The 57,671-nt window shown below is 55.7% G+C and carries 48 protein-coding genes (1 of these 48 only partly in view); 12 read left to right on the forward strand and 36 right to left on the reverse strand.

From position 1 onward, the window contains the following. The 5 genes from AC007G_RS16130 to acnB all read right to left on the reverse strand — a co-directional run. Window positions 1-745 carry the 5' portion of a D-threonate 4-phosphate dehydrogenase gene (locus AC007G_RS16130; protein ID WP_099001335.1) on the reverse strand. It extends 239 nt beyond the left edge of the window, so the window shows 745 of its 984 coding nt (coding positions 1-745); it begins with the start codon at window positions 743-745; its stop codon lies beyond the left edge, outside the window. Next, window positions 735-2,006 carry a D-threonate kinase gene (dtnK, locus tag AC007G_RS16135; RefSeq protein WP_180888716.1) on the reverse strand — a complete coding sequence of 424 codons (1,272 nt, stop codon included), beginning with the start codon at window positions 2,004-2,006 and terminating at the stop codon, window positions 735-737. The genes AC007G_RS16130 and dtnK overlap by 11 nt, the downstream gene beginning before the upstream one ends. Further along, window positions 2,003-2,956: a 2-keto-3-deoxygluconate permease 1 gene (locus tag AC007G_RS16140; RefSeq protein ID WP_032689458.1), complete on the reverse strand. Its 954-nt coding sequence runs from the start codon at window positions 2,954-2,956 to the stop codon at window positions 2,003-2,005. Before AC007G_RS16140 ends, dtnK begins: the two co-directional genes overlap by 4 nt. Before the next feature lie 174 nt (window positions 2,957-3,130). Further along, window positions 3,131-3,493, reverse strand: coding sequence for a protein YacL (yacL, locus tag AC007G_RS16145; RefSeq protein WP_004857933.1), 363 nt, complete (start codon window positions 3,491-3,493; stop codon window positions 3,131-3,133). A gap of 301 nt (window positions 3,494-3,794) precedes the next feature. Beyond that, a complete protein-coding gene (gene acnB / locus AC007G_RS16150) occupies window positions 3,795-6,392 on the reverse strand; it encodes a bifunctional aconitate hydratase 2/2-methylisocitrate dehydratase (RefSeq protein WP_049267581.1) in 2,598 nt (865 codons plus the stop codon). 356 nt (window positions 6,393-6,748) lie between these two features. Between acnB and AC007G_RS16155 the strand changes: the two genes are divergently transcribed. Together AC007G_RS16155 and AC007G_RS16160 are read left to right on the forward strand one after the other, a co-directional pair. Continuing rightward, window positions 6,749-8,386 carry a DUF3300 domain-containing protein gene (locus AC007G_RS16155; RefSeq protein WP_136895034.1) on the forward strand — a complete coding sequence of 546 codons (1,638 nt, stop codon included), beginning with the start codon at window positions 6,749-6,751 and terminating at the stop codon, window positions 8,384-8,386. A 9-nt stretch (window positions 8,387-8,395) separates the two neighbouring features. Continuing rightward, complete coding sequence (locus AC007G_RS16160) at window positions 8,396-9,190, forward strand: DUF2950 family protein (protein WP_032697266.1); 795 nt, start codon at window positions 8,396-8,398, stop codon at window positions 9,188-9,190. Window positions 9,191-9,245: 55 nt separating this feature from the next. Here AC007G_RS16160 and AC007G_RS16165 read toward each other — a convergent pair whose 3' ends face one another. The 5 genes from AC007G_RS16165 to pdhR all read right to left on the reverse strand — a co-directional run bounded on the left by AC007G_RS16165 (window position 9,246) and on the right by pdhR (window position 17,041). Beyond that, the gene (locus tag AC007G_RS16165; protein WP_032689462.1) at window positions 9,246-9,530 is read right to left on the reverse strand and encodes a hypothetical protein; all 285 of its coding nucleotides are present in this window, start codon (window positions 9,528-9,530) and stop codon (window positions 9,246-9,248) included. 162 nt (window positions 9,531-9,692) lie between these two features. Next, window positions 9,693-11,117 carry a dihydrolipoyl dehydrogenase gene (gene lpdA, locus AC007G_RS16170; RefSeq protein ID WP_004857924.1) on the reverse strand — a complete coding sequence of 475 codons (1,425 nt, stop codon included), beginning with the start codon at window positions 11,115-11,117 and terminating at the stop codon, window positions 9,693-9,695. A 332-nt stretch (window positions 11,118-11,449) separates the two neighbouring features. After that, entirely contained in the window at window positions 11,450-13,342 is a 1,893-nt protein-coding gene (aceF, locus tag AC007G_RS16175) for a pyruvate dehydrogenase complex dihydrolipoyllysine-residue acetyltransferase (protein WP_180888717.1), read from the reverse strand. Between the two features lie 14 nt (window positions 13,343-13,356). Beyond that, entirely contained in the window at window positions 13,357-16,020 is a 2,664-nt protein-coding gene (aceE, locus tag AC007G_RS16180) for a pyruvate dehydrogenase (acetyl-transferring), homodimeric type (protein ID WP_032689465.1), read from the reverse strand. A gap of 241 nt (window positions 16,021-16,261) precedes the next feature. Beyond that, on the reverse strand, window positions 16,262-17,041 hold the full coding sequence (pdhR, locus tag AC007G_RS16185) for a pyruvate dehydrogenase complex transcriptional repressor PdhR (protein ID WP_004857919.1): 780 nt from the start codon (window positions 17,039-17,041) through the stop codon (window positions 16,262-16,264). 643 nt (window positions 17,042-17,684) lie between these two features. Between pdhR and aroP the strand changes: the two genes are divergently transcribed. From aroP to AC007G_RS16200, 3 genes are all read left to right on the forward strand, one after another. Next, window positions 17,685-19,058: an aromatic amino acid transporter AroP gene (aroP, locus tag AC007G_RS16190; RefSeq protein ID WP_162180053.1), complete on the forward strand. Its 1,374-nt coding sequence runs from the start codon at window positions 17,685-17,687 to the stop codon at window positions 19,056-19,058. 172 nt (window positions 19,059-19,230) lie between these two features. Further along, entirely contained in the window at window positions 19,231-20,637 is a 1,407-nt protein-coding gene (locus AC007G_RS16195; RefSeq protein ID WP_131064239.1) for a glycoside-pentoside-hexuronide (GPH):cation symporter, read from the forward strand. Continuing rightward, window positions 20,637-21,587, forward strand: coding sequence for a glycoside hydrolase family 43 protein (locus AC007G_RS16200; protein WP_032689467.1), 951 nt, complete (start codon window positions 20,637-20,639; stop codon window positions 21,585-21,587). The genes AC007G_RS16195 and AC007G_RS16200 overlap by 1 nt, the downstream gene beginning before the upstream one ends. 30 nt (window positions 21,588-21,617) lie before the next feature. Here AC007G_RS16200 and ampE read toward each other — a convergent pair whose 3' ends face one another. After that, window positions 21,618-22,472, reverse strand: a complete 855-nt coding sequence (gene ampE, locus AC007G_RS16205) for a beta-lactamase regulator AmpE (protein WP_032689468.1) — start codon at window positions 22,470-22,472, stop codon at window positions 21,618-21,620. After that, window positions 22,469-23,032, reverse strand: coding sequence for a 1,6-anhydro-N-acetylmuramyl-L-alanine amidase AmpD (ampD, locus tag AC007G_RS16210; protein WP_032698151.1), 564 nt, complete (start codon window positions 23,030-23,032; stop codon window positions 22,469-22,471). Before ampD ends, ampE begins: the two co-directional genes overlap by 4 nt. Window positions 23,033-23,265: 233 nt before the next feature. Here ampD and nadC point away from each other — a divergent pair, with 233 nt between their 5' ends. From nadC to hofC, 4 genes are all read left to right on the forward strand, one after another. After that, on the forward strand, window positions 23,266-24,159 hold the full coding sequence (gene nadC, locus AC007G_RS16215; protein ID WP_064357520.1) for a carboxylating nicotinate-nucleotide diphosphorylase: 894 nt from the start codon (window positions 23,266-23,268) through the stop codon (window positions 24,157-24,159). A 180-nt stretch (window positions 24,160-24,339) separates the two neighbouring features. Further along, entirely contained in the window at window positions 24,340-24,771 is a 432-nt protein-coding gene (gene ppdD / locus AC007G_RS16220) for a prepilin peptidase-dependent pilin (RefSeq protein WP_032689470.1), read from the forward strand. A gap of 10 nt (window positions 24,772-24,781) precedes the next feature. Next, window positions 24,782-26,167: a type II secretion system protein GspE gene (gene gspE / locus AC007G_RS16225; RefSeq protein ID WP_032689471.1), complete on the forward strand. Its 1,386-nt coding sequence runs from the start codon at window positions 24,782-24,784 to the stop codon at window positions 26,165-26,167. Continuing rightward, window positions 26,157-27,362, forward strand: coding sequence for a protein transport protein HofC (gene hofC / locus AC007G_RS16230; RefSeq protein WP_142630734.1), 1,206 nt, complete (start codon window positions 26,157-26,159; stop codon window positions 27,360-27,362). Before gspE ends, hofC begins: the two co-directional genes overlap by 11 nt. 31 nt (window positions 27,363-27,393) lie before the next feature. Here hofC and AC007G_RS16235 read toward each other — a convergent pair whose 3' ends face one another. Continuing rightward, on the reverse strand, window positions 27,394-28,437 hold the full coding sequence (locus AC007G_RS16235; protein ID WP_032689473.1) for a GMP reductase: 1,044 nt from the start codon (window positions 28,435-28,437) through the stop codon (window positions 27,394-27,396). A 345-nt stretch (window positions 28,438-28,782) separates the two neighbouring features. On the opposite strand from AC007G_RS16235, the gene coaE reads away from it, so the two are divergent. The 3 genes from coaE to yacG are packed head-to-tail and all read left to right on the forward strand — an operon-like array spanning window position 28,783 to window position 30,353. Then, a complete protein-coding gene (gene coaE, locus AC007G_RS16240; protein ID WP_133959980.1) occupies window positions 28,783-29,403 on the forward strand; it encodes a dephospho-CoA kinase in 621 nt (206 codons plus the stop codon). Next, a complete protein-coding gene (gene zapD, locus AC007G_RS16245; protein WP_133959979.1) occupies window positions 29,403-30,146 on the forward strand; it encodes a cell division protein ZapD in 744 nt (247 codons plus the stop codon). The genes coaE and zapD overlap by 1 nt, the downstream gene beginning before the upstream one ends. A 9-nt stretch (window positions 30,147-30,155) precedes the next feature. Further along, window positions 30,156-30,353: a DNA gyrase inhibitor YacG gene (yacG, locus tag AC007G_RS16250; RefSeq protein WP_032689477.1), complete on the forward strand. Its 198-nt coding sequence runs from the start codon at window positions 30,156-30,158 to the stop codon at window positions 30,351-30,353. Between the two features lie 47 nt (window positions 30,354-30,400). On the opposite strand, the gene mutT is transcribed toward yacG, so the two are convergent. The 23 genes from mutT to leuO all read right to left on the reverse strand — a co-directional run bounded on the left by mutT (window position 30,401) and on the right by leuO (window position 57,651). Continuing rightward, window positions 30,401-30,796: an 8-oxo-dGTP diphosphatase MutT gene (gene mutT / locus AC007G_RS16255; protein ID WP_032689478.1), complete on the reverse strand. Its 396-nt coding sequence runs from the start codon at window positions 30,794-30,796 to the stop codon at window positions 30,401-30,403. Window positions 30,797-30,854: 58 nt separating this feature from the next. Continuing rightward, a complete protein-coding gene (gene secA / locus AC007G_RS16260) occupies window positions 30,855-33,560 on the reverse strand; it encodes a preprotein translocase subunit SecA (protein ID WP_064384860.1) in 2,706 nt (901 codons plus the stop codon). Between the two features lie 59 nt (window positions 33,561-33,619). Beyond that, entirely contained in the window at window positions 33,620-34,114 is a 495-nt protein-coding gene (gene secM / locus AC007G_RS16265) for a secA translation cis-regulator SecM (protein WP_064793478.1), read from the reverse strand. A gap of 252 nt (window positions 34,115-34,366) precedes the next feature. Beyond that, window positions 34,367-35,284 (reverse strand): UDP-3-O-acyl-N-acetylglucosamine deacetylase, encoded by a 918-nt coding sequence (gene lpxC, locus AC007G_RS16270; protein ID WP_004857886.1) that lies wholly within the window; start codon window positions 35,282-35,284, stop codon window positions 34,367-34,369. A 100-nt stretch (window positions 35,285-35,384) separates the two neighbouring features. Further along, window positions 35,385-36,536, reverse strand: a complete 1,152-nt coding sequence (ftsZ, locus tag AC007G_RS16275; RefSeq protein ID WP_004857884.1) for a cell division protein FtsZ — start codon at window positions 36,534-36,536, stop codon at window positions 35,385-35,387. A 62-nt stretch (window positions 36,537-36,598) separates the two neighbouring features. Continuing rightward, window positions 36,599-37,861 carry a cell division protein FtsA gene (gene ftsA, locus AC007G_RS16280; protein ID WP_004857881.1) on the reverse strand — a complete coding sequence of 421 codons (1,263 nt, stop codon included), beginning with the start codon at window positions 37,859-37,861 and terminating at the stop codon, window positions 36,599-36,601. Then, entirely contained in the window at window positions 37,858-38,691 is an 834-nt protein-coding gene (ftsQ, locus tag AC007G_RS16285) for a cell division protein FtsQ (protein WP_004857878.1), read from the reverse strand. The genes ftsA and ftsQ overlap by 4 nt, the downstream gene beginning before the upstream one ends. A 1-nt stretch (window position 38,692) precedes the next feature. Further along, complete coding sequence (locus AC007G_RS16290; RefSeq protein ID WP_032689481.1) at window positions 38,693-39,613, reverse strand: D-alanine--D-alanine ligase; 921 nt, start codon at window positions 39,611-39,613, stop codon at window positions 38,693-38,695. Further along, entirely contained in the window at window positions 39,606-41,081 is a 1,476-nt protein-coding gene (gene murC, locus AC007G_RS16295) for a UDP-N-acetylmuramate--L-alanine ligase (protein ID WP_032689482.1), read from the reverse strand. The genes AC007G_RS16290 and murC overlap by 8 nt, the downstream gene beginning before the upstream one ends. Before the next feature lie 47 nt (window positions 41,082-41,128). After that, a complete protein-coding gene (gene murG / locus AC007G_RS16300) occupies window positions 41,129-42,199 on the reverse strand; it encodes an undecaprenyldiphospho-muramoylpentapeptide beta-N-acetylglucosaminyltransferase (protein WP_064793479.1) in 1,071 nt (356 codons plus the stop codon). Next, a complete protein-coding gene (gene ftsW / locus AC007G_RS16305; protein ID WP_142630735.1) occupies window positions 42,196-43,455 on the reverse strand; it encodes a cell division protein FtsW in 1,260 nt (419 codons plus the stop codon). The genes murG and ftsW overlap by 4 nt, the downstream gene beginning before the upstream one ends. After that, complete coding sequence (gene murD / locus AC007G_RS16310; protein ID WP_046853098.1) at window positions 43,455-44,771, reverse strand: UDP-N-acetylmuramoyl-L-alanine--D-glutamate ligase; 1,317 nt, start codon at window positions 44,769-44,771, stop codon at window positions 43,455-43,457. Before murD ends, ftsW begins: the two co-directional genes overlap by 1 nt. Window positions 44,772-44,773: 2 nt before the next feature. Then, entirely contained in the window at window positions 44,774-45,856 is a 1,083-nt protein-coding gene (gene mraY, locus AC007G_RS16315; RefSeq protein WP_004857865.1) for a phospho-N-acetylmuramoyl-pentapeptide-transferase, read from the reverse strand. Further along, window positions 45,850-47,208 carry a UDP-N-acetylmuramoyl-tripeptide--D-alanyl-D-alanine ligase gene (gene murF, locus AC007G_RS16320; RefSeq protein ID WP_134935622.1) on the reverse strand — a complete coding sequence of 453 codons (1,359 nt, stop codon included), beginning with the start codon at window positions 47,206-47,208 and terminating at the stop codon, window positions 45,850-45,852. The genes mraY and murF overlap by 7 nt, the downstream gene beginning before the upstream one ends. Next, complete coding sequence (murE, locus tag AC007G_RS16325) at window positions 47,205-48,692, reverse strand: UDP-N-acetylmuramoyl-L-alanyl-D-glutamate--2,6-diaminopimelate ligase (protein ID WP_072000033.1); 1,488 nt, start codon at window positions 48,690-48,692, stop codon at window positions 47,205-47,207. Before murE ends, murF begins: the two co-directional genes overlap by 4 nt. Then, window positions 48,679-50,445, reverse strand: coding sequence for a peptidoglycan glycosyltransferase FtsI (locus AC007G_RS16330; RefSeq protein ID WP_032689487.1), 1,767 nt, complete (start codon window positions 50,443-50,445; stop codon window positions 48,679-48,681). The genes murE and AC007G_RS16330 overlap by 14 nt, the downstream gene beginning before the upstream one ends. Window positions 50,446-50,460: 15 nt before the next feature. Further along, complete coding sequence (gene ftsL / locus AC007G_RS16335) at window positions 50,461-50,826, reverse strand: cell division protein FtsL (RefSeq protein WP_004857854.1); 366 nt, start codon at window positions 50,824-50,826, stop codon at window positions 50,461-50,463. Further along, window positions 50,823-51,764 carry a 16S rRNA (cytosine(1402)-N(4))-methyltransferase RsmH gene (gene rsmH / locus AC007G_RS16340; protein WP_004857852.1) on the reverse strand — a complete coding sequence of 314 codons (942 nt, stop codon included), beginning with the start codon at window positions 51,762-51,764 and terminating at the stop codon, window positions 50,823-50,825. Before rsmH ends, ftsL begins: the two co-directional genes overlap by 4 nt. Before the next feature lies 1 nt (window position 51,765). Continuing rightward, window positions 51,766-52,224 carry a division/cell wall cluster transcriptional repressor MraZ gene (gene mraZ / locus AC007G_RS16345; protein WP_004857850.1) on the reverse strand — a complete coding sequence of 153 codons (459 nt, stop codon included), beginning with the start codon at window positions 52,222-52,224 and terminating at the stop codon, window positions 51,766-51,768. A gap of 660 nt (window positions 52,225-52,884) precedes the next feature. Further along, a complete protein-coding gene (gene cra, locus AC007G_RS16350; protein ID WP_032689488.1) occupies window positions 52,885-53,889 on the reverse strand; it encodes a catabolite repressor/activator in 1,005 nt (334 codons plus the stop codon). A gap of 180 nt (window positions 53,890-54,069) precedes the next feature. Continuing rightward, window positions 54,070-54,561 (reverse strand): acetolactate synthase small subunit, encoded by a 492-nt coding sequence (gene ilvN, locus AC007G_RS16355; protein WP_004857843.1) that lies wholly within the window; start codon window positions 54,559-54,561, stop codon window positions 54,070-54,072. 2 nt (window positions 54,562-54,563) lie between these two features. Then, complete coding sequence (gene ilvI / locus AC007G_RS16360; RefSeq protein WP_032689489.1) at window positions 54,564-56,288, reverse strand: acetolactate synthase 3 large subunit; 1,725 nt, start codon at window positions 56,286-56,288, stop codon at window positions 54,564-54,566. A 394-nt stretch (window positions 56,289-56,682) separates the two neighbouring features. Beyond that, entirely contained in the window at window positions 56,683-57,651 is a 969-nt protein-coding gene (leuO, locus tag AC007G_RS16365; protein ID WP_099002021.1) for a transcriptional regulator LeuO, read from the reverse strand. Window positions 57,652-57,671: the final 20 nt, after the last annotated feature.

Consider the following 57,671-nt stretch of genomic DNA (forward strand, 5'->3'; position numbering starts at 1 on the left):
CCGGAGGGCAAGGGCCGTAAACCGCTATCCCTTTGGCCTTTGCGCTGGCAATGGCCGGCACCAGAAACCGACCTTCTTCATCACCAAACAGGCCATTCTCACCCGCATGAGGATTGACTCCGGCGACGGCAATGCGCGGTTTCGCATAGCCGACGCGCTTGAGAAAAGTATCTGCAATCGCGATAACGGTTTCGACGCGGGACGTATTCAGGGTGTCCAGGAATGTGCGTAGGGCGATATGCGTCGACACATGGATAACTTTCAGCTTCTCCGTGAACAGCACCATGGCATAATCGCGGCTTTCGGTCAGCGTCGCCAGCAGTTCGGTATGCCCGGGATAGTTATGTCCGGCGAGATGCAATGCCTCTTTGTTCAGAGGCGCCGTGGCGATCGCCTGAACGTCACCTTTCAACGCCAGCGCCGTCGCCCGCTTGACACAACGATAGGCCAGATCGCCCGCCTGGGCCTGAACTTTTCCCGGCACCAGCGCCTGTGGATCCGCCAGCGGTTCATCAATCACATGGATTACTCCGGGCGTAAAGCGCGCAGCGGCCACCTCGTTGATAGCGCGAAACTCGACATCCGCTGCCAGACCTTTTTCCTGCAACCGCTTCAGGGTTTGCAGGCAACCGACCACCACCACAGGCGTACCGTTCAGTGAATCTTCCGCGAGGGCTTTAACAATAATTTCTGGCCCAATCCCCGCGGGATCGCCCATCGTGATAGCAATAGTCTTAATGCCCACTATACATCTCCTCAATATAATAAAGCGCATCGCACAGCGTGCTGTCCGATCCAAATCCCCCGGCCTTAGTGATCACCGGCAAATCATCCAGTTCGCTGTTGATAAATGTCCCGCAAGGAATACAGGGCGCAACCTCACTCTGAATCCGATATCCCTCCGCGCCCAACGCGCTGGCCACCGCAGTGGCGATGTCGCCCCCAGTCAGAAACAGGCCGCCGACTCGCGCCTGCCCGAGGATCTGCAATGTGATCGCCCCGATCCGTTGGCTTAGCATCTCCCCCAGTTGCTGGCGACTTATCGCGGCGGAACCACACAAACTCTCGATCAGATGTCGATCTTCCGCGCTGCGACTGGTACGCAAGATCGTATGATGCTGGCGACTGAGCTGGGCGCAGGCTTGCTCTGCCACCGAGGCTATCTCCAGGGCATATGAGGAAGAGATCAGGCGGGAGGCGTCGATATCCACCACCTCTGCTCTCCCTTCGTAAAGCGCACGATCCACCTGTCGGCGCGTGGCCTCACTCATTGAGCCAGCCACCACCAGCACAGGCAGAGTCTGCTGCTCTTGCATAAAGAAGCTGACAGGCAAGGCATTTGCAAGGCCCGCCGCTCCGACCATCAGCGGAAGCCGTTCTTGTTCCCCGAGAGCCTGAGCGATCAGCATCAGATCGCGATCCTCAACGGCATCAACGACCACCATGCACTCGCCTTCGGCGTCCAGGGCGCTCAAAACGGCGCTGAGTCCTCCGTGTCGGACCTCATCCAGATGAACTTCGTAAACAGGAATACCGCTTTGCAGCGCGATCAGTTCAGCAATTCGGGACGACGTAACTGGCGTTTTCGGATCGCTGGCAAATTCGGTCTCCAGAAGCGGAACACCGTTGACCAGACACAGGCCGTTCTGCGTAGTGCGGCCGGCGGAAGGAATAGCCGCGGCAATCACCGCCATGCGACTACCGCTGGCTTGCATCGCCGCCACAACTTCAGCCCCGACGTTACCACGAAAGGTAGAATCAATTTTTTTGTACACCAGCGGCGGGGCTATCGTTTCACACCACGGCGCGAGTGCGCGACGCACGGCCTTTGCGGCCAGCTCTGCGGAAACAGCCCGGCTCTCGGTATTGATGATGAGCACATCGGCGCGACGTGAAGGCTTCTGCGAGGTACTGAGCATCACTTCCGTTCGTGCGCCTTTTTTCGCCAGCTGCCCCCCGGTATCATTCGATCCCGTAAAATCATCGGCAATCACGATCATTTTCATGTGTTCTTTTCCTCCGGAAGCTGACGCACCTGCCTTTTTGCCACCCAGGAAGTCAGTATCGGCGTCAGGATTGCGGTCGTGATAACCGAGGCCGCTATGAGCGGGGCCGCCGCGGCAGCGACGGATGCCAGCGAAGGATCGGCCTGGGCAATCGCCAGCGGTGTAGCCACCGCGTTACCGGCCGTGCTGGATGCTGCAGCGCCAGCGATACCACTTCCTCCGACCAGCCGATCGGCGCGAATATTAAAAAATCCGCCAATAAAGGTGGTCAGAATGCCGAGGAGAATGCCCGCCAGCCCGCCCTGGAGCAACATTTCCAGATTGATACCAGCCCCCAGAGCAAAAGCAAAAAATGGAATGAGCAGCGGTCCGCCTTTCGTCAGGAAGTCGCGCATGTGCACGTCAAGGTTGCCAAGGATCATGCCAACAATCAGAGGAATCAGTACCGCAACGAGTGCCATGATCGGAATGTTGGCCATACCTGCCGCCCCCAGCGCGATCATGGTGAAGAAAGGACCATCGTTCAGTGACAAAATAGAGATAGCGCCGACATCACGTTCATTGCCAAACTCCCCAACCAGCGCCGCATAAAGCCCGCCGTTGGAATTGCTCATGGCGGCAATAATCGCCAGGCCGCTCAAACCGAAGATCCCCTCGGCGCCGAAAAGATGTTCAACCCCCAGCCCTAGCGCGATGGCGATAAGGAGTTTGGTCAGCGTGATAGTCCCCCCCTGTAACAACGCCTGAGGAGCGGCTTTGATGCTAATCCCCGCCCCCATACACAGCAAAAATGCGCCAATCAGCGGTGCAGCACCGTTCTTAAAGAGCGCGGTTGTAAACCCGCCGACCTCCAGCGCATGAGGTGCAAACGTATTTATGACCGCACCGATGACCAGTGGCACAACCATCATGCCTCCGGGTACTCGCTCTATTGCTTTTTTGATGTTCATGTCGTGCCGCCTGTCATTAATATGATTAAATGAAATCACATTGATTATATTTAATCAACAACAAACGATAAACACGCGCGATCACAGTTTTAAAATGATTAAATAAAATCAATTAATCATTCAGGGCAAAAAAAAGCCGGGAGTTCGGCTCCCGGCGTGAATGCATGAAGGGGGTTACGCTTTGCTGACAAACTCGCGGTACGCGGCCACCACCTGTAAAAAATCCTCAACGCCGCACAGAGAGAGGCTTTCTTCGTCGTAGTAGCTCATCCCCTCTTCGATTTCATCACCTGAAATCTCCAGCTGGTTGGCGCGAATCATCACCTCTTCGCCATCCAGCCATAGCGTGTATTCATGTCCGGCACGCTGCCAGGAACGCTCGCTGCCTTTTACGGTGCGCGCGGCCTGTTCCACTTCATCCAGCAGGGCGAGGTTATCTTTCACCTCTTCGTTAAACCAGTGCCCCACCACCTCGTGGCCCATCGACATTCGCACCTTTACCACTCCGGTAATATCGCGCAGAAACTCGTAATCCATAGTGTCTTCCTCTGCAAGGGCAATGCGTCACCGCTACATTGTACCCATAGGGTAATTATCGCAGCCCCCGGGCAGAAAAAAAGTGGACCAGATAGAGCAACAGTAAATAAAAGCGCCTCAGTTGGTTAACCGGTCGTCTTGCCGCCAACTGGCGGGCATTATTCCACCATTCTTTGCCCGCTGCCGGTCTGTCGGCGTCAAATCCCTTGCGCCTTTACCAGATGCCGATGGTTATCGGAGTACGTTTAGCGCAGCAATAAAAAAGCCACTCCGAAGAGTGGCTTTGAGCAGCAAGATTCGCTTATACCGCGGTCTGGAAAATCACACCGTCAGCTTTATCAGTGTACTGTTCCAGCTGGTTGAAGTTCAGGTAGCGATAGGTATCCGCCGCAGTCTTATCCACCTGAGCGACGAAGGTCTGGTACTCTTCCGGCGTCGGCAGTTTGCCGAGCAGGGAAGCGACCGCAGCCAGCTCCGCAGAGGCCAGATAGACGTTAGCGCCGGTGCCTAAACGGTTCGGGAAGTTACGGGTTGAAGTGGATACCACCGTCGCACCGTCCGCCACGCGCGCCTGGTTACCCATACACAGGGAACAGCCAGGGATTTCAATGCGCGCGCCGCTCTTACCAAACACGCTGTAGTAGCCTTCTTCAGTCAGCTGCGCCGCATCCATACGGGTTGGCGGAGCCACCCACAGACGAGTCGGCAGCTGGCCTTTGTGGCTGTCCAGCAGTTTACCCGCCGCACGGAAGTGACCGATGTTGGTCATGCAGGAACCGATGAAGACTTCGTCAATCTTCTCACCCTGCACATCGGACAGCAGACGCGCATCGTCCGGATCGTTCGGTGCACACAGGATAGGCTCTTTGATATCCGCCAGATCGATATCGATCACCGCGGCATACTCGGCATCGGCATCGGCTTCCAGCAGCTGCGGATCCGCCAGCCATTTTTCCATCCCCTGGATGCGACGCTCCAGCGTACGACGATCGCCGTAGCCTTCTGCGATCATCCACTTCAGCAGGACGATGTTGGAGTTCAGATACTCGACGATCGGTTCCTGATTCAGCTTAATGGTACAGCCGGCAGCAGAACGCTCTGCGGACGCATCGGTCAGCTCAAACGCCTGCTCAACTTTCAGATCCGGCAGACCTTCAATTTCCAGAATGCGTCCAGAGAAGATGTTTTTCTTCCCTTTCTTCTCAACGGTCAGCAGCCCCTGCTTAATCGCGTACAGCGGGATCGCATGGACCAGATCGCGCAGGGTGATCCCCGGCTGCATCTTGCCTTTGAAGCGAACCAGCACCGATTCCGGCATATCCAGCGGCATGACGCCGGTCGCGGCGGCAAAGGCCACCAGACCAGAACCTGCCGGGAAGGAGATACCAATCGGGAAGCGGGTATGAGAGTCACCACCGGTACCGACGGTATCCGGCAGCAGCATACGGTTCAGCCAGGAGTGGATAACCCCATCGCCCGGACGCAGAGAGACACCGCCACGGTTCATAATGAAGTCTGGCAGCGTATGGTGCGTGGTGACGTCAACCGGCTTCGGATAGGCCGCGGTGTGGCAGAAGGACTGCATCACCAGATCGGCGGAGAAACCAAGGCACGCCAGGTCTTTCAGTTCATCACGGGTCATCGGACCGGTGGTATCCTGGGAACCGACGGAGGTCATCTTCGGTTCACAGTAAGCGCCCGGACGAACACCGGCAACGCCGCAGGCGCGGCCAACCATTTTCTGCGCCAGCGAGTAGCCGCGGCTGCTTTCCGCCACGTCTTTTGCCTGACGGAATACGTCGCTGTGCGGCAGACCCAGCGCTTCACGCGCTTTCGTGGTCAGGCCGCGACCGATGATCAGCGGAATACGGCCGCCGGCGCGGACTTCATCAACCAGCACATCGGTTTTCAGCTCGAAGCTTGCCAGCAGTTCGTTGGTTTCGTGGTTACGCACTTCGCCTTTGAACGGGTAAACGTCAATCACGTCGCCCATATTCAGGTTGTTGACGTCCACTTCAATTGGCAGCGCGCCGGCATCTTCCATGGTATTGAAGAAGATAGGTGCAATTTTGCCGCCCAGGCAGAGACCGCCGCCGCGCTTGTTCGGCACGTTCGGGATATCGTCACCCATAAACCACAGCACCGAGTTGGTGGCGGATTTACGCGAAGAGCCTGTACCAACTACGTCACCGACGTAGGCCAGCGGGAAACCTTTTTGCTGAAGCGCTTCAATTTGCTTAATCGGGCCAACGGAACCCGGCTGATCCGGCTCGATACCTTCGCGGGCGTTTTTCAGCATCGCCAGCGCGTGCAGCGGGATATCCGGACGGGACCAGGCATCGGGGGCCGGAGACAGGTCATCGGTGTTGGTTTCGCCGGTGACCTTGAATACGGTGACGGTGATTTTCTCAGCCAGCTGCGGACGGTTCAGGAACCACTCGGCGTCAGCCCAGGATTTCATGACCTGTTTAGCGTACTCGTTACCCGCTTTGGCTTTCTCTTCTACGTCGTAGAAGTTATCGAACATCAGCAGGGTATGGGACAGCGCTTTGGCGGCGATCGGCGCCAGTTTAGCATCGTCCAGAGCATCAATCAGCGGGTGAATGTTGTAACCGCCCTGCATGGTGCCCAGCAGTTCAACGGCTTTTTCAGGGGTAACCAGTGGGGAGGTCGCTTCGCCTTTGGCGATAGCGGCAAGGAATCCGGCTTTAACATAGGCGGCTTCGTCGACGCCCGGCGGTACACGGTTGATTAACAGGTCTAACAGGAATTCTTCTTCACCCGCAGGCGGGCTCTTCAGCAGTTCTACCAGCGCGGCCATTTGGGTTGCATCTAAGGGTTTGGCAACAATCCCAACGGCTGCACGCTCAGCTACGTGCTTACGGTATTCTTCTAGCACGACGGTTCTCCTCGCTCTCATTGTAAAATGCGGTAGGCGATTCTCTTCACGCTCCTGTGAGACAGCAGTTTGTAGGGTAAATGCCCGATACCGCGTCGGCAGCATAGCAGGATTTTGGCGAGGTGTTAATCTGTTTACAAAAAAGCAACATTAAAATTTAGCTGAATCGTTAAGGGCAGGATTTTACAGGCTTTACGTACATTTCCCGGGATATAAATTTAATTCTGTTACACATAACTGAGCAAAATCCCAACAATCATCAAAAATCAAAAATAGACCGGCTTATACTCCGTCGCGAGCGCTATTTTCGGCGATACTCAGTGGAAACGGGCCAAACTATAGCGCCGGGAGCTAACATGATACGACCTTTGAAACCCCACGTGATTGCCCTGGTGTGCAGTGCCGGGCTATTAGCCGCCTCCGGGGCCCTGTACGTGACAAGCCGCGCCGCAGAAACGCCGCCCGCGCCCGCTCCTGCCCCCCAACCCACCGCCGCTGCCGTTGAGTCCGCCGCTCCGACGGCGCAACCGGTCACGGCCACCTACACGGCGCCGCAAATCGATCGGTGGGTCGCCCCCGTCGCCCTTTATCCGGATAACCTGCTGTCGCAGGTGTTAATGGCGTCAACCTACCCGAGCAACGTCCTGCAGGCCGTCCAGTGGTCGCAGGATAACCCAACGATGCAGGGTGACGCCGCCGTGCAGGCCGTGGCGAACCAGCCGTGGGACCCCAGCGTGAAATCGCTGGTCGCCTTCCCGGCGCTGCTGTCGCTGATGGGTGAAAATCCGCAGTGGGTGCAGGACCTGGGTAACGCGTTTCTCGCACAGCCGCAGGACGTGATGAATTCGGTGCAGAAACTGCGTGCCATCGCCCAGCAAACCGGGACGCTAAAATCGTCGCCGCAGCAGAAGGTGACCACAACCAAAGCGACGCCGCCACCGGCGACTTCCACCGCCACGTCAACGACGAAAACCACCACGGTGGTCGAGCCTGCGCCCACCACAGAAATCATCAAGATTGAATCTACCGATCCGAAGGTGGTGTATGTGCCAACCTACAACCCCAATACGGTTTATGGCACCTGGCCGAACACCGCGTACCCGCCGGTCTATTTGCCGCCAACGCCGGGTGAACAGTTTACCAACAGCTTCGTCAACGGCCTCGGTTTCAGCCTCGGGGTAGCCACCACTTATGCGCTGTTCAGCAGCATCGACTGGGATGATGACTATCATCACGACGATGACTGGGATCACGGCGGCTACCATGGCGGCGGGAACAACAATATCAATATCGACGTCGATAACTACAACCATTTCAACAAGCAGCGTTTTGACGGCAACAACGCTAGCTGGCAGCACAACCCGGCGTTCCGCAACAATGTGCCGTACCCGAACAATAACGTGGCGCAGCGTTTCCACCAGACCAACGTTCCCGGCGGCCTGAGCGCCACGCAGCACACTCCGGCGAACCTGACCAGTCAGCGTCAGGCGGCGCTCGACCAGTTCCAGCACAGCACTCACAACGGCGCGGCAAAAGGTCTGACCGCGGGCGGAGTAACGGCGGCGGCAGGCAACAGGGATACCCAACGCCAGGCGGCCTCACAGCAGCTCAACAAAATCACCCAGCGCAGCAACTACCGGGGCTATGACACCCCGGAAAACCGCGCGGCGGCGAAGCAAAAGCAACAAAATCCGGCGCCCCAACAGCAGCGACGGGACAAAGCAAACTCGCACCTCCAGAACCCGACGACGCAGCAGCAACAGCATCGCGACGCGGCGAAGTCGCAGGTTCAACAGCGCCCGCCGCAGCAGCGCCAGCAGAGAGTGCAGAATGTTCGTTCGAATGCGTTCAGCGGCAACGACAGCCGCTCGCCATCATGGGAGGCCCAGCGCCAGCGGGGCGCGCAGAGCCGGAGTACAGCGCACCTCAACACTAACCAGCGTGCGGCGGCGCAACAGCGCACGGGCCAACATCGCGAACTGCGTCATCGCTAAGGAGCGGTCATGAAAAAAGTCCTGATTTCCGGCTGGCTGGCGCTTTTTGCCCTGCCCGTTTTTGCCCAACAGTATTTTGCCACCCCGGAGAAGGCCGCCACTGCGCTGGCGGAGGCCATTTCGACGCAAAATGAGCCCGCGCTCAACGACCTGCTGGGGGAGGACTGGCGTCAGTACCTGCCGCAGCGGGAGGCAGATCCGCAAGCCGTCGCCCGTTTTCTTCGCGACTGGAAAGTCGGCCATAAGATTGTCGAACAGGGGGATATGGCACACCTCAACGTAGGCCGTGAAGAGTGGCAGCTGCCGCTGCCGATGCTGAAAAGCGCCGAGGGTTGGCACTTCGATATGGCGCAGGCGGCAGATGAGATCCAGACGCGAGAAATCGGCCGTAACGAGCTGTCGGCAATCCAGGCGATGCACGCCTACGTTGATGCGCAAAATGAGTATTATCAGCACTTCCAGCGTTACGCCAAAAAGCTGTTCAGTAGCACGGGGAAAAAAGACGGTCTGTACTGGCCAACTCAGCCCGGTGAAGAGCCGAGCCCGTTGGGGCCAGCCTTTAGCCCCGTCGAACCGGGCGAAGGCTATCACGGATACCGTTTCCGCATTATCCATGACGGTGACAAGCAGACGGTCGCCCTGCTGGCGTGGCCCGTTGCATGGGGTGAAACCGGCGTGATGAGCTTTATGATCGACCAGAACGATCGCGTTTATCAGGCAAATTTAGGTAAGGATACGGAGACGTTAGTTCAGGCGATTACCCGCTTTACGCCAGATGAAAAATGGCAGGCTATCGAGCAATAACCCCCTGCCCGGCGCATCCGTATGCCGCCGGGCTGGTTTCCTCATCTGACGATGTTTAGCCCTGATGCGGCATCAGCTGTGGATAGCCGCTGAAGGCTGGCTTGCTGCTGCTTAAGGCCGCCTCATCATTGTGAATACTGCCTGAGTTCGCCGCCCACACGCCTTCCGTAGTTTTGCTGATCGCCTGATGCTGCGCATTCAGGTTCTGACCCATGGCGGCGATATGGGTGTTTTCCGTGCCACCGCTATTGTCGGCCCAGGGAATGGAAGGATCTGCGGCGCAAGCCACCGCAGAAGCCAGGGTGGCAGCAAACAGGGCAGTTGTTAAAACGAGTTTCATAACACACCTCACAGATAGTTAACTGCCTATAAGTTTATGACGTAATTATTTTCAATGTATCTATAAGATGTGCCGATTTATTAACGCAGACACAGTTCTAAACATCGGGCATAAAAAAAGCGGCTCTCAGAGCCGCTTTTACATTTTGCCGGAAAGAAAAACTTACTTTTTCTTCGCTTTCGCGTTCGGCAGGTCGGTAATGCTACCTTCGAACACTTCTGCCGCCAGGCCAACGGACTCGTGCAGAGTCGGGTGCGCGTGGATGGTCAGAGCGATGTCTTCTGCATCACAACCCATTTCGATAGCCAGGCCGATTTCACCCAGCAGCTCGCCGCCGTTGGTGCCGACAATCGCGCCGCCGATAACACGGTGGGTCTCTTTGTCGAAGATCAGTTTGGTCATACCGTCTGCGCAATCTGAAGCGATCGCACGACCAGAAGCTGCCCACGGGAAGGTGGCAGTTTCATAGCTGATGCCTTTCTCTTTCGCTTCTTTCTCGGTCAGGCCAACCCAGGCAACTTCTGGCTCGGTGTAGGCGATTGACGGGATCACTTTCGGGTCGAAGTAGTGCTTCAGACCGGAGATAACTTCGGCGGCAACGTGACCTTCGTGAACACCTTTGTGCGCCAGCATCGGCTGACCGACGATATCGCCGATAGCGAAGATGTGCGGCACGTTGGTACGCAGCTGCTTGTCAACACGGATAAAGCCGCGTTCGTCAACTTCAACGCCCGCTTTGCCTGCGTCGAGGTTTTTACCGTTCGGTACGCGACCGATAGCAACCAGCACCGCGTCATAACGCTGTGCTTCAGCCGGGGCTTTTTTGCCTTCCATGGAAACATAGATACCGTCTTCTTTTGCTTCAACGGCAGTCACTTTGGTTTCCAGCATCAGGTTGAATTTCTTGCTGATGCGTTTGGTGAAGACTTTAACCACGTCTTTGTCGGCAGCCGGGATCACCTGGTCGAACATTTCAACCACGTCGATCTCTGAACCCAGCGCATGGTACACGGTGCCCATTTCCAGACCGATGATACCGCCACCCATAACCAGCATACGCTTCGGTACGGATTTCAGCTCCAGCGCATCAGTGGAGTCCCATACGCGCGGATCTTCGTGCGGAATGAACGGCAGCTGAATCGGACGGGAACCTGCGGCGATGATCGCATTGTCGAAGTTAATCACGGTTTTACCGTTTTCACCTTCCACTTCCAGGGTGTTAGCGCCGGTGAATTTACCCAGACCGTTAACCACCTTCACTTTACGACCTTTGGCCATGCCAGCCAGACCACCGGTCAGCTGAGTGATGACTTTTTCTTTCCAGGTGCGGATCTTGTCAATGTCGGTTTTCGGTTCGCCAAAAACGATGCCGTGCTCGGCCAGCGCTTTCGCTTCTTCGATAACTTTAGCAACGTGCAGCAGTGCTTTAGAAGGGATACAGCCGACGTTCAGGCAAACACCGCCGAGGGTGCTGTAACGTTCTACGATGACGGTCTCCAGACCTAAATCAGCGCAACGGAAGGCAGCAGAATAGCCTGCAGGACCTGCCCCAAGTACCACGACCTGAGTTTTAATTTCAGTACTCATCATGACCTCTGTAGTTTGTATCCGGCGGGTCTGACGCTATTGTTATACACTTCATCCTTCAAGCCGCCTCTGCGTTGGCTGCGCTCGCTCACCCCGGTTACGTACCGCTTGTACGCTCCAGGGATTCACTCCCTTGCCGCCTTGACGCAACTCGAATTTTTTTGTGTAAATTACGCCCATGTCCACCGGGACGTTCTATCCGCCTGCATTTTACAAAATTGTTAACAATTTTGAAACAACAAACGGCAAACGATTTTGTCCTTTGTTGCTGATAACCCCGAAACGAAGACAAGATTACCAGAAAAAAGCCGGCCGTCAGGCCGGCTTTTCGCTTACATCACCAGGCGGCGAATATCGCTCAGCATGTTGTTGATGATGGTGATAAAGCGCGCACCATCAGCACCATCGATCACGCGGTGGTCGAAGGACAGAGAGATAGGCATCATCAGACGCGGTACAAACTCTTTACCATTCCACACCGGTTCCATCGCGGATTTAGACACCCCGAGGATCGCCACTTCCGGCGCGTTGACAATCGGCGCGAAGTGGGTTGTCCCCAGGCCACCGATGCTGGAGATGGTGAAGCAACCGCCCTGCATTTCGCCCGCAGTCAGCTTACCATCACGCGCTTTCTTAGAGATAACCGTCAGTTCACGAGACAGCTCGGTAATGCTCTTCTTGTTCACATCTTTAAAGACCGGAACAACCAGACCATTCGGCGTATCAACCGCCACCCCGATGTTGATGTATTTCTTCAGCGTCAGACGCTGTGCATCTTCGGACAGCGAGCTGTTAAAGCGTGGCATCTGCTCAAGCGCAGCGGCAACCGCTTTCATGATGAAGACAACCGGGGTGAATTTCACGTCCAGCTTGCGCTTCTCAGCTTCAGCATTCTGCTGCTTACGGAAGGCTTCCAGATCGGTGATATCAGTTTTATCGAAGTGCGTAACGTGCGGGATCATTACCCAGTTACGGCTCAGGTTCGCACCAGAGATTTTCTGGATACGGCCCAGCTCAACTTCTTCCACTTCACCAAACTTGCTGAAGTCCACTTTCGGCCACGGCAGCATGCCCGGCAGACCACCACCGGCGGCAGCGGCAGGCGCAGCTTCAGCGCGTTTCACCGCGTTTTTCACGTAAGCCTGAACGTCTTCGCGCAGGATACGGCCTTTACGACCGGAGCCTTTCACTTTCGCCAGGTTGACGCCGAATTCGCGCGCCAGACGACGAATCAGCGGCGTCGCATGAACGTAAGCGTCGTTTTCAGCAAACTCAGATTTGCCTTCCGCTTTCGCCGCAGGAGCAGCGGCCGGTTTAGCCTTCTCTGCCGGAGCGGCAGCCGGTGCCGGAGCAGCAGCCGGAGCGGCGGCAGGCGCAGCGCCTTCCACTTCAAAGACCATAATCAGAGAACCGGTAGAGACTTTGTCGCCGGTGCTGATTTTGATTTCTTTTACGGTGCCTGCAAACGGTGCCGGCACTTCCATAGAAGCCTTGTCGCCTTCTACGGTGATCAGGGACTGTTCAGCGGCAACTTTGTCGCCCACTTTTACCATCACTTCGGTGACTTCGACTTCATCACCGCCGATGTCCGGTACGTGAACGTCTTTCGCGCCAGCTGCTGCTGCCGGTGCCGCGGCAGCGGCCGGAGCGGCTGCCTGTGCCGGGGCCGCAGCAGGTGCTGCACCAGCCACTTCGAAGACCATGATCAGCGAGCCGGTAGACACTTTGTCGCCGGTGTTGATTTTGATCTCTTTCACGGTACCCGCGAACGGCGCCGGAACTTCCATAGAGGCTTTATCGCCTTCTACGGTGATCAGGGACTGTTCAGCCGCAACGGTATCGCCCACTTTAACCATGATCTCAGTGACTTCAACTTCGTCGCCGCCGATATCCGGTACGTGAACGTCTTTTGCCGCCGCTGCAGCAGGTGCTGCTGCCGGGGCCGCTTCTTTCTTCTCTTCTGCCTTGGCAGGTGCAGCATCAGCTGCACCGTCGGCGGAATCGAAAATCATGATCAGTTTGCCGGTCTCAGTTTTGTCGCCGACAGAGACTTTGATCTCTTTTACGACGCCAGCCTGCGGAGACGGGACTTCCATAGAAGCTTTATCGCCTTCTACAGTGATCAGCGACTGTTCGGCTTCAACTTTATCGCCTACTTTGACCAGGATCTCGGTGATTTCAACTTCATCAGCCCCGATGTCCGGTACATTGATTTCGATAGCCATTATTCTTTTACCTCTTACGCCAGACGCGGGTTAACTTTTTCTGCATCGATGTTGAATTTGATGATGGCATCTGCCACCACTTTCTTATCGATTTCGCCACGTTTAGCCAGTTCGCCCAGTGCCGCTACCACCACATAAGAAGCATCAACTTCGAAGTGGTGACGCAGGTTCTCACGGCTGTCGGAACGTCCGAAGCCATCAGTACCCAGCACGCGGTAGTCGTCAGCCGGTACATAAGTACGGACCTGCTCGGCGAACAGTTTCATATAGTCGGTTGATGCTACAGCCGGAGCGTCGTTCATCACCTGAGCGATGTACGGAACGCGCGGAGTTTCCAGCGGGTGCAGCATGTTCCAGCGCTCACAGTCCTGACCATCACGGGCCAGTTCGGTGAAGGAGGTGACGGAGTACACGTCAGAGCCCACGCCGTAGTCTTTCGCCAGGATCTGCGCTGCTTCACGAACGTGACGCAGGATAGAACCGGAGCCCAGCAGCTGAACTTTACCTTTGCTACCTTCAACGGTTTCGAGTTTATAGATACCTTTACGGATACCTTCCTCGGCACCTGCTGGCATCGCCGGCATGTGGTAGTTTTCGTTCAGCGTGGTGATGTAGTAGTAAACGTTCTCTTGTTTCTCACCGTACATACGCTCCAGACCATCGTGCATGATGACCGCAACTTCGTACGCGTAAGACGGATCGTAAGAGATACAGTTCGGAATAGTCAGAGACTGAATATGGCTGTGGCCATCTTCGTGCTGCAGACCTTCACCGTTCAGCGTGGTACGACCGGAAGTCCCGCCGACCAGGAAGCCGCGAGCCTGCTGATCGCCAGCCTGCCAGCACAGGTCGCCGATACGCTGGAAGCCGAACATGGAGTAGTAAATGTAGAACGGGATCATCGGCAGGTTGTTGGTGCTGTAAGACGTTGCCGCCGCCAGCCAGGATGCGCCTGCGCCCAGTTCGTTGATCCCTTCCTGCAGGATCTGACCTTTTTCGTCTTCTTTGTAGTAAGCAACCTGCTCACGGTCCTGCGGGGTGTACTGCTGGCCGTTCGGGCTGTAGATACCAATCTGACGGAACAGGCCTTCCATACCAAAGGTACGCGCTTCATCGGCGATGATCGGCACGAGGCGGTCTTTGATGGACTTGTTCTTCAGCATCACGTTCAGGGCACGAACGAACGCGATAGTGGTAGAAATTTCTTTGTTCTGCTCTTCCAGCAGCGGAGCAAAATCTTCCAGGGTCGGCAGCTCCAGCTTCTCATCGAAGTTCGGCTGACGGCTCGGCAGATAGCCGTGCAGTTTCTGACGCTGAGCGTGCAGATAGGTATGCTCTTCGGAGCCTTCCGGGAAGGTCACGTACGGCAGTTTTTCGATATCCGCATCGGCAACCGGAACATTGAAACGATCGCGAACATAGCGAACGCCGTCCATGTTCATTTTCTTCACCTGGTGAGCGATGTTTTTACCTTCAGCGGTATCGCCCATGCCATACCCTTTAATGGTATGTGCCAGGATAACGGTCGCTTTGCCTTTGGTCTCCTGCGCTTTTTTCAGTGCAGCAAAGACTTTCTTCGGATCGTGACCACCGCGGTTCAGAGCCCAGATCTGCTCGTCAGTCCAGTCGGCAACCAGCGCGGCGGTTTCCGGATATTTACCGAAGAAGTGCTCGCGAACGTACGCGCCATCTTTGGATTTGAAGGTCTGGTAGTCACCGTCAACGGTTTCGTTCATCAGCTGAATCAGCTTACCGCTGGTGTCTTTACGCAGCAGCTCATCCCAACGACCGCCCCAGATAACCTTGATAACGTTCCAGCCGGCACCGGCGAAGATACCTTCCAGCTCGTTAATGATTTTGCCGTTACCGGTGACCGGGCCGTCCAGACGCTGCAGGTTGCAGTTGATGACGAAGACCAGGTTATCCAGTTTTTCACGGGTCGCGATGGTGATAGCGCCTTTAGATTCCGGCTCGTCCATCTCGCCGTCGCCCAGGAAGGCATAAACGGTTTGTTTAGAGGTGTCTTTCAGACCGCGGTGTTCCAGATACTTGAGGAATTTCGCCTGATAGATAGCGCCGATTGGGCCCAGACCCATGGAGACGGTCGGGAACTGCCAGAATTCCGGCATCAGTTTCGGGTGCGGATAAGAGGACAGACCGTTACCGTGAACTTCCTGACGGAAGTTGTTCATCTGCTCTTCGGTCAGACGGCCTTCGAGGAACGCACGTGCGTATACGCCCGGAGAAATGTGGCCCTGGAAGTAAACCAGGTCGCCGCCATCCTGCTCGTTGCGCGCACGGAAGAAGTGGTTAAAGCACACTTCATAGAACGTTGCGGAGGACTGGAAGGAAGCCATGTGGCCACCCAGTTCCAGATCTTTTTTCGATGCGCGCAGAACGGTCATGATGGCGTTCCAACGAATCGCAGAACGAATTCGACGTTCCAGATCCAGATTCCCCGGATATTCCGGTTCGTCTTCAACGGCAATAGTGTTGACGTAACTGCCTGTAGATGTGCCAGCAGCAACCTTCACCCCGCCTTTGCGGGCTTCAGAAAGGAGTTGGTCAATCAGATACTGAGCACGCTCAACACCTTCTTCACGGATGACCGATTCGATCGCCTGTAGCCAGTCGCGAGTTTCGATCGGATCCACGTCATTTGGTAAACGTTCTGACATGGGGGGTATTCCTTATCTATCTAATCGTTGATTAATCTGGAACCTGTCCCATTGCACTCTTTGTTCTTCATACTTCCGGCTGTATCTTTGTTGGCTGCGCTTCCTCATCCCTGTCACATAGTTCACTATGCTCCAGGGAATTCGCGCGCTTGCCGCCGCGATACATCCAAAATTATTTTGAACAACTAAAAGTGCAATAAGACAGGTTCTGCGTTTAGTTGCCGCGCTCTAAAAATGGCGCTTAAGAACCGGAGTTCTCATCTTTCCGTTGCTGTAAACGACGCAGTGAGCGTTCTCGACGACTCTCCTCACGGCTACGATCCAGCAAAATTTCTTCAATGAACGCCAGGTGTCGATGCGACGCTTCACGCGCCTGCTCCGGCTCTCCGGCGATTATCGCCTCGAAAATACGAGTGCGATGATTGCTGACCTGCGGAAGCATCTCCCGACGGGCATACAACAATTCAAAGTTCTGACGAACGTTTTGCGCGAGCATCGGCTCCATGCAGCGTAGCAGATGGAGCAGCACGACATTGTGCGCCGCTTCGGTGACGGCAATTTGATACTGGACGACGGCGTCAGATTCGGCGTCAAGGTCGCCAGACTGCTGAGCCCGTTCGATAGCCTGATGCAGCTCGCGAATACGTTCGCGGTCAGCATCATTGCTGCGTAGCGCCGCGTAATAAGCCGCGATGCCTTCCAGCGCGTGGCGGGTTTCCAGCAGATCAAATTGGGATTCAGGGTGATCGGACAGTAGCTCGACCAGCGGGTCGCTGAAGCTCTGCCACAGGCTGCTCTGTACAAAAGTTCCACCGCCCTGGCGACGAAGCAACAAGCCCTTGGCTTCGAGGCGTTGAATCGCCTCACGCAGCGAGGGGCGGGAAACGTCGAACTGTTTGGCCAGTTCGCGTTCAGGCGGGAGTTTTTCACCGGGGCGTAAGGTCCCCTCAAGGATTAAAAACTCAAGCTGCTGCTCTATCACATCAGATAGTTTTGGTTGGCGGATTTTGCTGTAGGCCATATTCCCTGTCTCTGCCATTAGCCCGTAGTCAATTGGTCTTACCAATTCGCAGTTCGTAGCGGTAAAGTAACAAAGTATTCACCTTCTGTCCATACAGGTTTTGATTGAAATCAGGAAACCACGCACATTTTAACAACCTTACAGAAATAACATTTCAGAATTGTAACTTCACACAAATGATGTGTTTACCCCATAAGAGGTAGCGTTAACGTTTATGAAACGAAAAATTAGGCTATCTGAACCGATTCAACTCAGCAAAACTCAATTAATTATTCATAAATAGTGAATATCCAGCCACCTCAGGCGAATTGCTTTCACCGGCCTGCTATTTACAAATGGTTTCTTTTTGCTCGCTTCGTCATCATCCCTTCATAAAGCAGGTGCATTCACTCGCGCTTATCACTATTCTCGGTGAGACGAAAGGCCTTTTGGTGTTTTTATGTTTCGCCTTCCGTAAAGAAATCAATACGAAAACGGAATTTCGCAATTACACCACACAACAATATGTAAGCTGAATCAATCAGGACAGAGCTGACCAAAACGCCCTTGAATTTAGATAGCTATGCTATCTGGCAGGGACAGACAACGAAGCAGTAGCCTGAAGGACGACGCGTATAAACATAATAACCACACACGAGGTTTCATGATGGAAGGTCAACAGCATGGCGATCGGCTCAAGCGCGGCCTGAAAAACCGCCATATTCAGCTTATTGCTCTGGGCGGCGCTATCGGCACCGGCCTGTTTCTGGGCAGTGCATCCGTTATTCAGTCCGCCGGCCCCGGGATTATTCTGGGCTATGCGATCGCCGGTTTTATCGCCTTCCTGATCATGCGTCAGCTGGGTGAGATGGTTGTAGAAGAGCCGGTGGCAGGTTCATTCAGTCATTTTGCGTATAAATACTGGGGCGGTTTTGCCGGCTTTGCTTCCGGTTGGAACTACTGGGTACTGTACGTTCTGGTGGCCATGGCCGAGTTGACCGCCGTCGGGAAATATATTCAGTTCTGGTGGCCCGAGATCCCAACCTGGGTATCCGCCGCGGTGTTCTTTATTGCCATCAATGCTATTAACCTGACCAACGTGAAAGTGTTTGGTGAAATGGAGTTCTGGTTCGCCATTATTAAAGTGGTGGCCGTTGTGGCGATGATTCTGTTTGGCGGCTGGCTGCTGTTCAGCGGCAACGGCGGCCCGCAGGCAACCGTACGCAACCTGTGGGACCAGGGCGGGTTCCTGCCGCATGGCTTCACCGGGCTGGTGATGATGATGGCGATTATCATGTTCTCATTTGGTGGTCTGGAGCTGGTCGGGATCACGGCTGCTGAAGCGGATAATCCGGAACAGAGCATCCCGAAAGCCACCAACCAGGTTATCTACCGTATCCTGATTTTCTATGTGGGCTCGCTGGCCGTTCTGCTTTCACTGCTGCCGTGGACGCGCGTCACCGCAGACACCAGTCCGTTCGTGCTGATCTTCCACGAGCTGGGTGATACCTTTGTGGCCAACGCCCTGAACGTCGTGGTGCTGACCGCTGCGCTGTCCGTGTATAACAGCTGCGTATACTGCAACAGCCGCATGTTGTTCGGTCTGGCCCAGCAGGGGAACGCCCCGAAAGCGCTGATGAGCGTTGATAAGCGCGGCGTGCCGGTCAATACCATTCTGGTCTCTGCCGTGGTCACCGCGCTGTGCGTCCTGATTAACTACTTCGCACCGGAGTCGGCCTTTGGCCTGCTCATGGCGCTGGTGGTCTCCGCGCTGGTGATTAACTGGGCGATGATTAGCCTGGCGCATATGAAGTTCCGTCGCGCTAAGCAGCAGCAGGGCGTGGTTTCACGCTTCCCGGCGCTGTTTTACCCGGTCGGCAACTGGGTCTGCCTGCTGTTCATGGTGGCGGTGCTGGTGATTATGCTGATGACGCCGGGCATGGCGATTTCCGTTTACCTGATCCCGGTATGGATTGCGATTCTGGGTATCGGCTATCTGTTTAAACAGAAAAGCGCCAGCGCACTAAAAGCACAATAATACATCTCACTATTCTGTGCCCGTCCCGTCATGGCGGGCACAGAGCATTGTTATCTGGTTCACACTTTCCCTTCCACAGTCGTTCTATCCATATCGTCGACCTGATACTGCAACGCATTTATCGGTGATTGCGCAAATAATTCTCTCCATACCGCAACGGGGAGATCTCCAGATGGCAGGCAATAAACTTTCAGTGAGAGAAAAGATTGGCTATGGGATGGGCGATGCCGGATGCAACATCATATTTGGCGCCATCATGCTGTTTGTTAACTACTTTTACACCGATATTTTTGGCCTCGCGCCAGCGTTAGTGGGCATTTTGTTACTCTCAGTACGCGTCATCGATGCTGTGACCGACCCGATCATGGGCGCCATGGCCGATCGTACGCGCAGTAAATATGGCCGCTTCCGTCCGTGGCTGCTGTGGATGGCCTTCCCCTACGCGCTGTTCAGCGTCCTGATGTTCACCACGCCGGAATGGACCTATCACAGCAAAGTTATCTATGCCTTCGTCACCTACTTCCTGCTCTCGCTGACCTATACCGCGATTAACATTCCCTACTGCTCGTTAGGCAGCGTGATTACTAACGATCCGCAGGAGCGCGTCGCCTGCCAGTCGTATCGTTTTGTTATGGTCGGTATTGCCACGCTGCTGCTGTCGCTGACGCTGCTGCCGATGGCCGACTGGTTCGGTGGCGCTGATAAAGCCAAAGGTTATCAGATGGCGATGACCGTACTGGCTGCAATTGGTATGTGTATGTTTTTATTCTGCTTCGCCACCGTCCGTGAACGCGTGCGCCCGGCGGTGCAGACCCATGATGAACTGAAGCAAGACTTTAAGGACGTCTGGAAAAACGATCAGTGGGTTCGCATCCTGCTGTTAACGCTGTGCAACGTCTGCCCCGGGTTTATCCGCATGGCCGCCACCATGTACTACGTGACCTGGGTCATGCAGCAAAGCACCCACTTTGCGACGCTGTTTATCAGCCTCGGCGTCGTCGGGATGATGATCGGCAGTATGCTGGCAAAAGTGCTGACCGATCGCTGGTGTAAGCTGCAGGTCTTCTTCTGGACCAATATCGCCCTGGCGATTTTCTCCTGCGCGTTCTACTTCTTTGACCCACATGCCACCATGATGATTATGGTGCTCTACTTCCTGCTCAACATCCTGCATCAGATCCCGTCGCCGCTGCACTGGTCCCTGATGGCTGACGTCGATGATTACGGCGAGTGGAAAACCGGCAAACGCATCACCGGGATCAGCTTCTCCGGTAATCTTTTCTTCCTGAAAGTCGGGCTGGCGGTAGCGGGCGCGATGGTCGGTTTCCTGCTCTCCTGGTACGGTTACGATGCCGGTGCTAAAGAGCAGAGCGCCTCGGCGGTAAACGGTATCGTGCTGCTGTTCAGCATCATTCCAGGTATTGGCTACCTGATTACCGCAGGCGTCGTGCGGATGCTGAAGGTCAACCGCGAGTTTATGTGCCAAATCCAGGCGGACCTGGAAAAACGTCGCGCTAACTATGAGGAACTCAATACCTGGCAGGATCTCAAAACCAGTGAACACATAAGGAAAGCTTGATGAGCAACTGGCCTAATCCGTTTATTGAACAACGCGCGGACCCCTATATTCTGCGCCATCAGGATCACTACTATTTTATCGCCTCGGTCCCGGAATATGACCGGCTGGAGATTCGTCGCGCGGCGACGCTGGAAGGCCTGCGCGAAGCGCCGCCGGTGGTGGTCTGGCGTAAACCGGAGAGCGGCCCGATGAGCCAGCTCATCTGGGCACCGGAACTGCATGAAATTGACGGGAAATGGTATATCTATTTTGCCGCCGCTCACACCCACGACCTGGACCAACTCGGGATGTTCCAGCACCGGATGTTTGTCCTCGAATGTGCCGACAGCGACCCGCTCAGCGGCCAGTGGGTTGAAAAAGGTCAGGTAAAAACGCCCTTCGATACCTTTGCGCTGGATGCCACCACCTTTCAGCATCAGGGCAGGCGGTGGTATCTGTGGGCGCAGAAAGCCCCACATATTGCAGGCAATTCCAACCTCTATCTGGCGGAGCTGGCAAACCCGTGGACGCTAAAAGGTGAGCCTGTCATGCTGAGCAAACCGGAGTTTGACTGGGAATGTCGTGGTTTTCGGGTCAATGAAGGCCCGGCGGTTCTGGTTCACGGGGAGCAGCTGTTTGTCAGCTATTCCGCCAGCGCGACCGATGAAAACTACTGCATGGGACTCTTGTGGATAGACCTGCTGGCCGACCCGCTGCGCCCGGAGAACTGGCATAAATCGCCGGAGCCCGTATTTCGCACCAGCGATGAGAATCATCAGTATGGCCCCGGCCACAACGGTTTTACGCAAACGCCGGAAGGGGAAGATGTGCTGGTCTACCATGCGCGGAACTATACCGGGATTGAAGGCGATCCGCTGTACGATCCGAATCGCCATACGCGGCTCAAGCGGGTTCGCTGGCAAGAAAACGGGATGCCTGACTTCGGCATCCCGCCTGCCGATACGTATTGATCCCCTCCCCCGCCCGGCGGCGGGCGGGGCTTAAATCAAGGTACCGTAAATGGTGAGTAGCGCCATGATAACGACCACCACCAGCGACGTTTTTTTGGCCATTGAGACCGCCGCTTTAGGCGTCTCGACCTTATCCACATGCGGTTCGCGCGCCAGCGAAAACTGAGCCAGTCGGGTCAGAACCTGGTACTGCGACGAGTGACGATCGCCCAAAGAAGCAAACCAGGCCGGCAACGCCCTTTCACCGTGCCCCACCAGCGCATAGACCACGCCGACCAGACGCACCGGCAGCCAGTCTACCACGTGCAGAATGGCATCAATCCCCGACTGTAGGCGATGGCGCGGCGTCTGATAACGTGCCAGCCACGTCTGCCAGGCGCGCAGCACACAGTAGCCAATCAGCGTAATGGGTCCCCATGGCCCGCCAACCACAAACCAGAACAGCGGAGCCAGGTAGTAGCGGTAGTTAATCCACAGCAGGGCATTTTGCAGTTCGCTCAGAAACTCGCGGTCGTCACAGCCTGGCGGCACGCCGTGAATCAGCGTCAGCTCGCTGGCCATTGCGTCGCAGGCATGACGATCGTTGCGTGATGCGGCTTTCAGATACGCATGATAGTGCAGCCGTACCCTGCCCGCGCCAATACACAGCAGGCCGAGCAAGATCCAGAAGACCAGCAGCGGGACGTTAAACAGCACCCCGTGCAGCACGCGCTGAATAAGATAGACCACCGCCATGGCCAGCGCCGTCATCAACAGGGTCGCAGGGAGTGAAAAGTGTTTTACCCGGCGAAACAGCACTTCCAGGCGGTGATCGAGCTGCCAGTGCTCACCCAGCTTAAACAGCCGCTCAGCGATGAGAACCAGCAGCGTAGTAAACAACGTCATGGCATCTCCTTTTCTGACGAAGCGGCCAGCAGGCCGCGAAATTTTGCCCAGTCAAAAGCCGGACCGGGATCCGTTTTTCGGACTGGCGCAATATCGCTGTGGCCAGTCATATGGTGTGCGATGGCCGGGTACAAAGCGATTAGCTGCCGCGTCACCGCCACCAGCTGCTGGTACTGCGCATCGGTATAGGCCAGCGTGTCGGTTCCTTCCAGCTCAATGCCGATAGAGAAATCATTGCAGCGTTCACGCCCGTGATAGCTGGATACCCCCGCGTGCCACGCGCGCTTATCAAAGGGAACATACTGCACAATTTCGCCATCGCGACGAATAAGACAATGCGCTGAAACGCGCAGGTGCGCGATTTCCGCAAAGAAAGGATGAGCGTTGGGATCGAGCGTTCCGGTGAATAAAGCATCAATCCACGGGCCGCCAAATTCCCCCGGCGGCAGACTAATATTATGCACCACCAGTAAGGAAGGGGCTTCATCATCCGGGCGGCAATCATGGTGCGGCGAAGGAACCCGACGCGCATCCACCAGCCATCCCCCATTCAACTGCATGCGGAATCTCCTTTCGCTAACTCATGCTCCCGGGCCGCCCGTGGCCCAAAGGATGCTGATTATCATACACAAAATCGTTCAGCCTGCAGCCCAGCGACCCACAAATCATCGCTGAAAAGCAGAGACATAGCCGATACAGCGGTGCCCCGAAGCGCGAAGTCTGTATGGTGTAGAAACGCTGTTCAGGTTAGCATGTTTCCCACTGCTGAATCTTATCTATCTGGAGCTTTATCATGTCGCCTCGTCGCTACAATCCCGACCGCCGCCGTGACGCGCTGCTGGAACGCATTAACCTGGATATCACCGATGCCGTCGCCCAATCCCTGCGGGAAGATCTGGGTGGCGAGGTCAATGCCAACAACGATATTAGCGCCCAATTATTGCCGGAAGACGCACGCTCACATGCGGTCATTATTACGCGCGAAGACGGCGTATTTTGCGGTAAGCGCTGGGTGGAAGAGGTCTTCATTCAACTGGCTGGCGACGATGTCAGCATCACCTGGCACGTCGAAGATGGCGCTCTCATCAAAGCGGACCAGCCGCTGTTTGAGCTGGAGGGGCCTTCCCGGCTGCTGCTGACCGGTGAACGTACTGCGCTGAATTTCGTGCAGACCCTGTCCGGGGTCTCCAGCGAAGTACATCGTTACGTGGAGCTGCTGGCAGGAACCAAAACCCAGCTGCTCGACACGCGTAAAACGCTGCCAGGCCTGCGCACCGCACTGAAATATGCCGTACTGTGCGGCGGCGGCGCCAACCACCGTCTGGGTTTATTCGACGCCTTCCTGATTAAAGAAAACCACATTATTGCCTCAGGCTCAGTGCGTCAGGCGGTGGAAAAAGCTTTCTGGCTACACCCGGACGTTCCGGTGGAAGTGGAAGTGGAATCGCTTGATGAACTGGACGAAGCGCTTAAAGCCGGCGCGGATATCATTATGCTCGATAATTTCACTACCGACCTGATGCGTGAAGCGGTGAAGCGGACCAACGGCAAGGCGGCGCTGGAAGTGTCCGGCAACGTCACGTTTAAAACCATCCGCGAATTTGCCGAAACCGGCGTTGATTACATCTCCGTGGGCGCCCTGACCAAGCACGTACACGCCCTGGACCTCTCCATGCGTTTTCGCTGATCGCCCGCCCCGGGGCCGACAATGCGCCGGGGCGTTCTTTTGCGAGACAGCAAGCATCTTTGACTCTCCTGCGTGCAAGAACACCAGAAAATCTGGAAGGTTGTTTCCCACCTCTTCATTTGCCATTCGCCGCTGCCCCTCAAGCGCGTCACAGTGCTTCCTTAACCACAAGGAGCATATATGGACAGACAACGCGGATTTACCCTGATCGAGCTGATGGTGGTCATCGGCATTATCGCCATTCTGAGCGCTATCGGTATTCCGGCTTATCAGAACTACCTGCGCAAAGCGGCCCTGACCGACATGCTGCAAACCTTTGTCCCGTACCGCACGGCCATTGAACTATGCGCGCTCGAACACGGCGGGCTGACAAGCTGTGACGCCGGCGCCAACGGCATCCCTTCTCCAGCGACCACGCGCTACGTCGCCACCATGAGCGTCGCGAGAGGTATTGTCACGCTGAACGGACAAGAAAGCCTGAACGGACTGAGCGTCACCCTGACGCCGTCCTGGGACAACGCAAGCGGTATCACCGGCTGGCAGCGCATCTGCAACATAGCCAGCAACAGTGCACTCCAGCAGGCCTGTGAAGATGTGTTCCGCATAAACTGAGGCCGCCACGATGAAAACCGATCGCTTAATCTCCCTTTGCCAGCGCCATCAGGCGCTGCTGTTGAACAGCGATGAGCAAACCATCGCTATCGCGGTTGTCGATGCTCCTACGCCTGAACTGATGGAGGCGCTGCGTTTCGCTACGCAGAAACGAATCGATATCGAATGCTGGAGCCAGGAGCAGATGCATAAGCGTCAGCAGGCGGCAGCCCACGACTCGCCCCCTGCCCACAGCGATACCGCGACCGATGTTATCGGGCAGGTCCAGCAGATCCTTGAGCAAGCGCTACGCCAGCGGGCTTCCGACATTCATTTTGAACCCGAAGAAAATCACCTGCGCATTCGCCTGCGTGTGGATGGCGTGCTCCATGCACTTTCACCCCTTCCTCCTGAACGCGCAGCCCCGGTTGCCGCGCGGCTCAAAGTGCTCGGCAACCTGGACATCGCCGAGCATCGCCTGCCACAGGATGGCCAGTTTACCCTGTCCCTTGCCGGTCGACCGGTCTCTTTCCGTATTGCCACGCTTCCCTGTCGCCACGGGGAGAAAATCGTGCTGCGTTTACTGCATCAGGTCGAGCAGGCACTCGAGCTGGGGGCGCTGGGACTTTCGTCAGACCAGCTTAATGCGTTTCGCTCGGCCCTCGACCAGCCGCAGGGACTGCTGCTGGTTACCGGCCCAACCGGTAGCGGTAAAACCGTTACCCTTTATAGCGCGCTGCAAACCAGAAACCACGATGCGGTCAATATTTGTAGCGTGGAAGATCCGCTGGAGATGCCGATAGCCGGAATGAACCAGACACAAATCAACCCCCGCGCCGGGCTGACCTTTCAAAGCGTTCTGCGCGCGCTGTTACGCCAGGATCCTGACATTGTGATGGTCGGGGAAATTCGCGATGCGGAGACCGCAGAGATTGCGATTAAAGCGGCGCAAACCGGGCATCTGGTCCTCTCGACGCTGCACACCAACTCCACCAGTGAAACCCTCACCCGCCTACAGCAAATGGGCGTTGCCGGCTGGATGCTCTCTTCTGCACTGTCTCTGGTTATCGCTCAACGCCTGGTGCGTAAACTGTGCGTCCACTGCCGCCGTGAAACCGGGAAGACGATGGATATACCGCGCCGCCTGTGGCCCCGACCTCTCCCGCGCTGGCAGGCCGTAGGCTGTCAGCATTGCTATCACGGCTACTATGGTCGCCAGGCACTATTTGAGCTATTGCCGGTGAATGCCCCGCTACGTCAAGCGATTGCCCGTGGCCTGAGCGCTCTGGAAATCGAATCTCTGGCACGCGAAGCGGGAATGATGACGTTGTTTGAAAGCGGCTGTCTGGCGGTCGAGCAAGGGCTGACCAACCTTGAAGAAATCATCCGCGTACTGGGGATCCCTCATGACCGCTAACCGTCTCTGGCGCTGGCAAGGCGTGGATATGCAGGGCCAATTTTGTCAGGGGACACAGTGGAACCCTGGCCGACTGGAAGTATTCCAGGCGCTTCAGCATGAACGCATTATTCCACTGGCCATTCGCCGCTGTGCGATCAAAAACACGCTCTGGCATCCGCGCTATGGCAGTCAGGTTGTTCGCCAACTGGCGGTGCTCCTTCAGGCCGGGCTTTCTTTAGCTGAAGGACTCGAGCTGCTGGCGCAGCAGCAACCGAGCGCGCAATGGCAGGCGCTGTTGCGCACACTGGCTCAGGATCTGGCGCAAGGGGTCTCGCTTTCTGTCGCGCTGGAAAAGTGGCCTCAGGCTTTTGCACCGCTTAGTCTGGCGATGATTCGTACCGGCGAACTCACCGGTAAACTGGATTTTTGTTGTCTTCAGCTGGCGCGTCAGCAGCAGGAACAGCAGCAGCTGGCGGACAAAGTGAAAAAAGCGGTGCGCTACCCGGCCGTTATTCTGGGCCTGGCCCTGATGGTGGTGGTGGCGATGCTGTGCTTCGTCCTGCCAGAGTTTGCGGCGATTTACCAAACCTTCAACACACCGCTACCGCTGCTGACGCGCCTGGTTATTCACGCCAGCGAGAGCCTTAGCTATGGCTGGCCAATGCTGATCCTGCCGATTGTGCTACCCGTAGTCCTTAACCTGATAGCCCGTCGCCGCCCGCACTGGCTGCTACAGCGACAAAAAATGCTTCACGCGCTTCCAGTGGTGGGAAAACTAAAACGCGGACAGCGGCTTAGCCAGATCTTTACCGTGCTCGCACTCACCCAGAGTGCAGGTATTAGCTTTCTGCAAGGTCTGGAAAGCGTCGAGGATACGCTGAACTGCCCGCTATGGCGCCAGCGGATCCAGCAGGCGCATCTGCACATTAGCCACGGAGTCCCCATCTGGCAGGCTCTTGAACGAAGCGGCGGTTTTACCACGCTATGCCTGCAGTTGATCCGTACCGGTGAAGCATCCGGATCGCTGGATACGATGCTGGAAAATCTCGCCCGTCATCATAGCGAGCAGACGCATTATCAGGCTGAAAACCTGGCAACGTTACTGGAGCCGGCCCTGCTGTTGATAACCGGAACAATTGTCGGTGTGCTGGTGGTGGCGATGTATTTACCCATCTTTCATCTGGGTGACGCCATTAGCGGAATGGGTGGATAAGTGCTGGCGCGAAACGCGCCAGCATCTGACATTACAGGCTGTTGAACACGCGGTTCTCTTGTTCCTGCACGCGAATGAAGGTCGTGCGCTTGGTCAGCTCTTTCAGGCGAGAGGCACCCACATAGGTGCAGGCAGAACGCAGGCCACCGAGGATATCACGAGCCGTGTTCTCTACCGGTCCACGCAGCGGCAACTTAACGGTTTTGCCTTCCGCGGCGCGATACTGCGCAACGCCGCCAACGTGGCGCGTCATGGCGGATTCGGAGCTCATGCCGTAGAACAGCATGAATTTCTCGCCGTTTTCTTCAACGACGGTACCACCGCTCTCTTCATGGCCGGCCAGCATTCCCCCCAGCATGACAAAATCTGCACCGCCGCCGAAGGCTTTCGCCACGTCACCAGGCATCGTGCAACCGCCGTCGCTGACGATCTGGCCACCCAGGCCATGCGCCGCGTCAGCACACTCGATAACGGCAGACAGCTGCGGATAACCGACGCCGGTCTTCACGCGAGTGGTACATACGGAACCCGGGCCGATGCCCACTTTCACAATATCAGCACCGGACAGAATCAGCTCTTCGCACATTTCGCCCGTAACAACGTTACCCGCAATAATGGTTTTCTGCGGCCAGGCGGCACGCGCTTTAGCGACGAACTGAACAAAATGTTCAGAATAACCATTCGCCACATCGATGCAGACGAAGCTAAGCTGCGGATTCTGAGAAAGGATCTGCTGGGTTTTTTCGAAATCGACATCCGAGGTCCCGGTGGACACCATGACGTATTTCAGCACCTCTGCGGACACCGACTGGACAAACTCCTGCCATTGTTCAACGGTATAGTGCTTGTGAACTGCGGTCAGAATACCGAAAGAGGCCAGCGCTTTCGCCATGCCAAACGTCCCGACGGTATCCATGTTAGCGGCAATGATCGGCACGCCAGACCAGGACAGGCCAGAATGTTTAAAAGTGAATTCACGTTCCAGCTGAACATCAGAACGGCTTTTGAGGGTAGAGCGTTTTGGGCGGATAAGAACGTCTTTAAAACCAAGCTTCAGATCTTCTTCGATACGCATGTACGAATTCCTGGGGTTAATTGCATTATTGTGAGAGCACAACTCCAGTGACGTTATCATACGCACGAATCATGGCTGCGCAAGACTGCGATTTTCACTTTTTTTACGCTACAATCGTATAAATTTACCTGGTGAACAGTGAATGGCGCGCTCGCAATAATTGACGCCCGGCGTATCATTTTTAACCACTTGATTTATATATACAAAACAATCCAGTATATACTGTGATGGCCTTTTATTGGCCTGTAGCCACCTTGATGGATAGCGTTCACCGGGTCGTGGTGCTTATCAAAACGGGCGCCTCTGAAGAGTAATGTGTATATGGTCAGTTCAGGATCGGAGCGTATGAGGTATACGGTAGCGTTAACAGGCGGCATTGGCAGTGGCAAAAGTACCGTGGCCGATGCATTTTCCCGGCTTGGGATTAACGTTATTGACGCTGACATTATCGCCCGCCAGGTTGTAGAACCCGGAACCACCGCGCTTCAGGCCATCGCCACTCACTTTGGTTCACAGATGCTCAATGATGACGGCACGTTGAACCGCCGCGCTCTGCGTGAAAAAATCTTTGCTCACCCTGAGGATAAAACCTGGCTTAACGGGCTATTACATCCGCTCATTCAGCAGGAAACTCGCCGGCAGATGCTGGCCGCGAGCTCCCCTTATCTTCTCTGGGTCGTCCCCTTACTGGTAGAAAACCGGCTGGCCGCGAATGCCGATCGCGTGCTGGTCGTTGATGTTCCAAAAGAGATGCAGATCGCGCGTACGATGCTTCGCGATCGGGTCAGTCGTGAACATGCAGAACATATTCTTGCCGCCCAGGCGACGCGCGAACAGCGCCTTGCCGTTGCGGATGATGTCATTGAAAACATGGGCCCTCCGGATGCCGTCGCATCGGATGTTGCCCGCCTGCATGAAAAGTATCTAATGCTGGCATCGCAGGCCGCCTCACAGGAAAAATCGTAATGCACACCCCCGTTCTGTTTGAACATCCACTCAACGAGAAAATGCGCACCTGGCTGCGTATTGAATTTTTGACTCAGCAATTGTCCGTTCATCCGACAATCTCCAGCTACGCCGATGCACTCCATTTTTTCCGCAACGCGGGCGATCTTTTAGATGTACTGGAACGTGGAGAGGTCAGGACGGACCTGCTAAAAGAGCTGGAGCGCCAGCAGCGGAAATTACAGTCATGGGTAGACATTCCCGGCGTCGATGGCGAACGTATTGACGCCTTGCGTCAGCAGTTGAAGCAGTGCGGCGCCACGCTGATGTCCGCGCCGCGCATCGGACAGTTCCTGCGTGAAGACCGTTTGATTGCGCTGGTACGCCAGCGTCTGAGCATTCCCGGCGGCTGCTGCAGCTTTGATTTGCCCACGCTGCATATCTGGCTGCACATGCCGCAGGCATACCGTGACGAACAGGTCGGAGTCTGGATAGCCAGCCTTGCTCCGCTGACGCAATCTCTGGTGCTTATCCTCGATCTGATTCGTAATGCCGCCCCATTCCGTAAGCAGACCAGTCTCAACGGCTTTTATCAGGACAATGGCGAAGATGCCGACCTGCTACGTCTGCGGCTGGATATTGCCAGCCAGCTCTATCCTCAAATCTCCGGCCATAAGAGCCGTTTCGCTATCCGCTTCCTGCCGCTGGATAGCGAGCTCGGGGTCGTACCTGAGCGTTTTGATTTTGAACTGGCCTGTTGTTAAGGAGAAATAATGTCAGAAGAGACGATCGTCAATTGCCCCACCTGCGGTAAATCCGTGGTCTGGAACGCACAGAGCCTGTACCGGCCCTTTTGCTCTAAACGCTGCCAGCTGATTGATCTGGGTGAATGGGCTGCAGAAGAAAAACGCATTCCCAGCGCGAGCGATCTGTCCGATAGCGATGGCTGGAGCGAGGAACAGCAACCGTGACCGATTTCCGGACAAGGCAACATCACGCCTTGTCCGGGAACGCTGATTCAGGAAGCCGCCTGCACTAATTTGGTAATAATGGGTTCATTCGCCGGCGGAAACGCCTCAGGGACTAATGCCCGTTGCGCAATCCACTGCCCGGGCTGCCCCTCTTTCCCCCACGGCTCGCCGGACCACTCTTCCACCAGCCAGAACCACAGGGTAATGTGGCGGTCAGGGAACTGATACTCCAGCTTATCAAACAGGCGGGATGAGCTTACCGTAATCCCCACCTCTTCCTGCAGTTCACGCACCAGCGCCTGTTCCGCAGATTCTCCGGCTTCAATTTTACCGCCGGGAAACTCGAGTTTATTGGCCATATGGGCATCGGCGGCTCGCTGGGTGATAAAGATCTCCCCTTGTGGATTGCGGATAATACCCACGGAAATTTGCAGTTGTTTCATCGTGATCATTCCATAAAAAAGGCGCAGATATCTGCGCCTTTATTTTCATGCTCTGAGCTTAGTTCAGACGGCCGTGGCACTGCTTATATTTTTTACCGGAACCACACGGGCAAGGATCGTTACGCCCCACTTTCCGCTCGCCGGTTTCCTCAGCCAGCGCAGCCGCGGCGGCAGTTTCGTCATCCTGATGGCTAAGCTGTTGCATCTGCGCCAGACGTTCGGCTTCCTCGCGGCGCTGTTGCTCCATTGCCTCAACCTCTTCCGGCATCCGCACCTGAACCTTACTCAGGGTGCTGATCACTTCATACTTCAGTGATTCCAGCATCGCGGCAAACATGGAGAAGGACTCACGTTTGTACTCCTGCTTCGGATCTTTCTGCGCATAGCCGCGCAGATGAATACCCTGACGCAGGTAATCCATCGCCGCGAGATGCTCTTTCCACAGGGAGTCCAGAGTCTGCAGCATCACGCCCTTCTCGAAATGACGCATCATTTCGGCGCCAACAACTTCTTCTTTACGCTGATAGGTCTCAATTGCGCTCTGCAGAATACGCTCTCGCAGCGTCTCTTCATGCAGCTCCGGCTCTTTGTCCAGCCACTCTTTCAGCGGCAGCTCGAGGTCGAAGTCATTTTTCAGACGTTCCTGCAGACCTTCAACATCCCACATCTCTTCCAGAGACTGCGGCGGGATATGGGCATCGATGGTCGCTTTGAACACATCTTCGCGGATGCTGTTAATGGTTTCGCTGACATCAGAAACGTCCAGCAATTCGTTACGCTGACTGTAGATTGCGCGACGCTGATCGTTAGCAACATCATCATATTCCAGCAGCTGCTTACGAATATCAAAGTTGCGGCTTTCGACTTTACGCTGTGCGTTAGCGATGGCCTTGGTGACCCACGGGTGCTCAATCGCTTCGCCTGGTTTCATCCCCAGCTTGCGCATCATGCCGGAGACACGGTCGGAGGCAAAGATACGCATCAGGGCATCTTCCATCGACAGGTAGAAGCGAGAAGAACCGGCATCACCCTGACGACCAGAACGGCCGCGCAGCTGGTTATCGATACGACGGGATTCATGACGCTCGGTACCAATAATGTGCAGACCTCCCGCCGCCAGAACGGCATCGTGACGAACCTGCCAGTCGGCTTTAATCTGCGCGATTTGCTCCGGTGTCGGATCTTCCAGCGCAGCAACTTCGGCTTGCCAGCTCCCGCCGAGCATAATATCCGTACCACGACCAGCCATGTTGGTGGCGATGGTCACCGCTGACGGGTAACCCGCCTGGGCAACGATATCCGCTTCGCTGGCGTGGAACTTCGCGTTCAGCACGTTGTGCTTGATACCGGCCTTGGTCAGTTCATGGGAAACCACTTCTGATTTTTCAATCGAAATAGTACCGACCAGAACCGGCTGACCTGCGGCAGTGCGCTCTTTGATATCTTCGATGATCGCCTGAATTTTTTCCGCTTCGGTCATATAGACCAGATCCGCCATATCTTTACGGATCATCGGGCGGTTAGTCGGCACCACTACGGTATCCAGCTTGTAGATAGAGCTGAACTCGAAGGCTTCGGTATCTGCCGTACCGGTCATCCCCGCCAGCTTCTCATACAGACGGAAATAGTTCTGGAAGGTGATGGAGGCCAGCGTCTGGTTTTCATTCTGGATATCCACGCCTTCTTTCGCTTCAACGGCCTGGTGGAGACCATCAGACCAGCGACGCCCCTGCATCGTACGACCGGTATGCTCGTCGACGATGATCACTTCGCCATCTTTGACGATATAGTCAACGTCACGGGTGAACAGCACGTGCGCGCGCAGCGCCGCCGTCACGTGATGCATCAGCATAATATTGGACGGCGAATACAGCGATTCGCCTTCGTCCATGATCCCTTCCTGTACCAGCAGCTCTTCGATCAGCACCAGACCGCGTTCGGTCAGGTTAACCTGGCGCGCTTTTTCATCAACGGAGAAGTGGCCTTCACCAGTAAAGGTGTCGGAATCTTCTTTATCCTGACGAACCAGGTGCGGGATGATTTTGTTCACGCGCTTGTACATTTCCGAGCTGTCTTCTGCCGGACCGGAAATGATCAGCGGGGTACGCGCTTCATCGATCAGAATCGAGTCCACCTCATCCACCAGCGCATAGTGCAGCTTACGCTGAACGCGCTCTTCCGGGCTGAATGCCATATTGTCGCGCAGGTAGTCAAAGCCGTATTCGTTGTTGGTACCGTAGGTAATATCCGCACCGTACGCTTCACGTTTGGCTGGCGCCGGTAAACCGGACATGTTGATCCCGACGGTCATACCGAGGAATTCAAACAGCGGGCGGTTGTTTTCAGCATCACGCTGTGCCAGATAGTCGTTGACGGTAACCACGTGAACGCCTTTACCGGACAATGCATTCAGGTAGGCCGGCAGCGTTGCGGTCAACGTTTTACCTTCACCGGTACGCATTTCCGCGATGCAACGCTGGTTAAGCACCATACCGCCCAGCAGCTGGACGTCGAAGTGGCGCATACCAAATACACGTTTACTGGCTTCACGAACCACGGCAAAGGCTTCCGGGATCAGGCTCTCCAGGCTTTCGCCCTTTTCAAGGCGAGCACGAAACTCAGCGGTTTTGCCTTTCAGCTCGTCATCGGAGAGCTTTTCCATCTCCGGTTCCATGGCATTGATGAGGCCAACGGTTTTGCGCATACGGCGCAGGGTACGATCGTTACGACTACCGAAAACTTTAGTTAATAATTTGATTAGCATAATAAAATCTCAAACGCCCCGCGATGCGGAGTCACAAAAAAGAATCATCCGTTTTTAGTTCAGCTGAGACGTTGAGGTCCTGCGCGAATCCCTGCCACCTGGCTAATCCAGGCCGAGACAGAAAATGCAGAATGGGACGGGGTGTAAGCCGCCTGGCGAACGATCACCGGCGGTTTGCTCTCCTGCGTCAGCAGTGCGCTGAGCGTGTCAAGCAAAGCCAGATGCTGCGCCTGGAATGGCGAAGGCTCTTCGGCAACCGGCAGCGCTTGCGGCGCCATCGCAAATGAGAGATGACGAATAACCGTGCGGATCGCATGCTGATGCCAGTAATCGACGGTAAAATTCGGTCGACGGCTGGCGTCAAGCAGCGCCAGCTGGGAGAAATTGACTTTATTCGGGCTGTGGTTGCTGGCCGTGGTTTTCGTCGGCGAGGCCGTTTCGTGGCTATTGCTCAGCGCAGGCAGGCCAAAGCTAGCCGCGACCATCCCCAACAGGAGATGCGGCCAGAAATACCGTCTGCCAAACTGTCGCCAGCGCGTCAGCAATCCACTCACGTACGTTACCTTTAGTTGAAGCAACCCCAGGAAATATTTTTTGCGCCCAAATACTACCATTAATACTGCACGACAGCAGCAGGAATGACGGTTGCGACAAGGCAAAAACGTTCAATAAATCAGCGAACGAACAATGAACAGCGCCGCAGAATCAGGGCAGAACCAGCAGGGGAAGGCAAAAAAAGAAAAAAGACTGGCTCCCTGGTCGGAGAGAGTACCAGGTTACCAGTCTGTTTTACTGAATGGTCAGGCTTATGCCATAACCATTGACGGTGCGCGGAATGCCAGCGGCAGTTCTGCTTCGTCTTCGAAAGTCACGTACTCCCAGGCTTCCTGTTTTGCCAGAACAGCCTGCAGCAGTTTGTTATTCAACGCGTGACCTGATTTGAACGCCGTGAATGCACCGATGATATTGTGACCACACATAAACAGGTCACCGATCGCATCCAGCATTTTGTGGCGCACAAACTCATCTTCAAAGCGAAGACCGTCTTCGTTCAATACGCGATAATCGTCAACAACGATGGCACAATCGAAGCTGCCGCCCAGGCACAGGCCGCGGGACTGCAGATATTCGATATCACGCATAAAACCAAAAGTACGAGCGCGACTAATCTGGCGCATAAATGCATCAGCAGAGAAGTTCATCGCATAGCGCTGGCTGCTTGCATCAATCGCCGGGTGGTTAAAATCGATGGTAAAATCCAACGAAAAACCATTATACGGTTTGAATTCAGCCCATTTGTCGCCATCTTCGACCCGAACGGTCTCTTTGATGCGTACAAATTTCTTGGCACAGTTCAGTTCATCGATGCCGGCGTCCAGCAGCAGATAAACGAACGGGGCAGCGCTACCATCCATAATTGGAATTTCCGGCGCATCGACTTCAACAACGATGTTGTCAATGCCGAGGCCTGCCAGTGCGGCATTCAAGTGCTCGACAGTCGAAATCCGCACGTCATGCTCGTTCACCAGGCAAGTACAGAGCATGGTATCACGCACAGATTTGGCATCAGCCGGAAAATCAACCGGTGGATTCAAGTCGGTGCGACGATAGATGACCCCGGTATTTGCCGGCGCAGGGCGCAACGTCAGGGTGACTTTCTTGCCGGTATGCAAACCGACGCCAGTCGCCTGAACGATACGTTTAAGAGTCCTTTGTTTGATCATCGTATAATCTCGCCAAGTTACCTATCCAACCGAAGTGTACAATACATTCGGGTGGGCAGTTTAGCACAAAGAGCGCTGATGCCCAACTTCCAGCCAATTCTTAATCAGCTTGCTTACGCAGGAACGCTGGGATATCCAGATAATCCGGCTCTTTCGCAGTTTGCGGTGTATTGTCGTTCACCACCTTGGCAACCGGTTTCTGCTCTTGAGTTAACGGAGCCATACCGTGCTGCTGGTAGCGATCCATGACCGGCTGCTGAACCTGTTTGTTGGTCACCAGGGTAATTTCCGGACGCTTGTCCATACCGATACCGGTGGCCACAACGGTCACACGCAGTTCGTCGTTCATATCCGGGTCAAGGGAAGTACCGATAACCACGGTCGCATTATCCGAAGCGAAAGCACGGATAGTGTTACCCACGGTTTCGAACTCATCCAGACGCAGGTCGAAGCCGGCCGTAATGTTGACCAGAACGCCGCGCGCGCCGGAGAGATCGATATCTTCCAGCAGCGGAGAAGAGATAGCCATTTCAGCCGCTTCTTCCGCACGGTCTTCACCGCTCGCCACGCCGGAGCCCATCATCGCATAGCCCATTTCGGACATTACGGTACGCACATCCGCAAAGTCGACGTTCATCAGACCCGGACGGGTAATCAGTTCGGCGATACCCTGCACTGCGCCTTTCAGCACGTCGTTTGCTGCGCCGAAAGCGTCCAGCAGAGAGATGCCGCGGCCGAGAACCTTCAGCAGCTTGTCGTTCGGAATGGTGATCAGCGAATCCACATGCTTGGACAGCTCAGTGATCCCCTGCTCGGCGAACGCCATGCGCTTTTTGCCTTCAAAATTAAACGGCTTAGTGACCACCGCAACGGTCAGGATGCCCAGGTCCTTCGCCACTTCAGCGACGACTGGCGCTGCACCGGTACCGGTGCCGCCACCCATACCTGCCGCGATAAACACCATGTCTGCACCATCAAGAGCAGCACGCAGCGCTTCACGGTCTTCATCAGCCGCATTGCGACCGACTTCCGGGTTTGCACCGGCACCCAGACCTTTGGTAATACCGCTACCGATCTGAATTGTCTGGCCAACAGCCGTTTTACGCAGTGCCTGCGCATCGGTGTTCACCGCAAAGAATTCAACACCTTCGATGCGCTCGCGCACCATGTGCTCGACGGCATTGCCACCGCCGCCACCGACGCCGATGACTTTAATCACCGCGTCGTTGGTCAGTTCCATAGGTTCAAACATAGTTTCTCTCCGTTTTGTGCCTGTCGCCTGAGAACGCTAATTTTCTGCGTTCTCTTAAAAAATTAAAACTCTTTTCGCAGCCAGCTATTAAGTCGCTTAATCCACGAGCCAACTGATGCAGTTACGCGTTTTTCTACTTCTGCTTCACCACTGAGATGAGATTCCTTCCCGTAGTGCAGCAACCCAACCGCCGTCGAATAATACGGCTCCTGGGCATAATCCGTTAAACCGGTAATATTCAGCGGTGCGCCAATACGAACCTGCGTATGGAACACGCGCTGAGCACAGGCGGCAAGACCTTCGATTTGCGCGGCGCCGCCCGTTAAAACAATCCCTGCCGCCAGATGGTGTTTCACCCCTTGCTGGCGCAGCTGCTCTTGCAGTTGCAGAATCTCTTCATTCACCAGGTTGAGCAGCTCGGTATAACGCGGCTCAATCACCTCTGCCAGCGTCTGGCGCTGCAGACTGCGCGGCGGACGCCCGCCCACGCTCGGTACTTCGACGTTTTCGTCTTTACCGACAATAGAACCCAGCGCACAACCGTGGCGAACTTTAATCGCTTCGGCATCGCTCGGCGGCGTTCCGAAAGCGTAAGCGATGTCGCTGGTGACCACGTTGCCCGCGTACGGGATCACTTTGGTATGGCGCAGCGCACCGCCGGTATACACGGCGATATCCATTGTACCACCGCCGATGTCCACGACGCAGACACCCAGCTCACGTTCATCTTCCGTCAACACGGAATAACTGGCCGCTAAACCGGCGAAAATGAGTTGGTCCACTTTCAGGCCGCAACGTTCCACCGCTTTAACAATATTTTTCGCCATATCGTTATGGCAGGTAATCAGATGGACTTTTGCCTGCATACGTACGCCAGACAGACCCACCGGGTTTTTAATCCCTTCCTGGTAGTCGATAGCGTATTCCTGCGGGATAACGTGCAGGACACGATGCTCATCGCGTACGCGGACCGATTTCGCGGTATGCACCACGTTCTCAACGTCGTCCAACGTGACTTCTTCTTCTGAAATCGGCACCATGCCAATTTCATTTTGACAGCTAATATGTTTACCTGAAAGCGCCAGATACACTGACGAAATCTGGCAATCCGCCATCAGTTCGGCCTGATCAATGGCGCGCTGAACGCATTTCACCACGGATTCCAGGTCGTTAACCCCGCCTTTATCCATACCACGCGATGGGCAACTGCCCACGCCAATGATATTGACCACGCCGTCGGGCAGAACTTCCCCTACTAAAGCGGCAACCTTCGCGGTGCCAATCTCCAGTCCAACTACCAGTTTTCTGTCCGTCGCCTTGATCATTGTTGTTCTGCCTGTGCCTGATTCTGTTGTTGATTAGTTTCCTCTGCGGGAGCAGGTACCCAGCCCACCGCCGCGCCCGAGTCATAACGCAAATCAACGTAGCTTATCCGTTTGCCGTCGGTCTGCGCTTGCTGCTGTAGAACCGGGTAGAGTTCCATAAAGCGCTGAAGCCGTTTCATGGTATCGCCTCGGCCAAGGTTGAGCTTAATATCGTTATTCAGCGTCAACTGCCAGGAACGACGTGCGGTCATCGCCGCCACTTTCAACGTGAACTTATCCTTTGCCAGTACCTGCCCCATGTCGCGATACCCCTGCAACACTTCGTTCTCACTGCCTTCCGGGCCGTACAACATCGGTAAATTCTGCTTATTGGTCCGATCCGCCGGGACGCTGAAGGAATTGCCTTCTACATCGACCATATGTTGATCATTCCAACGCGCAATCGGCACATATTCAACCAGATGAATCTTCAATTCGTCCGGCCACTGCTTTCTGACGCTCGCCTGCTTAATCCACGGCAGACGCTCAATCTGACTCTGGATGATATTGACATCCTGGGTCATAAAGGTCCCCGGGGAACCCAGCGCCAGAATCGCCTGGCGGATATCATCATTACGCGTGTAGTGACGCTCACCGGTAACAACCATCCTGGACAGAGGCAAACGCTGTGCATCCTCCATCCAGCCCAGAACCATCCACCCGCTGACCAACACGGTACATAGCACCGTCAGCAGGAAGACAATCCCGGCCAGACGAGTTCCATTACTCCGACGCGAAGAAGAGGCTTCCTCTTCTTCGTGGTTCCGCGTATTCAGCGCAGCCTGCGACATATCACCCCGCCAGGTCCAGAATTCGAACAACAAGCTGCGAGAAGCTCATCCCGGCCTGACGCGCCGCCATCGGCACCAGGCTGTGGCTGGTCATGCCAGGGGATGTATTTGCTTCCAGCAAATAAAACTGGCCATCGCTGTCCAGCATCACGTCAATACGTCCCCAACCTTTACAACCGAGAACATTCCAGGCTTTAACGACCAGGGCCTGAATTTCTGACTCGCGGGCAGGATCTTCACAACCAGGGCAGAAATATTGCGTCTCATCAGAGAGATACTTCGCCTCATAATCATAGAAGGTTCCAGCCACCTGGATACGAATTGACGGTAAAATTTCTTCACCGACGATAGCGACGGTGAATTCAGGCCCACTAAGCCATTTCTCAATCAGAACATCTTCATCATGCTGAAAAGCCAGCGTCAATGCATTATGTAATGCACAACTTTCGCTGACTTTCGACATGCCGACGCTCGAACCTTCGCAAGCCGGTTTAACAATCAGTGGCAGACCCAGTGCGGCAATCTGCTGTTCCACTTCAGCAGACAGGCCGGCATTGAACTGCGCACGCGTCAGCGCAACCCATGGAGCGACCGGTAATCCCGCGCCCTGCCACAACAATTTGCTGCGAACTTTATCCATGGAGATCGCCGACGCCATCACGCCGCTGCCGGTGTAAGGCAACTGAATCAGCTCCAGCAGCCCCTGCAAGGTCCCATCTTCCCCACCGCGACCATGCAACGCAATAAACGCTTTCTTAAAGCCCAGCGCTTTCAGCTGGGTAACATCCACGTCGCGCGGATCGACAGGGTGCGCATCCACGCCAGCTTCACGCAGACCTGCCAGTACCGCAGTCCCTGAATTGAGCGACACTTCGCGCTCAGCAGAGGTACCGCCGAAAAGAACCGCGATTTTATCAGCCATGGCGCTCCTCCTCCGTTTTTTGCGGCACGAGTTTGATTTCAGCCAGGTGGCGGGCGATTTTTCCAATGTTTCCCGCGCCCTGCACCAGGATCAGGTCATTGCCGGTCAGCACCGATGCCAGCATCTGCGCTGCCTGTGCCGGATCGGAAAGCAGAATCGGATCTACCTTGCCGCGACCGCGAATCGTACGGCACAGCGAACGGCTGTCGGCGCCAGGAATCGGCGCTTCACCGGCGGAATAAACGTCCAGCATCAGCAGCGCATCAACCTGCGTCAGCACGTTAGCGAAATCGTCATACAGATCGCGCGTACGGGTGAAGCGGTGTGGCTGGAATAACATCACCAGATTTTTATCCGGCCAGCCGGCGCGCGCCGCTTTGATCGTGGCATCCACTTCTGTCGGGTGATGACCATAGTCATCGATCAGCATCGCGCTGCCGCTTTTGCCATTAACCTCAGCCAGCGGATATTCACCGAGAAAATCAAAGCGACGGCCGGTTCCCTGGAAACTTTCCAGCGCCCGCAGGATCGCGCTGTCATCAATGCCCTCTTCCGTCGCGACCGCAACCGCCGCCGCCGCGTTCAGCGCGTTATGACGACCGGGCGCATTCAGGGTCACCTGCAGCACCTCTTTATCCTGACGAACCAGGCGGAAGTGGCCCTGGGCGCCAACCTGACGGTAATCCTCTACGCGCACGTCGGCATCTTCGCTAAAACCGTAGGTGGTTATCTGACGGCCAACGCGCGGCAGCAGTTCACGAATCACCGGATCATCGACGCACATCACCGCGCGGCCATAGAACGGCAGGTTGTGCAGAAAGTTAATAAAGGTCTGCTTCAGATTCTCAAAGTCGCCATGATAGGTATCCATGTGATCGGCTTCGATATTGGTCACAATGGCGACCATCGGCTGCAAATGCAGGAACGATGCATCGCTCTCATCCGCTTCCGCAATCAGATAGCGGCTATGCCCGAGGCGGGCGTGAACGCCTGCCGCTTTAACCAGTCCACCGTTGACGAAGGTGGGATCAAGACCTGCTTCCGCATAAATACTGGAGACCATCGCCGTGGTCGTGGTCTTGCCGTGGGTGCCGGCAATCGCGATGCCATGACGAAAACGCATCAGCTCCGCCAGCATTTCCGCGCGACGAATGACCGGAATACGCGCTTCATGCGCGGCAACAATCTCCGGGTTTTCCGCAGAGATTGCGCTGGAAACGACGACCACGCTCGCATCGCGAACGTTTTCCGGGCGATGATTGAAATAGATCGTGGCGCCAAGTTGCGACAGCTGCTGCGTTACCGGATTCGGCGCCAGGTCGGAACCGCTAATCTGGTAGCCTTCGTTAGCCAGAACTTCGGCAATACCGCCCATACCGGCACCACCGATGCCAACAAAGTGAATATGCCGGACGCGACGCATCTCGGGCACTATGGAACGCAGTTTCGCCAGATCTTGTGTATTCATTCTTTACGCCATCAACTTCTTTATACGGGCGGTGAGATTCACCGCGATTAGCGCGCCAGTGCTGCAGCGCTCACTTCTTCTGCTACCCGTTCGGTAGCATCCGGAATCGAGGCTCTACGCGCTCGTTCCGCCATATCCAGCAGCGTTTCCCGATCCCAGCCAGCCAGCGTCTGCACGACGGCATCGACGGTGAACTGAGGCTGTTCGAGAATTTTCGCTGCACCCGCTTTCTCCAGCGGCAGTGCATTCCAGTACTGCTGACGATCCTTGTGCTGAAACGGCACAAACAACGCCGGTAAACCTGCTGCGGCAATTTCACTTACCGTCAGGGCACCGGAACGACACACAACAACATCGGCCCAGGCATACGCCGCCGCCATGTCATCAATAAATTCAGTCACTTTATGCTGCGGCTGCCCGGCATCCGCATAGGCCTGCTGCACCGTCTGCTGGCCGCCTTTCCCGCTTTGATGCCAGATAGTGACCGCCGTGCCCAGTTTCCCCGCCACCTGCGGCATCGTCTGGTTCAGCACGCGAGCCCCCTGCGAGCCACCCACCACCAGCACGCGAATCGCCCCCTGGCGCCCGACCAGACGCTGTTCCGGTAACGGCAGCGCAAGCACATCAGTACGCACCGGGTTGCCCACCACGTCAGCATGCGGAAACGCACCAGGGAACGCCTGCAGCACCTTCTTCGCGATCTTTGCCAGCCATTTGTTTGTCAGGCCCGCAATGCCGTTTTGCTCATGCAGCACCACCGGGATACCCAGCGACCAGGCCGCCAGACCGCCAGGGCCGGAAACGTAACCGCCCATCCCCAGCACAACATCCGGCTGGAAACGCTTCATGATCGCCCGCGCCTGACGCCAGGCGTTGAAGATCCGCACCGGTGCTAACAGCAGCGCTTTCAGCCCTTTACCGCGCAGGCCGGATATACGGATAAAATCAATTTCAATGCCGTGCTTCGGCACTAAATCCGCTTCCATACGATCGGCGGTACCGAGCCAGCGAACCTGCCAGCCCAGATCCATTAAATGGTGCGCGACCGCCAGCCCCGGGAACACATGTCCACCGGTACCGCCCGCCATCACCATTAGCCGCTTTTCCTGACCGCTCATCGAACACCCCGTGTAAACGCCTGGGCTTTTTCCAGACGCGTTTCATAATCAATTCGCAACAGCAACATGATGGCCGTCGACATAATCAGCAAACTGGAACCGCCGTAACTGATAAGCGGCAGCGTCAGGCCTTTCGTGGGCAGCATGCCCGCCGCCGCCCCGACGTTAACCAGCGCCTGGAAGCTAAACCAGATTCCAATGGCGCAGGCCAGGAAGCCGGAAAAGCGATGATCAATCTCCAGCGCCTTACGCCCAATCGACATGGCGCGAAAGGCGACGAAGAATACCATTAATAGGGCCAGTACCACACCGATATAACCGAGTTCTTCGCCGATAATGGCGAAGATGAAATCGGTATGCGCTTCCGGTAAATACTCCAGTTTCTGTACCGAGTTGCCTAAGCCCTGACCCCACATTTCGCCGCGGCCGAAAGCCATCAGCGACTGAGTCAGCTGGTAACCGCTGCCAAACGGGTCTTCCCACGGGTTCCAGAAAGACGTTACGCGGCGAATACGGTACGGTTCGGCAAGGATCAGCAGCACCACCGCCGAGATCCCCATGCCGATAATGGCAATGAACTGCCACAGCTTGGCACCGCCGAGAAACAGCATCGCCAGGGTGGTGACGAACAACACCACTACCGTACCGAGGTCCGGCTGCGCCAGCAGCAGAATGGCCAGTACGAAAATCACGCCCATCGGCTTTAAGAAGCCGCGCAGGTTATTCCGGACCTCATCGCCTTTACGCACCAGGTAGTTGGCGATGTAGCAAAACAGCGACAGCTTGGTAAATTCCGCAGGCTGAATACGCAGCGGACCCAATGCAATCCAGCGCGATGCCCCGTTTACCGAGCTACCGACGACCAGGACGATCAGCAACATGACGATCGACGCAATCAACATTGCCGTACTGTGCCGCTGCCAGAACTCCATCGGCAGACGCAGCGTCACGAGAGCCAGGCCCAGCGCCAGAAGAATGTATAACCCGTCGCGCTTGGCGAACAGAAAAGGATCGTTGGCCAACCGCTGCCCTACCGGCATGGAAGCCGAGGTCACCATAATGAAACCTACGGCGGCCAGGCCAAGCGTCAACCACAACAGCATCCGGTCATACATAACCAGGCTATCGTTATCTTTCTGCCGCGAGCCCATCACCCAGCCTTTCAACGCCGCAAACAGCCAGGCGAAGATAAACATCCCCGGCAGGCGCGGCAGTCTCCACTGAGGCATTCTCAGGCGCGGGAGGGATAAACGCATCAACCTAACTCCTTCGCCAGGCGGGCAAAGACATCGCCCCGTTGTTCGAAACTCTTAAACTGATCGAGGCTGGCACAGGCTGGCGATAACAGCACCATATCGCCCGACTTTAGCAGCGGGGCAATCTGGCGCATCGCCTCTTCCATCGTCCCGGTTTGCGTCGCCACTTCCGGGCGCAGTGCCGCCAGCTGCTCGCCATCGCGACCGAAGCAGTACAGGCGGATATTGTCGCCTGCCAGATAACGCTTCAGCGGCGTGAAATCAGCGGATTTCCCATCGCCACCCAGCAGCAGATACAGGGTACCGTCCAGATGCAGCCCGTTCAGCGCCGCTTCGGTACTGCCGACGTTGGTGGCTTTGGAATCGTTGATCCAACGCACGCCGTTATGATCCAGCACCAGCTGGAAACGATGCGCCAGACCGGTAAAGGTGGTCAGCGCCTTGAGACTGCTGGCCCGCGGCAGACCGGCAGCATCAGCCAGCGCCAATGCAGCCAGCGCGTTGCTGTAGTTGTGTTGCCCGGTGATGTGCATCTCTTTGACGTTCAGGATCTTCTCACCTTTCACTCGCAGCCAGGTTTCTCCCTGCTGGCGGTTAAGGTGATAGTCGCCGACATCAACGCCGAAGCTGATGCAGCGCTCATCGGCGCCGCGTACCGGCATCGTCAGCCCATCATCGGCATTCACAATGCAGGTTTTCGCATTTTCATACACCCGCAGTTTGGCCGCACGATACTGCTGCAGACCCAGCGGGTAACGGTCCATATGATCCTCGGTCACGTTGAGGATCGTTGCGGCCACCGCCCGCAGACTGGAGGTGGTTTCCAGCTGGAAGCTGGAGAGCTCCAGAACGTACAGTTCGCGGTCCGCATCGAGTAACATCAGCGCCGGCAGGCCGATATTGCCGCCAACGCCGACATTCATGCCGGCCGCTTTTGCCATCTCGCCTACCAGCGTCGTCACGGTGCTTTTCCCGTTCGAACCGGTAATAGCGATAATCGGTGCCTGCGCTTCGCGGCAGAACAGCTCAATGTCACCGACGATTTCCACGCCAGCATCCGCCGCTGCGCTCAGCGCAGGATGCGCCAGCGCGATACCAGGGCTTGCCACAATCAGATCCGCTGCCAGCAGCCAGTCTTCATTCAGGCCCCCCACGTAGCGTTCTACCTCTTCCGGTAGCTTCTCCAGCCCGGAAGGCGCGACGCGGGTATCCATCACGCGCGGCGTCACGCCGCGCGCCATGAAAAAGTCCACGCATGACAGCCCGGTCATTCCCAGGCCAATAATGACGACTTTTTTACCCTGATAATCTGCCATGATTAACGTACCTTCAGCGTCGCCAGGCCAATCAGCACCAGCATCAGCGAAATAATCCAGAAGCGCACGATAACGCGCGGCTCCGGCCAGCCCTTCAGTTCATAGTGGTGGTGAATCGGCGCCATACGGAAGATGCGCTGACCGCGCAGCTTGAAGGAACCGACCTGCAAAATAACCGACAGAGTCTCCACCACGAATACGCCACCCATAATCACCAGCAGGAACTCCTGACGCAGCAGCACGGCAATGATGCCCAGCGCGCCGCCGAGGGCCAGGGAACCGACATCGCCCATAAAGACCTGTGCCGGATAGGTGTTGAACCACAGAAAACCGAGACCCGCGCCCACGATCGCCGTACAGACGATGACCAGTTCCCCGGCGTGACGCAGATAAGGGATATGCAGATAGTTGGCAAAGTTCATGTTGCCCGTTGCCCACGCCACCAGCGCGAAGCCCGCCGCCACAAATACGGTCGGCATAATCGCCAGGCCATCAAGACCATCGGTCAGGTTGACCGCATTGCCGGTACCGACAATCACGAAGTAGGCCAGCAGAATGTACAACAGCCCCAGCTGAGGCATGATGTCTTTAAAGAACGGTACAACCAGCTGGGTCGCTGGCGTATCTTTACCGGCCATATACAGCGCAAACGCAACGCCCAGCGCAATCACCGACATCCAGAAGTACTTCCAGCGGGCGATCAACCCTTTGGTGTCTTTACGCACGACCTTACGGTAGTCATCGACGAAACCGATGATGCCGTAGCCTATCAGCACGGTCAGAACACACCATACGTAGGGGTTGGACGGATAGGCCCACAGCAGGACAGAGACCACAATGGCGGTCAGGATCATGATCCCGCCCATGGTTGGGGTGCCTTTCTTGCTGAAGTGCGATTCCGGGCCGTCGCTACGTACGACCTGACCGAAGGAGAGTTTTTGCAGACGGGCGATCATGCGCGGGCCCATCCACAAAGAGATGAACAGCGCGGTCAGCAGGCTGACGATGGCGCGAAACGTCAGATAGGAAAAGACGTTAAAGCCGGAATAATATTTGACCAGATGTTCGGCCAGCCATACTAACATGTTCCATTCTCCTGTAATGCGCGTACTACCTCTTCCATGGCGGCACTACGTGAACCCTTCACTAAAATGGTGATGATCTTGTGTTCCGCCGTCAGCTCACGGAGCCGAGCCACCAGCGATGCTTTATCGCTGAGATGCTCGCCCACGCCGCTGGCGCGGCTAATCTCTGCACTCAGCACGCCGGTGCTGAGTACGCGGTCAAGCCCTGCCGCTTTTGCCGCTTCGCCAACCTGACGATGGCACGCTGCGCTTTCCGTACCCAGCTCGGCCATATCGCCGACGACCAGCACCCGGTAGCCCGGCATCTCGGACAACACCTGCACCGCGGCGGTCATTGAACCGACGTTGGCATTGTAGGAATCATCAAGCAGCAGCTGATTTTCGGCGAGCGTAATGGGGAACAGCCGTCCCGGCACCGCTTTCAGCTGCGCCAGACCGGCTTTCACCGCATTTAAGTCGGCGCCCACCGCCATAGCCAACGAGGCAGCCGCCAGCGCGTTAGCGATATTGTGGCGACCCGGCAGCGGCAGCAGAACATCCACGTTCCCCATCGGGGTTTGCAGCGTAAATTCTGTCCCGTGGCTGGTAACATGAACCTGGGTAGCCGCAAAATCGCTGTTGGCCGCATTCGGCGAGAAACGCCATACCTTGCGTGCGCCAATCACGCTTTGCCAGTTCAGCCAGTCGTTATTGTCCGCATTCAGGATGGCAATGCCGTTTTCCGGCAGGCCGGTAAAGATTTCGCCCTTCGCTTTCGCGACGCCCGCGAGGGAACCGAAGCCTTCAAGATGAGCGGCAGCGAGATTGTTGACCAGGGCGGCTTCCGGGCGCGTCAGGCTGACGGTCCAGGCAATTTCGCCCTGGTGGTTCGCCCCAAGCTCGATAACCGCATACTGGTGCTCTTTGGTCAGACGCAGCAGCGTCATCGGCACGCCGATATCGTTATTCAGGTTGCCGGCGGTATAGAGCGTATTGCCGCACTGGCCGAGAATCGCTGCGGTCATCTCTTTGACCGAGGTTTTCCCGGAAGAACCGGTCAGCGCCACAACGCGGGTCGGCACCTGTTGGCGAACCCACGCCGCCAGCTCGCCAAAGGCCAGGCGGGTATCTTTCACCACTACCTGAGGTAAATCACACTCCAGCTGACGGCTGACCAGCAGCGCGCCGGCGCCGGCTTGTTTCGCCTGCTCCGCGAAATCGTGAGCATCAAAACGCTCACCCTTTAAGGCAACGAACAGGCAGCCTGCCGTGATCTTACGGGTATCCGACGTGACCTCATCGATGGCCAGATCGCGACCCTGCAGTTCGCCACGCGTCACGTCGGCGAGCTGGCTTAACATCAAGCGAATCATGCTACCGCTCCCAGCAGACGGGCGACGGTGACGCGATCGGAGTAGTCAAGACGGCGATTGCCAACAATCTGGTAATCCTCGTGACCTTTGCCCGCGACCAGTACGACATCCCCCTCGGCAGCCTGCATCACGGCGTTCGTCACCGCTTCAGCCCGGCCTTCTTTGACCTTCGCATGTCCGGCATCAACCATACCAGCGAGGATATCGTTGATGATGGCGCGCGGTTCTTCGGTACGCGGGTTGTCATCGGTCACGACAACAATATCGGCAAATTCTTCGGCGATGGCGCCCATCAGCGGGCGTTTGCCCTTATCGCGGTCACCGCCGCAGCCGAAGACGCACCACAGCTTGCCGTTACAATGCAGACGTGCCGCCTGTAGCGCTTTTTCCAGCGCATCCGGAGTATGGGCGTAATCCACCACCACGGTCGGTTTGCCCGGCGCGCTGAACACTTCCATACGGCCGCAGACCGGCTGCAGTCGAGCCGCGGTTTTCAGCAGCTCAGCCAGCGGATAGCCCAGCGCCAGCAGTGTGGCTAGCGCCAGCAGCAGGTTGCTGACGTTAAAGGCGCCCATCAGACGGCTTTCAACTTCGCCCTTGCCCCAGCTGGAATCAAACTGAATGGTTGCCCCGCTATCGTGGTAGTTCACCGCCGTAGCCTTCAGCCAGCGGCCGTGACAGTTCGGGTTAATGTGATCTTCCATCGAGACGGCAACCGCGTCCGGCAGCTTCGCCAGCCAGCGGCGGCCCACTTCATCATCGGCGTTGACGATAGCCTGTCCGCAATGATGGGTGGAATAAAGCAGCCATTTTGCCGCTTCGTAATGTTCCATATCACCGTGATAATCCAGGTGATCGCGGCTCAGGTTAGTAAAGACCGAGGCGGCAAATTGCAGCGCCGCTACGCGGTGCTGAACCAGACCGTGGGAAGAGACTTCCATGGCCGCGAAGGTAGCGCCCTGCCCTGCCAGGCCAGAAAGCACGTGCTGGACATCGACTGCAGAACCGGTGGTATTTTCCGTCGGAATAACCTTGTCCAGCAGACCGTTGCCGACCGTTCCCATCACCGCACTGGTTTCACCAAGCAAGTTGGCCCACTGCGCCAGCAGTTGCGTGGTCGTGGTTTTACCGTTGGTACCGGTGACGCCAATCAGGCGCATTTGCCCGGAAGGCTGATGGTAAAAACGCCCGGCCAGCGCGGATAAGCGCTCGTTGAGCTGGCTGAGATAAATGACCGGCACGCCGTGCATTTCACGGATTTCGCCGTCAGCAGCCTCATCTTTGGCCTCTGCAATAATGGCAGCAACACCTTGCGCTATCGCCTGCGGGATATAACGACGCCCGTCCGCCTGATGACCTAATACCGCGACAAAGAGATCGCCGGAAGCAGCCACCCGGCTGTCCAGCGTCATCTCTCGCAGAATTCGCTCCGGCGCATTTGGCACCCACGGAGCGAGAAGGTCGCGCAAATTACGATCTGCCACCTGTTCCCTCGCCTTGATTAATCACAAATTCACTTTTTTCGCCCGTTGCCAACGCATCCGGCTCGATGTTCATGGTGCGCAGTACGCCGCCCATGATGGCACCGAAGACCGGCGCGGAAACGGCGCCGCCGTAGTATTTACCCGCCTGCGGGTCGTTGATCACCACCACCAGCGCAAAACGCGGGTGGCTGGCGGGCGCAACGCCTGCGGTGTAAGCAATATATTTGTTGATGTAGCGGCCATCTGGCCCCACTTTCTTCGCCGTACCGGTTTTGATCGCAATGCGGTAGCCTTTAATGGCCGCCTTCACGCCGCCACCGCCGGGCAGCGCCACGCTTTCCATCATATGCACGACGGTACGAACGAGAGGTTCCGGGAACACGCGCTCACCGGGAACCGGTGGATCAACTTTGGTAATCGACAGCGGACGATAGATGCCATAGCTGCCGATCGTGGCATAGACTCGCGCTAACTGTAACGGCGTTACCATTAGCCCATAGCCGAAAGAAAAGGTGGCCCTCTCTATGTCAGACCACCGTTGTTTTTGAGGATATAAGCCACTGCGTTCTCCGACCAACCCCAAATTGGTCGCTTTTCCCAGCCCAAAACGTGAGTAAGTATCTACTAACGCTGAGGACGGCATCGCTAACGCCAGTTTGGAGACACCGACGTTACTCGACTTCTGTAATACCCCGGTCAGGGTCAATTCGCTATAGCGCGCCACGTCTTTGATCTCGTGGCCGTTAATACGGTAAGGAATGGTATTCAGCACGGTATTTTCGTTCACAATGCCGCGCTGCAGCGCCGTCATCACCACCATTGGTTTGACCGTCGAACCCGGTTCAAACACGTCGGTGATGGCGCGGTTACGCATGATGTCTTTCGCCGTACCGGAGAAATTATTCGGGTTATAGGAAGGGCTGTTCGCCATCGCCAGCACTTCGCCAGTGCTGACATCGACCAGGACCGCACTCCCCGATTCCGCTTTGTTAAACGCCACGGCATTATTCAGTTCGCGGTAAACCAACGCCTGCAGGCGTTCATCGATACTCAACGCCAGATTGTGCGCGGCCTGGCTGTCGGTAGAGGAGATATCTTCAATAACGCGGCCATAGCGGTCTTTACGCACGATACGTTCGCCGGGTTGACCGGTCAGCCATTTATCAAAGCTCTTCTCGACCCCTTCAATCCCCTGGCTATCCACGTTAGTGAAGCCAATGAGGTGAGCGGTAACTTCACCTGACGGGTAGTAACGGCGCGACTCTTCGCGCATGTGTATCCCTGGCAGCTTCAGCTTCTTGATGTAATCCGCCATATCAGGGTTGACCTGACGCGCCAGATAGATAAAACGCATTCTCGGGTTGGTGTTGATGCGCGATGCCAGCTGATCCAGCGGCATGTTTAACGCATCGGCCAATGCCTTCCAGCGGTTATCGAGGGTCACACCGCCGGCATCATGCAGCTCTTTCGGGTCCGCCCAGATAGCCTTCACCGGCACACTCACCGCCAGCGGGCGGCCGGAGCGGTCAGTAATCATTCCGCGGGCGGTGGAGACTTCCTGCACGCGTAAAGAACGCATATCACCCTGACGAACCAGCATGTCCGGGCTGATCACCTGTAGCCAGGCCACGCGGCCCAGCAGGAAACACAGCGCGATTAAAATACACCCGCACAGCAACGCAAAACGCCAGCTAATAAAGCTGGCCTGTTCTTCCTGACGTTTTGGTTTTAGCGTTTTCGGCGCTGCTTTCATGCGTCGCAATAATCCTTATTTTTGTACAACGATATTTTCTTGTGATGGATCGACGTGTTGCATCTGCAACTTCTCGGTCGCGATCCGCTCAACCCGACTATGATCGCCGAGCGCGTTCTCTTCGAGGATCAGGTTTCGCCATTCAATATCCAGCGCGTCACGTTCCAGAACCAGTTGTTCACGCTGCGCGGTTAACAGACGGGTATGGTGAGCCGTCGTCACCACGGTAATCGCCGTAATGATGATGCAAATGAACAGGCAGAGTGGCAGCTTCCCAAACCGCAGAAGATCGTCCCCGATGACGCCAGGCAAGGCATGGCGCTCGTTGCTTCCTAACGATCCTTTAACTTTGCTTAAGGCTTCTGTCACTCTGCCGATCATGCGTTCGTCCTCTCTGCAATGCGCAGAACTGAACTACGGGCCCGTGGATTCTCTGCCACCTCTTCTTCGCCCGGCATCAACTTGCCTAGTGCTCGCAACTCACGGCCACCCAGTTTTTTGAGCTGCTCTTCGGTCATCGGTAACCCGGCCGGAACCTGCGGACCGCGGCTTTGCTCACGCATGAAGCGCTTCACAATACGGTCTTCCAGCGAGTGGAAACTGATGATCGAAAGCCGCCCGCCCGGGGCCAGCACGCTGAGCGAGCTTTTTAGCGCCTGCTCTATCTCCTCCAGTTCACTGTTCACCCAGATGCGCACCGCCTGGAAGGTACGGGTCGCGGGATGTTTGAATTTGTCCTTCACCGGCGTCGCCGCCGTCACCACTTCCGCCAGCTCTTTCGTGCGGGTCATGGGCTCAATACGGTTACGCTCGACGATGGCGCGCGCAATACGCTTACCGAAGCGCTCTTCGCCGAAGGTTTTAATCACCCAGGCGATATCCGCTTCGTCCGCCGTCTGAAGCCACTCGGCGGCAGACTGGCCGCGTGTGGGGTCCATACGCATATCCAGCGGACCATCGCGCATAAACGAGAAGCCACGCTCTGCGTCATCAAGCTGAGGTGAAGAGACACCAAGATCGAGAAGAATACCGTCGATCTTGCCAGTTAGTCCGCGCTCACTAACATAATCAGCCAGCGCAGAGAAAGGTCCATGTACGATGGAAAAGCGAGGGTCATCGATGGTCTTCGCCACGGCGATAGCCTGCGGATCGCGATCGATAGCCAGCAAGCGTCCTTCCGCTCCCAGTTGGGAAAGGATCAGGCGCGAGTGTCCACCGCGACCAAAGGTCCCATCAATGTAGATACCATCCGGACGAATATTCAGGCCGTTAACCGCTTCATCCAGAAGTACCGTAGTGTGTTTAAAATTTTCCATCATGTTATAGAGACAAATCCTGCAGACGCTCCGACAACGCGTCGGTAGACGACTGCTCAGCGTCGATATCTTCCTTGACCCGTTGATACCAGGTCGTTTCATCCCACAGTTCAAACTTATTGAACTGTCCGACCAGCATCACTTCTTTTGTCAGCCCGGCATGCTGCCGTAACACCGGCGCAATCAGGAGACGCCCGGCATTATCCATCTGACATTCGCTGGCATGACCCAAAAGCAGACGCTGGACGCGCCGCTCAACGGGATTCATGCTCGATAAACGCGACAATTTTTGCTCGATGATTTCCCATTCAGGCAAGGGGTAAAGCAGCAGGCACGGGTGATGAATGTCAATGGTACAAACCAGTTGACCGGAAGCGTCTTCGATCAGCCCGTCGCGGTAACGCGTCGGTACGGCCAGACGGCCTTTGCTGTCGAGATTGACTAACGTTGCCCCACGGAACATGCCAGCCTCACCCCTTTTCGCCACTTTAACCCACAAATTCCCACCAGAAGGAGTTTACGGAGCGGAGGAAAAGCTTGTCAAGCCAGCACGAATACCAACGAAGCTCAAAAACCCATTATTTGCAGCCGATATTAGGCCTGATGAAATAATCATCAACAAACGAGGCAAATTAACGCTATGAATACGTGTAAGAAAACAACCAACAAATTCGTAACAGTTAAAAGCAACAAAATATCTTCGGTGGGAAAATATAAAGTGTCAGTTTGCGACGCGAGCGGCATTTTAGGCGATTATGATGTCCGTTAACAGTGCCTGTTATCGTCAGAGAAGCACTCTTGTCGCGGGGTGCAGGGAGATGGCCGGGTGATGAGCCGTAAAATGAGTGTTAATTCAGCGATTAACTTAATGAATGTAACAAAATAATACAAATAAAGACTGATTTAACTTTTTTTATAGCTAACGGGCGCCGGAAAGCGGCGACTCCAGAATAAAACAAAATAATGCGTAAAGAAGTTTAGGGATTTGTCTGAAAGCGATTCAAATTTACTTTTTTATGGTAATTTGTACGGATTATCGCCAGACGACTTTCGTCTGGCGAGTCGTGCCACTCTTTTCCGGCTTTTCAACACACGCCGATGCGGCGATCGAAAACCTGGCGCATCAGCGACGGTTCAAACTTCCCCGGCGATACAAATTACGACGGATACGGCTTAACCCCGGTTTTGGCTTACGCGGCTCATCAAGGCTGGCGAGGACAATTTCCAGCACGCGTTCCGCCACATCGCGGTGGCGCTGGGCCACGGCCAGTACCGGACACTGCAGGAAATCGAGCAGCTCATTGTCGCCGAAGGTCGCAATAGCCAGTTCGGACGGCAGCTTCCCTTCCCGACGCAGCGTCACATCCATCACCCCCTGCAACAGCGGAAATGAGGTTGTGAACAGCGCCTGCGGCATTGGATGCGTTTCCAGCCATTTCTCAAACAGCTGCCCTGCCGCTTCGCGTTCAAAGCTGTTGGCGTACAGATACTGCACTTCACGCGGATCGTCATGCCACGCGGTACGGAAGCCCTGTTCACGCAGGAAACTGACCGACAGCTCCGGTAGCGCGCCAAGATACAGGACATTTTCCCCCGGGAATTTGCGCAGTTCGGCGGCCAGCATTTCGGCATCATCCTGATCGGCGCCAACAACGCTGGTGAAGTGCTCGCGATCGAGCGCGCGATCCAGGGCGACAATCGGGAAAGGATCGTTGGCCCAGCGCTGATAGAACGGGTGCTCAGGAGGTAATGACGTCGAGACGATAATGGCATCCACCTGGCGCTGTAGCAGATGCTCAATGCAGCGCATCTCGTTGTCAGGCTGATCTTCCGAACAGGCGATCAGCAGCTGATAGCCGCGCTGGCGCGCCTGACGCTCAAGATAGTTAGCAATACGGGTATAGCTGGTATTTTCCAGATCGGGAATCACCAGACCAATAGAACGCGTGCGTCCTGCACGCAAGCCGGCAGCGACCGCATTCGGATGGTAGTTGTGCTCACGAACGACGGCCATCACCTTTTCGACCGTTTTGTCGCTGACGCGGTACTGTTTCGCTTTACCGTTAATCACATAGCTAGCGGTGGTACGCGAGACACCGGCCAGCCGGGCGATTTCATCCAGTTTCACAATTGCCCCTTGGGTAATGAGTACAGAACATAACCTTTCTTCAGCTATGGATTCATTTTCATAACATCTAAACGCAGAATAGTTAGCGCAGCAACCGGTTTTGTCTACAGTTCCCACCGATTTCGCAAAAAAATAACCCGACAGATTGTGTCGGGCTATTTTTACGTCAGTTTCAGGGACTCAGCGCATGATTTTATCGCCGCGCGAGAGTCCTACCACACCGGAGCGTGCCACTTCGACAATCCGCGCAACGTCGCGTAACGAAGCAATAAAGGCGTCCAGTTTATCGCTGGTCCCGACCAGCTGGACGGTATACAGTGACGGCGTGACATCGATGATTTGCCCGCGGAAAATCTCCGTATTGCGCTTCACCTCTTCACGACCAAAACCGCTCGCCTGGACTTTCACCAGCATGATTTCACGCTCAACGTGCGAATTCTGCCCCAGCTCGCTGACACGCAGGACATCCACCAGCTTGTGCAGCTGTTTTTCAATTTGCTCGATCGCTTTCTCATCGCCAACGGTCTGGATAGTCATTCTCGAAAGCGTCGGATCGTCGGTGGGGGCCACCGTCAGGCTTTCAATGTTATACCCGCGCTGGGCGAAAAGGCCGATGACGCGTGATAAGGCGCCTGATTCGTTTTCCAGTAATACAGATAATATCCGGCGCATAATCAGGTTCTCTCCGTTTTGCTCAACCACATCTCATCCATGCCGCCGCCGCGGATCTGCATGGGATACACATGCTCGCTGCCGTCCACCGTCACATCAACGAACACCAGACGATGATTACGCACCTGTTCCAGCGCTTCGGCCAGCTTAGACTCCAGCTCCTGCGGTTCGCTGATGCGAATCCCTACGTGCCCATAGGCTTCCGCAAGCCGGACGAAATCCGGTAGCGACTCCATATAAGATTGTGAATGGCGACCGGAATAGATCATATCCTGCCACTGCTTCACCATCCCGAGGTAGCGGTTGTTCAGATTCAACACCAGCACCGGCAGCTCATACTGCAGCGCAGTGGAAAGCTCCTGAATATTCATCTGGATACTGCCATCGCCGGTCACGCAAACGACCGTTTCTTCCGGCAAGGCCATCTTCACGCCGAGAGCAGCAGGCAAACCGAAGCCCATCGTGCCGAGACCACCTGAGTTAATCCAACGTCTTGGCTTGTCGAAAGGATAGTAAAGGGCGGCAAACATCTGGTGCTGACCCACATCGGAGGTGACGTAGGCATCGCCGTTGGTCAGGCGCCAGATAGTCTCGATGACGGCCTGCGGTTTGATCTTGCCGCTTTGCGTATCGTATTGCAGGCAGTGGCGCGCGCGCCACTGCTCGATCTGCTGCCACCAGTCGCGGATCTCATCCAGCGGCTGCTGCGCTTCTTCCTGCTCCAGCAGTTCAAGCATTTGATCCAGTACCTGACGCGCATCGCCGACGATCGGCACATCCGCCGGCACCGTTTTCGAAATAGAGGTCGGATCGATATCGATATGCAGCACCGTCGCATTCGGGCAGTACTTCGCCAGATTGTTGGTTGTGCGATCGTCAAAACGCACGCCGACGGCAAAGATGACATCGGAGTGATGCATCGTCATGTTGGCTTCATACGTCCCATGCATCCCCAGCATACCTAACGCCTGGGAATGGGTGGCCGGAAACGCACCGAGCCCCATCAGCGATGACGCAACCGGCAGATTCAGTTTTTCTACCAGGGTGCGCAGCTGTTCTTCACATCCAGCGTTAATCGCCCCGCCGCCGACGTAGACCACCGGATGTTTTGCCGCTACCAGCGTCTGCAGAGCGCGTTTAATTTGCCCTTTATGACCACTGGTCGTCGGATTGTAAGAACGCATGCTGACGGTATCCGGCCACGCGTACGGCAACTTGTTCGCCGGATTAAGGATATCTTTTGGTAAATCAACAACCACCGGACCCGGACGCCCGCTGGCAGCCAGCCAGAACGCTTTTTTCAGCACGCCGGGAATATCTTCCGTCTGCTTGACCAGAAAACTGTGTTTCACCACCGGCCGGGAGATGCCGACCATATCGCACTCCTGGAAGGCGTCATAACCAATCAGGGAAGTCGCGACCTGCCCGGAGAGAATCACCAGCGGAACAGAATCCATGTATGCCGTTGCAATACCGGTAATGGCATTGGTCGCGCCCGGACCCGAAGTCACCAGCACAACCCCTACTTCCCCGGTCGCTCGGGCAAGGCCGTCCGCCATATGCACCGCCGCCTGCTCGTGGCGCACCAGAATATGGTCGATACCCCCCAGGGTATGTAATGCATCATAGATATCGAGGACCGCGCCTCCGGGGTAACCGAATACTTGCTTGACGCCCTGATCGACAAGCGATTGGACGACCATCTCGGCTCCTGACAACATCTCCATGGTTTGCCTCCAGGCTTATTGTTTCTAACGACAGCAGAATTCAATTTCCGCGCGTTCGCACAATGCCAGGAATCGGCTCCTGGCCATTGAGGTGAATGGACTGCGTGCTCTTACCATAACTGCTCGCCAACGGGCAGGCAATTAGCGACCTCAGGCGTATGTGAGCCACCAAAAGAATAAAAGATAAGAATTTGATATGAAACGTGGTTGAAAGCTTCATAAATAAGATGCGAGCGCTGAAATTACTCGGACAAATTGTCTGATGACAGAAATTCATCCATTTTTCACTTGCTGCACGCGCAGGCGGAGAGCGGCAAACAGGATAAAATTCTATATTTTGTGGTTTTGATCACATAAAGCGAGAGCGACCGCTCCCGCTCAGGCACAGCTATATTTAGCGCTGGCAAATTCGCACCAGCAGATCTTGCATCCACTGATGACCTTTATCTCTTCCGGCAGCCTCATGCCAGGAAAGAAAACAGGTACGGTTATTCACTTTTAGCGATAGTGGCAATAATTGCAGGTTCAGCTTTTCTGCATACTCACTCGCCAGCCAGCGCGGGGCAATGGCCACCATATGGGTTTGTGATACCACATTAAGTACGCTGACCATCGCATTCCCTTGATACGCAATTTGCGTCTGCTTATTGACAGAGCTGTACCAGGGCAGGCTAAACGAAGCATAGCGATCCAAAGCCACAACCGCATGTTCTTCGCGATAAATATCTGCTTCCGTTACCGGTCCGGAAATACGCGGGTGTTTACAGCTGGCGACTAATATCATTTCATCTTTAAACAACGGCACACAGGCAAACTCGGGGCGGCGAAACTCCTCATAGCCAACCACAAACTCTATTTCCTGATAACGTAATTGATGTTCGGTGTTTTGATTAAGTGATGCTTTAAAAATTAAATGAATATTCGGTGCAACTTCGTTAACTTTGTTAAATATAACCGAAGTAAGATAGTTATCTAACGGGCTACAAATGCATAGATTAAAAACGCGCTCGCTGCTTATCGGTTCAAAATCGGACCCCGGTAACTCATTTTGCACCAGCTGCAGCGCCTGGCGTATTGAGCCAAATAGCTGAAATGCACGCGCCGTCGGCTGGATCCCCCGCCCATAACGCACGAACAGCTCATCGTTAAACATCACTTTCAATCGTGCTACGGCATTGCTCACCGCGGGCTGAGACATCCCCAGCGAATGCGCCGCCCGCGTAATATTTTGTTCCTGCATTACCGCATCAAAAACGGTAAGCAGATTAAGATCGACCGTTCTAAGCTGAGGTTTGGTGACCTCCTCACCGGAGGGGAGTGTCCTCTCAGAGTTTTCAATTATCATATCCAGCTCCACCATCACGTTTAATTCCCTTTTAAAAA

It is taken from the genome of Klebsiella sp. CSG-1 (assembly GCF_056521145.1).

Excerpts from the sequence above, each read along its gene's own strand:
- dtnK (WP_180888716.1), bottom strand. The coding sequence starts at position 2,006 with ATGAAAATGATCGTGATTGCCGATGATTTTACGGGATCGAATGATACC.
- AC007G_RS16140 (WP_032689458.1), bottom strand. The coding sequence starts at position 2,956 with ATGAACATCAAAAAAGCAATAGAGCGAGTACCCGGAGGCATGATGGTT.
- yacL (WP_004857933.1), bottom strand. The coding sequence starts at position 3,493 with ATGGATTACGAGTTTCTGCGCGATATTACCGGAGTGGTAAAGGTGCGA.
- AC007G_RS16155 (WP_136895034.1), top strand. The coding sequence starts at position 6,749 with ATGATACGACCTTTGAAACCCCACGTGATTGCCCTGGTGTGCAGTGCC.
- AC007G_RS16160 (WP_032697266.1), top strand. The coding sequence starts at position 8,396 with ATGAAAAAAGTCCTGATTTCCGGCTGGCTGGCGCTTTTTGCCCTGCCC.
- AC007G_RS16165 (WP_032689462.1), bottom strand. The coding sequence starts at position 9,530 with ATGAAACTCGTTTTAACAACTGCCCTGTTTGCTGCCACCCTGGCTTCT.
- lpdA (WP_004857924.1), bottom strand. The coding sequence starts at position 11,117 with ATGAGTACTGAAATTAAAACTCAGGTCGTGGTACTTGGGGCAGGTCCT.
- aceF (WP_180888717.1), bottom strand. The coding sequence starts at position 13,342 with ATGGCTATCGAAATCAATGTACCGGACATCGGGGCTGATGAAGTTGAA.
- aceE (WP_032689465.1), bottom strand. The coding sequence starts at position 16,020 with ATGTCAGAACGTTTACCAAATGACGTGGATCCGATCGAAACTCGCGAC.
- pdhR (WP_004857919.1), bottom strand. The coding sequence starts at position 17,041 with ATGGCCTACAGCAAAATCCGCCAACCAAAACTATCTGATGTGATAGAG.
- aroP (WP_162180053.1), top strand. The coding sequence starts at position 17,685 with ATGATGGAAGGTCAACAGCATGGCGATCGGCTCAAGCGCGGCCTGAAA.
- AC007G_RS16195 (WP_131064239.1), top strand. The coding sequence starts at position 19,231 with ATGGCAGGCAATAAACTTTCAGTGAGAGAAAAGATTGGCTATGGGATG.
- AC007G_RS16200 (WP_032689467.1), top strand. The coding sequence starts at position 20,637 with ATGAGCAACTGGCCTAATCCGTTTATTGAACAACGCGCGGACCCCTAT.
- ampE (WP_032689468.1), bottom strand. The coding sequence starts at position 22,472 with ATGACGTTGTTTACTACGCTGCTGGTTCTCATCGCTGAGCGGCTGTTT.
- ampD (WP_032698151.1), bottom strand. The coding sequence starts at position 23,032 with ATGCAGTTGAATGGGGGATGGCTGGTGGATGCGCGTCGGGTTCCTTCG.
- nadC (WP_064357520.1), top strand. The coding sequence starts at position 23,266 with ATGTCGCCTCGTCGCTACAATCCCGACCGCCGCCGTGACGCGCTGCTG.
- ppdD (WP_032689470.1), top strand. The coding sequence starts at position 24,340 with ATGGACAGACAACGCGGATTTACCCTGATCGAGCTGATGGTGGTCATC.
- gspE (WP_032689471.1), top strand. The coding sequence starts at position 24,782 with ATGAAAACCGATCGCTTAATCTCCCTTTGCCAGCGCCATCAGGCGCTG.
- hofC (WP_142630734.1), top strand. The coding sequence starts at position 26,157 with ATGACCGCTAACCGTCTCTGGCGCTGGCAAGGCGTGGATATGCAGGGC.
- AC007G_RS16235 (WP_032689473.1), bottom strand. The coding sequence starts at position 28,437 with ATGCGTATCGAAGAAGATCTGAAGCTTGGTTTTAAAGACGTTCTTATC.
- coaE (WP_133959980.1), top strand. The coding sequence starts at position 28,783 with ATGAGGTATACGGTAGCGTTAACAGGCGGCATTGGCAGTGGCAAAAGT.
- zapD (WP_133959979.1), top strand. The coding sequence starts at position 29,403 with ATGCACACCCCCGTTCTGTTTGAACATCCACTCAACGAGAAAATGCGC.
- yacG (WP_032689477.1), top strand. The coding sequence starts at position 30,156 with ATGTCAGAAGAGACGATCGTCAATTGCCCCACCTGCGGTAAATCCGTG.
- mutT (WP_032689478.1), bottom strand. The coding sequence starts at position 30,796 with ATGAAACAACTGCAAATTTCCGTGGGTATTATCCGCAATCCACAAGGG.
- secA (WP_064384860.1), bottom strand. The coding sequence starts at position 33,560 with ATGCTAATCAAATTATTAACTAAAGTTTTCGGTAGTCGTAACGATCGT.
- lpxC (WP_004857886.1), bottom strand. The coding sequence starts at position 35,284 with ATGATCAAACAAAGGACTCTTAAACGTATCGTTCAGGCGACTGGCGTC.
- ftsZ (WP_004857884.1), bottom strand. The coding sequence starts at position 36,536 with ATGTTTGAACCTATGGAACTGACCAACGACGCGGTGATTAAAGTCATC.
- ftsA (WP_004857881.1), bottom strand. The coding sequence starts at position 37,861 with ATGATCAAGGCGACGGACAGAAAACTGGTAGTTGGACTGGAGATTGGC.
- ftsQ (WP_004857878.1), bottom strand. The coding sequence starts at position 38,691 with ATGTCGCAGGCTGCGCTGAATACGCGGAACCACGAAGAAGAGGAAGCC.
- AC007G_RS16290 (WP_032689481.1), bottom strand. The coding sequence starts at position 39,613 with ATGGCTGATAAAATCGCGGTTCTTTTCGGCGGTACCTCTGCTGAGCGC.
- murC (WP_032689482.1), bottom strand. The coding sequence starts at position 41,081 with ATGAATACACAAGATCTGGCGAAACTGCGTTCCATAGTGCCCGAGATG.
- murG (WP_064793479.1), bottom strand. The coding sequence starts at position 42,199 with ATGAGCGGTCAGGAAAAGCGGCTAATGGTGATGGCGGGCGGTACCGGT.
- ftsW (WP_142630735.1), bottom strand. The coding sequence starts at position 43,455 with ATGCGTTTATCCCTCCCGCGCCTGAGAATGCCTCAGTGGAGACTGCCG.
- murD (WP_046853098.1), bottom strand. The coding sequence starts at position 44,771 with ATGGCAGATTATCAGGGTAAAAAAGTCGTCATTATTGGCCTGGGAATG.
- mraY (WP_004857865.1), bottom strand. The coding sequence starts at position 45,856 with ATGTTAGTATGGCTGGCCGAACATCTGGTCAAATATTATTCCGGCTTT.
- murF (WP_134935622.1), bottom strand. The coding sequence starts at position 47,208 with ATGATTCGCTTGATGTTAAGCCAGCTCGCCGACGTGACGCGTGGCGAA.
- AC007G_RS16330 (WP_032689487.1), bottom strand. The coding sequence starts at position 50,445 with ATGAAAGCAGCGCCGAAAACGCTAAAACCAAAACGTCAGGAAGAACAG.
- ftsL (WP_004857854.1), bottom strand. The coding sequence starts at position 50,826 with ATGATCGGCAGAGTGACAGAAGCCTTAAGCAAAGTTAAAGGATCGTTA.
- rsmH (WP_004857852.1), bottom strand. The coding sequence starts at position 51,764 with ATGATGGAAAATTTTAAACACACTACGGTACTTCTGGATGAAGCGGTT.
- mraZ (WP_004857850.1), bottom strand. The coding sequence starts at position 52,224 with ATGTTCCGTGGGGCAACGTTAGTCAATCTCGACAGCAAAGGCCGTCTG.
- ilvN (WP_004857843.1), bottom strand. The coding sequence starts at position 54,561 with ATGCGCCGGATATTATCTGTATTACTGGAAAACGAATCAGGCGCCTTA.
- ilvI (WP_032689489.1), bottom strand. The coding sequence starts at position 56,288 with ATGGAGATGTTGTCAGGAGCCGAGATGGTCGTCCAATCGCTTGTCGAT.